34 protein-coding genes and 1 pseudogene are annotated in these 44742 nt (G+C 67.8%); 21 read left to right on the top strand and 14 right to left on the bottom strand.

Annotated elements, in window-relative coordinates; all coding sequences use genetic code 11:
• The 4 genes from RN901_RS03090 to RN901_RS03105 form a co-directional block, all read left to right on the top strand.
• A partial coding sequence (locus tag RN901_RS03090) for a prolyl oligopeptidase family serine peptidase (RefSeq protein WP_310755825.1) occupies positions 1–1589 on the top strand: 1589 nt, incomplete at its 5' end.
• 272 nt (positions 1590–1861) lie between these two features.
• Positions 1862–4966 (top strand): Ig-like domain-containing protein, encoded by a 3105-nt coding sequence (locus RN901_RS03095; protein WP_310755827.1) that lies wholly within the window; start codon positions 1862–1864, stop codon positions 4964–4966.
• Between the two features lie 11 nt (positions 4967–4977).
• On the top strand, positions 4978–7485 hold the full coding sequence (locus RN901_RS03100; protein WP_310755829.1) for a CehA/McbA family metallohydrolase: 2508 nt from the start codon (positions 4978–4980) through the stop codon (positions 7483–7485).
• Positions 7482–7949: an NUDIX domain-containing protein gene (locus RN901_RS03105; protein WP_310755831.1), complete on the top strand. Its 468-nt coding sequence runs from the start codon at positions 7482–7484 to the stop codon at positions 7947–7949. Before RN901_RS03100 ends, RN901_RS03105 begins: the two co-directional genes overlap by 4 nt.
• Before the next feature lie 30 nt (positions 7950–7979).
• Here RN901_RS03105 and RN901_RS03110 read toward each other — a convergent pair whose 3' ends face one another.
• Positions 7980–9431 carry a sodium/solute symporter gene (locus RN901_RS03110; protein ID WP_310755833.1) on the bottom strand — a complete coding sequence of 484 codons (1452 nt, stop codon included), beginning with the start codon at positions 9429–9431 and terminating at the stop codon, positions 7980–7982.
• A gap of 240 nt (positions 9432–9671) precedes the next feature.
• Between RN901_RS03110 and RN901_RS03115 the strand changes: the two genes are divergently transcribed.
• The 4 genes from RN901_RS03115 to RN901_RS03130 are packed head-to-tail and all read left to right on the top strand — an operon-like array spanning position 9672 to position 13342.
• A complete protein-coding gene (locus tag RN901_RS03115) occupies positions 9672–10967 on the top strand; it encodes a pyridoxal-dependent decarboxylase (RefSeq protein ID WP_310755835.1) in 1296 nt (431 codons plus the stop codon).
• A 5-nt stretch (positions 10968–10972) separates the two neighbouring features.
• On the top strand, positions 10973–11644 hold the full coding sequence (locus RN901_RS03120) for a hypothetical protein (protein WP_310755837.1): 672 nt from the start codon (positions 10973–10975) through the stop codon (positions 11642–11644).
• Positions 11645–11647: 3 nt separating this feature from the next.
• A complete protein-coding gene (locus RN901_RS03125; RefSeq protein ID WP_310755839.1) occupies positions 11648–12286 on the top strand; it encodes a thymidine kinase in 639 nt (212 codons plus the stop codon).
• Positions 12287–13342 (top strand): gamma-glutamyltransferase, encoded by a 1056-nt coding sequence (locus RN901_RS03130; RefSeq protein WP_310755841.1) that lies wholly within the window; start codon positions 12287–12289, stop codon positions 13340–13342. It begins immediately after the preceding gene.
• Positions 13343–13433: 91 nt separating this feature from the next.
• On the opposite strand, the gene RN901_RS03135 is transcribed toward RN901_RS03130, so the two are convergent.
• Positions 13434–14594, bottom strand: a complete 1161-nt coding sequence (locus RN901_RS03135) for a tyrosine-type recombinase/integrase (RefSeq protein WP_310755844.1) — start codon at positions 14592–14594, stop codon at positions 13434–13436.
• 242 nt (positions 14595–14836) lie between these two features.
• Between RN901_RS03135 and mobC the strand changes: the two genes are divergently transcribed.
• The 6 genes and pseudogenes from mobC (at position 14837) to RN901_RS03165 (ending at position 21624) form a co-directional block, all read left to right on the top strand.
• Positions 14837–15181, top strand: a complete 345-nt coding sequence (mobC, locus tag RN901_RS03140; protein ID WP_310755846.1) for a plasmid mobilization relaxosome protein MobC — start codon at positions 14837–14839, stop codon at positions 15179–15181.
• On the top strand, positions 15178–16389 hold the full coding sequence (locus RN901_RS03145) for a relaxase/mobilization nuclease domain-containing protein (protein WP_310755848.1): 1212 nt from the start codon (positions 15178–15180) through the stop codon (positions 16387–16389). The genes mobC and RN901_RS03145 overlap by 4 nt, the downstream gene beginning before the upstream one ends.
• Positions 16390–16623: 234 nt before the next feature.
• Positions 16624–19446, top strand: a complete 2823-nt coding sequence (locus RN901_RS03150) for a hypothetical protein (protein WP_310755850.1) — start codon at positions 16624–16626, stop codon at positions 19444–19446.
• Positions 19447–19532: 86 nt separating this feature from the next.
• On the top strand, positions 19533–19901 hold the full coding sequence (locus tag RN901_RS03155) for a hypothetical protein (protein ID WP_310755852.1): 369 nt from the start codon (positions 19533–19535) through the stop codon (positions 19899–19901).
• Between the two features lie 284 nt (positions 19902–20185).
• Positions 20186–20992 (top strand): annotated as a pseudogene (locus RN901_RS03160) (gamma-glutamyltransferase); the annotation flags it as partial.
• Positions 20993–21090: 98 nt separating this feature from the next.
• Positions 21091–21624 (top strand): hypothetical protein, encoded by a 534-nt coding sequence (locus RN901_RS03165; protein ID WP_310755854.1) that lies wholly within the window; start codon positions 21091–21093, stop codon positions 21622–21624.
• Positions 21625–21733: 109 nt separating this feature from the next.
• Here the strand turns inward: RN901_RS03165 and RN901_RS03170 are convergent, their stop codons facing one another.
• The 5 genes from RN901_RS03170 to RN901_RS03190 all read right to left on the bottom strand — a co-directional run bounded on the left by RN901_RS03170 (position 21734) and on the right by RN901_RS03190 (position 27969).
• A complete protein-coding gene (locus RN901_RS03170; protein ID WP_310755856.1) occupies positions 21734–22570 on the bottom strand; it encodes a DUF429 domain-containing protein in 837 nt (278 codons plus the stop codon).
• Positions 22567–23520, bottom strand: coding sequence for a Kdo hydroxylase family protein (locus RN901_RS03175; RefSeq protein WP_310755892.1), 954 nt, complete (start codon positions 23518–23520; stop codon positions 22567–22569). The genes RN901_RS03170 and RN901_RS03175 overlap by 4 nt, the downstream gene beginning before the upstream one ends.
• Before the next feature lie 10 nt (positions 23521–23530).
• Positions 23531–23977 (bottom strand): RidA family protein, encoded by a 447-nt coding sequence (locus tag RN901_RS03180; protein ID WP_310755858.1) that lies wholly within the window; start codon positions 23975–23977, stop codon positions 23531–23533.
• 37 nt (positions 23978–24014) lie between these two features.
• The gene (locus tag RN901_RS03185; RefSeq protein ID WP_310755860.1) at positions 24015–26141 is read right to left on the bottom strand and encodes a PQQ-dependent dehydrogenase, methanol/ethanol family; all 2127 of its coding nucleotides are present in this window, start codon (positions 26139–26141) and stop codon (positions 24015–24017) included.
• Positions 26142–26229: 88 nt separating this feature from the next.
• Entirely contained in the window at positions 26230–27969 is a 1740-nt protein-coding gene (locus RN901_RS03190) for an amidohydrolase family protein (RefSeq protein ID WP_310755862.1), read from the bottom strand.
• Positions 27970–28106: 137 nt separating this feature from the next.
• Between RN901_RS03190 and RN901_RS03195 the strand changes: the two genes are divergently transcribed.
• Together RN901_RS03195 and RN901_RS03200 are read left to right on the top strand one after the other, a co-directional pair.
• Positions 28107–30164 carry a S9 family peptidase gene (locus RN901_RS03195; protein ID WP_310755864.1) on the top strand — a complete coding sequence of 686 codons (2058 nt, stop codon included), beginning with the start codon at positions 28107–28109 and terminating at the stop codon, positions 30162–30164.
• 48 nt (positions 30165–30212) lie between these two features.
• A complete protein-coding gene (locus RN901_RS03200; protein WP_310755866.1) occupies positions 30213–31442 on the top strand; it encodes a CaiB/BaiF CoA-transferase family protein in 1230 nt (409 codons plus the stop codon).
• A 7-nt stretch (positions 31443–31449) separates the two neighbouring features.
• Here the strand turns inward: RN901_RS03200 and RN901_RS03205 are convergent, their stop codons facing one another.
• Positions 31450–32829, bottom strand: coding sequence for a M24 family metallopeptidase (locus RN901_RS03205; protein ID WP_310755869.1), 1380 nt, complete (start codon positions 32827–32829; stop codon positions 31450–31452).
• Positions 32830–32924: 95 nt separating this feature from the next.
• Here RN901_RS03205 and RN901_RS03210 point away from each other — a divergent pair, with 95 nt between their 5' ends.
• Entirely contained in the window at positions 32925–34358 is a 1434-nt protein-coding gene (locus tag RN901_RS03210; RefSeq protein ID WP_310755871.1) for an amidohydrolase family protein, read from the top strand.
• A gap of 15 nt (positions 34359–34373) precedes the next feature.
• Here RN901_RS03210 and RN901_RS03215 read toward each other — a convergent pair whose 3' ends face one another.
• On the bottom strand, positions 34374–35396 hold the full coding sequence (locus tag RN901_RS03215) for a YpdA family putative bacillithiol disulfide reductase (RefSeq protein ID WP_310755873.1): 1023 nt from the start codon (positions 35394–35396) through the stop codon (positions 34374–34376).
• A 164-nt stretch (positions 35397–35560) separates the two neighbouring features.
• Here RN901_RS03215 and RN901_RS03220 point away from each other — a divergent pair, with 164 nt between their 5' ends.
• On the top strand, positions 35561–36343 hold the full coding sequence (locus tag RN901_RS03220) for a class II aldolase/adducin family protein (protein WP_310755875.1): 783 nt from the start codon (positions 35561–35563) through the stop codon (positions 36341–36343).
• A gap of 6 nt (positions 36344–36349) precedes the next feature.
• Here RN901_RS03220 and lhgO read toward each other — a convergent pair whose 3' ends face one another.
• From lhgO to RN901_RS03240, 4 genes are all read right to left on the bottom strand, one after another.
• Positions 36350–37549, bottom strand: a complete 1200-nt coding sequence (gene lhgO, locus RN901_RS03225) for an L-2-hydroxyglutarate oxidase (protein WP_310755877.1) — start codon at positions 37547–37549, stop codon at positions 36350–36352.
• Entirely contained in the window at positions 37546–38358 is an 813-nt protein-coding gene (locus RN901_RS03230; RefSeq protein ID WP_310755879.1) for a hypothetical protein, read from the bottom strand. The genes lhgO and RN901_RS03230 overlap by 4 nt, the downstream gene beginning before the upstream one ends.
• 89 nt (positions 38359–38447) lie before the next feature.
• Positions 38448–39065: a hypothetical protein gene (locus tag RN901_RS03235; protein ID WP_310755881.1), complete on the bottom strand. Its 618-nt coding sequence runs from the start codon at positions 39063–39065 to the stop codon at positions 38448–38450.
• 72 nt (positions 39066–39137) lie between these two features.
• Positions 39138–40301, bottom strand: coding sequence for a tyrosine-type recombinase/integrase (locus RN901_RS03240; protein ID WP_310755883.1), 1164 nt, complete (start codon positions 40299–40301; stop codon positions 39138–39140).
• Between the two features lie 733 nt (positions 40302–41034).
• On the opposite strand from RN901_RS03240, the gene RN901_RS03245 reads away from it, so the two are divergent.
• The 3 genes from RN901_RS03245 (at position 41035) to RN901_RS03255 (ending at position 42685) form a co-directional block, all read left to right on the top strand.
• Positions 41035–41313 (top strand): BrnT family toxin, encoded by a 279-nt coding sequence (locus RN901_RS03245; protein WP_310755884.1) that lies wholly within the window; start codon positions 41035–41037, stop codon positions 41311–41313.
• A complete protein-coding gene (locus RN901_RS03250; RefSeq protein ID WP_310755886.1) occupies positions 41294–41584 on the top strand; it encodes a BrnA antitoxin family protein in 291 nt (96 codons plus the stop codon). The genes RN901_RS03245 and RN901_RS03250 overlap by 20 nt, the downstream gene beginning before the upstream one ends.
• Before the next feature lie 165 nt (positions 41585–41749).
• Complete coding sequence (locus RN901_RS03255; RefSeq protein ID WP_310755888.1) at positions 41750–42685, top strand: hypothetical protein; 936 nt, start codon at positions 41750–41752, stop codon at positions 42683–42685.
• Between the two features lie 337 nt (positions 42686–43022).
• On the opposite strand, the gene RN901_RS03260 is transcribed toward RN901_RS03255, so the two are convergent.
• Positions 43023–44117, bottom strand: a complete 1095-nt coding sequence (locus RN901_RS03260) for a hypothetical protein (protein WP_310755890.1) — start codon at positions 44115–44117, stop codon at positions 43023–43025.
• Positions 44118–44742 lie beyond the last annotated feature (625 nt).

The raw sequence follows: 44742 nt of genomic DNA on the forward strand, positions 1-44742 counted from the left end.
GGGGGGGGGCGGGGGGCGGGGGGGCCGGGGGGGGGGCGCGGCCGGGCTACCCGCCCCCAAACACCCCCGGGGGGCCGGCCCCGGGGTGTGGGGGGCGGGGGCCCGCCGGGGGGGGGGCCCCGCCCCGGCAACTGACGGCCGGCGCGGCGGAGGCCGAAGACAGCCGCTTCAGCCCCATGTGGTCGCCGGACGGCCGGTGGATCGCCTACATCTCGAACCGGGCCGACTGGTGGCACGACGACGTGTGGCTTGTCGCCGTGGCGTCCGGCGAGGCGCACCGGGTCTCCACTTCCCTCATGGCCTCATCCAGCCCCGTCTGGTCGCCGGACGGATCGAGCCTCGTCCTGATGGGGACGGCCAAGGACGAGTACTGGTATCAGGATCTCGCGTACCTGTACCGGATCGACCTCGATCTCGCCGGCACCGCGCCCCGCGTCCTCCGGGAAGTGCCGCTCGACATGCAGGTCTACGCGACCGATGCGATCATGCGCTTCGACCCCTTCTGGTCCGGCGATGGCGAGCGCATCTACTTCCCGTACCAGCAGCGCGGTGCCTTCGACCTGTGGTCAGTCCCCGCCTCGGGCGGCGTCGCCACGCGGGTCACGAACGTCGGCGGGTCCTGGTCGTCCCTGCACGCGACGCCGGACGGCCGCCGCGCCGCGTTCACGCGCGATGCGGCGACGGAGGGCAGGGAAGCCTGGTTCCTCGACCTCGACGGCGGCGTCCCCGCCCGCCTGACGGACTTCTCGCCCGACTTCGAAGGCGTCCAGCGACCCGCGGAGATCTCCTTCCGCTCCTTCGACGGACTGTATATGCAGGGGTTCCTCTACCTGCCGCCGGCGATCCGGGCCGCGCGCTCCGCCGGCTCCGACCCGCCCGCCTGCCCGGCCCTCGTCCAGGTGCATGGAGGAGGGACGAACTCCTACACTCAGGGGACGAACCTCGTGGAGCAGTACCTCGCGAACGAGGGCTTCGTCGTGCTCGCCATCAACTATCGCGGAGGGTCCGGCTTCGGGCGCGAGTTCCAGGACCTTTCGGTGGAGGACTGGCTGAACGACCAGTCGAAGGATCCGGGCGCCGCGGCGGACTGGCTGCGCCGCCAGCCGTACGTCAACGGGCGCGTGGGCATCTACGGCGGCAGCTACGGAGGCATGCAGTCCATGTCCGCGATCACGCGCACGCCCGACAAGTTCGACGCGGCCGTCCCCATGCGCGGCATCTACTCCGAGTCTCTGACCCTGCCCTACGCGGACCGCTTGGGGAAGATCTTCACGATCACGGGGCACGGCGGGACGCCGGAGGAGCGGCCCGAGGTCTACGCAAAGAGCGAGACGCTCGACCGGATGGACCGCATTACGGCTCCCGTCCTCATCATGCATGGGGAGTTCGACGTAAGGGCGCCGTTCGAGAACTTCGAGCTCGCGGTCGAGAAGCTCGAGGCACTCGGCAAGGAATTCGAATCGAAGACGTACCCCGAGGGACACGGCTTCCGGGACCCCTCCAATTCGATCGACACGTACAGTCGGCTCCAGGCCTTTTTCGACCAGCACCTGGGAGGATGCCAAGCCGGCGGCACGCCTCTAGGTTAGAGGAATACCGGTACTGTTGCAGGCACACCCGGGAGCGTTGCGCGGTAGCGACTTGTCGGTCCCTCTCCGCTCGTCGGCGTTCCCCTAAAAAGACGCAAGGCAGACCCATGGCGAAGCGCACCCGCACCATCTCCGGAAGATCCGACTCTTCTCTCTCCCGTGTGTCGCGTTACGCGGCGCTCGGCTTTCTCGGTATGGCCATCCTCTCCTGTGGTGGTGGGGACACTTCGGGACCGCCGCCCGGGCCGCCGCCTCCGCCTCCGACCGCGACGGTGCCGGCGAGAATCACGCTGGATCCGGAAGAGGTCGCGGTCGTGGCGGGCGACACGGTTCGCGTGCGTGCGCGGGTCCTGAACGACCGGGCGCAGCCGATCTCGGATGCGGTCGTGACGTGGACGAGCAGCGATCCGGCCATCGCGACGGTCGATGCCACCGGGCTCGTCACCGGTCTGAAAGAGGGCAACGCGAGTCTCACCGCCACATCGGGCCCCGTCTCGAATTCCGCTCCGGTCGCGGTGCACAGCCTGGACCGCCCGATCCTCATGGACATCTACAACGGTACGTTCGGCTCCGACTGGACCGACAACACCAACTGGGGATCCAACGAGCCGGTCGGAAGCTGGTACGGCGTGACGGCGAACGATCAGTCCCGCGTGACGGCGATCGACCTGAGCGAGAACGGCCTGAAGGGTCAGCTTCCGGAGGACTTCGGCAGTCTGGCCTTCCTCACCGAACTGCGTGTGCACGGAAATGCGGCGCTCTCCGGCCCCATCCCGGCTTCTCTTGCGGAGTTGGGCATACAGACGCTGCAGTACGGCGGCACGATGCTGTGCACGGTGCGGGACGAGGGATTCCAGGCGTGGCTGAACGCGATTCCGACGCGCGATGGTGAGTTCCTCGCCTGCAACGAGGAACGGTCGGACCTGATGAAGTTGTACGAGGCCATGGGCGGAGACAGCTGGACGGAATCGGGCAACTGGGGAACCGACGCCCCGCTGGAGAACTGGTACGGCATCGCGGTCGACGATTCGACGGGGCGGGTCACTACGATCAACCTGAATCGCAACAACCTGTCGGGAGAGATCCCGACCGAGATCCAGTATTTTCCGCACCTGCGGGTCCTGCGACTGGACTACAACCGGCTCGAGGGCGGGATCCCGGCGGAGATCGGCCTCCTCACCGAACTGCGGCGGATGGACATCGACGGGAACGGGTTCCAGGGTGAGATCCCGCCCGAAATCGGAAACCTGGAGAACCTGAGGGTGCTGTGGCTCGGCGGAGGGGAAAACCAGCTGTCCGGTCCCATCCCACCCGAACTGGGCAACCTCGATAGCCTCCGGATACTCCACCTGTACGAGGCCCGGTTCGAAGGTGCGATTCCGGAGGAGTTCGGCCACCTGACCGAACTGGAGACCCTCCGTATCTCTGAGACGAAGATCGAGGGGGGACTGCCCGAGAGTCTGGCAGCGCTCGGAAGGCTCCGAGAGATCATCCTCTACGAGAACGAGTTGTCGGACCCCCTTCCTTCCTGGCTTGGCCAACTCGACAGCCTGCGGGTCCTCCTTGTCTCCGACAACAGGATCGAGGGCCCGATTCCAGCGGAACTGGGACAGATCGACAGTCTCGCCGTTCTCGTGATCGACAACAACCAACTGTCCGGCCCGCTGCCGCCGGAGTTGGGCGATGCCAGCGAACTCTTTCGGATATGGGTCCAGGGCAATGCCGATCTGTCGGGCCCCCTGCCGGAAGGCTTGACCCAGCTCGAGGAACTCTGGGAGTTGATCGCGGAGGACACCGGACTGTGCATGCCTCAGACACCCGCCTTCAGAAACTGGATGGAGTCGGTGTATTTCAAGACCCGGATCCAGTTGTGCGGCGGGGAGGCCCACGCCGAGGCCTACCTCATTCAGGCGGCGCAGTCGCGCGAGTTCCCCGTGCCGCTCGTCGCCGGCAGGGAGGCGCTCCTGCGCGTGTTCGTGGCGTCCGAACAGGAAACGGGTGCCATGCTCCCGCCGGTGCGGGCCACCTTCTTCGCGGACGGCGCGGAGGTGCACGTCGAGGAAATCCCGGCGGGTTCTTCCGCGATACCAACGGAGGTACAGGAAGGCGAACTCGATCTTTCGCCCCACGCCGTCATCGCCGCCGACGTGATCCAGCCCGGACTGGAGATGGTCGTGGAGATCGACCCGGATGGGACGCTCGATCCGAATCTCGGCGTGTCGAAGCGCATCCCCGAGAGCGGACGGATGATGGTCGATGTGAGGGCCGTGCCCCCGCTGCTTCTGACCCTGCTCCCCATGGTCTGGACCGGGGACAACGACCGCGAAGCCCAGACGTTCGTGAGTACCGCCGACCCGGAAGACGAATTCTTCTGGCAGACGAGGACGTATCTCCCGGTGGCGGACATCGAGATCACACGGCATGCGAGCGTGACGGTCGATTCGAACGTCTCCGGCGACCTCATAGCCGATGTCGGAAGGATCCGGGTCATGGAGGATGGGGTGGGACACTGGGTGGGTATGATCCCGGAGATCGGGGGTAACATCGCGGGCCGTGCGACCTTCCCGTTCTTCTCGGATGAGATCCCGTACTCCGGAAAGGTCGCAATCTCGGTTTTGAGCGCGGAGACGTTCGCGCACGAACTCGGACATAACCTGAGCCTGTTCCACGTGCTGTGTTCGGGGAACGAAGGCGGCCCCGATGTGAGCTACCCCTACGAAGGCGGGGGGATCGGCATCTGGGGCTGGGACTCGCGGGACGGCGGGTCGCTGGTGGACCCGACGACCAACGTGCGGGACTTCATGACGTATTGCGATCCGACGTGGGTCAGCGACTACTATTTCACGAACATGCTGCGCTACCGGCTACAGGATACCCTCGAGGTATGGGAGGCCCCGGCCGCCAGCCGGACGCTGCTCGTATCCGGTGGGGCCGACGCGGACGGTGCCCTCCACCTCGATCCCGCCTTTGTCGTCGACGCGCGTCCCGAACTGCCGCACGCCCCCGGGCCGTACACGCTGACCGGAAGGCGCGCCGACGGCAGCGAACTGTTCTCGCTCAGCTTCGACATGGGAGTGATCTGGGACGGGGACGGGGAGTCCGGATTCACGTTCGCGCTTCCCGTGGAGCCGGCATGGGAGACGGTGTTGGCGAGTCTCTCCCTCCACGGGCCGGGCGGCAGCGTCGAGATCGCCGAGGGGAGCGAGCCGCCGATGGCGATCCTGCGGGATCCGGGCACGGGGCAGGTCCGCGCCATCTTCCGCGACCTGCCTTCCGGCCCGCTGGCCCAGAGCGCGGCGGAGGATCTCGCTCCGGAGCCGGGGCTCGAAGTGCTGGTGAGCAGCGGGCTCCCCGGCGCGTCGGCCTGGCGCCGGTGAGCTACGCACGCATGCGGGCACGTCCGGTTCCCACGTCACGGATTTCACGCCGCCGGGCGCCGGTTTGCGTGGTGCTCGGCGCGATCGTCCTCGTCCTCGCGTCGGCCCCCGCGGACGGAGCCGGACAGTGGACGAATCGATACCCGAAGGTCGCGGGGTACGGCCACCACGTGTACCTCGAGGGCTACGAGCTGCCCACGCTCACGGCGGGCCCCATCGATCCGGCTCCGTCGCCGGACGGCGAGCGGGTGGCGTTCGCCTCGCACGGCTGGATCTGGGTCATGGATCTGTCGAGCGGCGTGGCGCGGCGGCTGACCCGCGGCGGGGGGATCGACGCGCGGCCCGCCTGGTCTCCCGACGGGCAGCTGGTCGCGTTCGTGCGCGACGATACCGAAGACACGGAGATCGTCTGGGTTGCCGCGGGCAGCGGCGCGGAACTCGGCCGCGTCGACAGCCCCGGCCTCGAACTCGACCCGGCGTTTTCCGCTGACGGGACGAAGATCTTCTACTCATCTGCCGAATCGGAGGCCGGAGCCCTGGACCTGTGGGCGGTCGACGTCGACACCGGCGTGCGGCGGCCGGTGACGGACGCGCCCGGGATCGAACTGAAGCCCCAACCCGGCGAACGCGCGCTCGTCTACCTGTGGAAGGGCGGCGGCCGCGATCGTGTCGTCGTGCGCTCCGACGATTCGCCGGAGCCGCGGACGCTCATCGAGGGGAGCATCGCGTCCATGGCGCGGCCCGCCCTGAGTCCCGACGGGTCCACCGTGGCGGTCAACTGGCCGACGCAGGAGGGGTGGGACCTCCGGCTCCTCAACGTGGCCGACCCCGGGCCGTCCATCCTCCTGGCCTCCGGCGGCCTGCCGCTGACGCCCGCCTGGGATCCCGGCGGCGAGTGGATCTACTTCGCCGAAGCAGATGACCGGGAACGGTTCAACCTCAAGCGCGTGCGAGCCGCAGGCGGTCCCATCGAGGCCGTGGACGTGACGGCCTGGGAATGGGGAGCCGCGACGGCAAGCCTTCGGATACGGACCGTGACCGAGGAAGGCGGCGCTCCGGTGGCGGCCCGGCTCGCGGTCGTGGACGGGGCGGGGCACCCGCTCGTCCCGGACGGTCCCGCGTCGCGGTTCGACGGGCAGAGCGGCCGGGTCTTCTTCTATTCGCCGGGCGTGATCGAACTCACGGTTCCGGTCGGCGAGGTCACGGTCTCGGCCGTTCAGGGACTCGCGACACCCGAATCATCGGCGACGGTACAGGTGGGTGCCGCGTCCGGCGCCGCGGAGGTTGAAGTCGTGCTGTCTTCCGTTTGGGACGCGCGGGCCGGCGGCTGGAGTTCGGGCGAACATCATTTCCACCTCAACTACGGTGGTCCGTACGACCTCTCGCCGGATGACCTGATGCCGATGATGCGGGGCGAGGCGCTGGACTTCGCCACGCCGCTCCTGGCGAACCTCCACAACCGGTTCGAGGACCAGGATCTGTGGACGTGGCGGCACTCCGGTGGCCCGCCCTTCATCCGCTTCGGGCAGGAGGTCCGGTCCCACTTCCTGGGGCACCTGGGCCTGATCGAGATCGACGACCTGTTCTGGCCCTGGGTGTGGGGACCCGGCTACCAGGTCTACGGATCGGACGACCGCGCGAACGCCGAGCCGCTGCGCCATGCCCGGGCTCAGGGAGGCTTCCAGTACTACGTGCACCCCGTGAGTACCCGCGGCATGCCGCGCGCGACGCCGTGGGCCGAAGCATCGATCGCCGACCTCTACGGCGTCGTGCCCGTCGAACTCATCCCCGACGCCGTGCTGGGCGATCTGGACGCGCTCGAGATCGTCTGCCTGTGGAGCGACGAGGTCCTCACCTCCCAGATCTGGCACCTGCTGTTGAACGCCGGCATCCCGATCGTGCCCTCGGCCGGGACCGATGTGATGAACAACTTCTACCGGACGATGGCCATCGGCACCTCGCGCGTGTACGCGCAGACGGGGACCGTCGAGAACTGGTCGACCTATGTGGACGCGCTGCGAAGCGGCCGAACCTTCGTGACCAACGGACCGTTCCTCGAGTTCAGCGTCGGCGGGGCGGGTCCCGGCCACATCGTGTCCGCCGGAGACGTCTCGTGGTCCCTCGACGTCGCGACCGCCACGGAAGTGGATCGGGTCGAGGTGCTGGTGAACGGCGAGGTGGCGTGGAGCGGAGGGGGCCTCGACGGCCCCGGCTCGCGCCGCTTCGAGGGCGACCTGACGCTTCCGGATGGGGGATGGATCGCCGCGCGCGCCGTCGGCGGCCCGGCCCGCTGGCCGATGATGGCGAACTACCCGTTCGCGCACACGGCGCCCGTATGGATCGGGAGCGTCGGCAGTTCCGACCCCGCCGCCCGCCGAGCGGCGGCCGCCGAACTCCTCGCGATTCTGGGCGTGGCGCGCCTGAGGTTGACCGCGGGTTACGGCGGTACGGACATCCCCAATCTCCTCGATCGCTTCGACGACGCCCGGGAACGGCTGGAGGCGCTGGCCGCACGATGACGGGCGACCGCGGCCCCGGGGCCCGCCCCTCGCGTCCCGCGCTGGCCCTGGTGATCGAGGAGCCGGGATCGGCCGGCGGGGCGCCCCGCTGGCTGCTCGTGCGCCGCCCCGACGACGATCCCGATCTGCCCGGCGTGTGGGGCCTCCCCGCCGGCTCGCATGCCGAAGGCGAGGTGGACGAGGCTCTCGTTCGCCGCATCGGCAGCGAGAAACTCGGCGTGGAGACCGAGGACCTCGGCTGCCTGAGCGAGGGCCACGTCGACCGGCCGGGCTATCGACTCGAGATGCGCCTGCACGCGGCCCGGATCGTGGCGGGCGAGCCCCGCGTACCGCAGTCCGTCCCCGGCGTCACCCAGTACTCCGAGTGGGGCTGGAAGCCGCCGGCCGAACTCCGCCCCGGAGCCGACTGCGGATCGCTGTGCTGCCGTCTCGCCCTGGACCTCGCGGCGGCGGGCGGAGAATAGCCCGGAGGCCTGCTACGAGCCGGCTACCAGCTAGAGCTTGATGTCGAGCCGCCTTGCCGCGGCCAGCGGAGGGGCCGCGAGGCCACAGGCCACGTAGGCGGCGAGCGAGAGCGCCATCGCGGGGAACACCTCGTGCACGACCTCGGAGAACGGGACCCAGTCCCAGAACAGCAGCACCGTGAACCCGATCAGAAGCGAAGCCACGGCTCCCGCGCCCGTACCCCGCCGCCAGAGCAGGCCGAGCACCACGGCCGGGAAGAAGCAGGCCGCGTAGAGGCCGCCCGAGAACGCGGTCAGCGTGACGATGCTCCCCGGCGGATTGAGCGCGAGCCAAGCCGTGATGACCGCGAACAGCGCGACCCAGAACCGCGTATGCGCCACGGCCCGTCCCTCATCCGCGTGCGGCCGGAAGAGCGAGATCACGTCCCGCTCCCAGGTCGAGGCCATCACGAGCAGGACGCTGTCCAGCGACGACATCGCCGCCGCGAGCATGGCCACGAGGATGAAGGCCGCCGGGAGCGCCGGCAGGATTCCCGCGTCCCCGAGCAGCGTCGGCACGACGAGATCCGACTCCGCGAGCCCGCTGCCGATCACCGCGTGGGCGTAGAGCCCGATCGGCAGCAGCAGCGTGTACACGCCCAGGAACGCGATCGTCGACACGATGAGTCCGCGGCGCACCGCCGTCGGATCGGCGAGCGCATAGAAGCGCGAGAGCTGTCTCGGATCGACGATGAACTTGAGCGTCCCGGCCACGATGATCCCGATGAGGACCGGGAAGGGCATGGCCGCGTCCCAGCGGAAAAGTCCGGACGTGTCCGGTGCCGCGCGGATCGCGTCGATGGCCCCCAGCCCCCCGGCGCTGTTCAGCGTTCCCCAGAAGAGGAGGATGGCGGCAATGGTCATCACGATCCCCTGCACCGCATCCGTCTTCACGACCGAGATGAACCCGCCGACGGCCGTGTAGAGGACGACGACGAGAAACACGAACCCGATGGCGCCCTTGTAGGGGATGTCGAGGAAGATCTCGAGCAGATTTCCGATGCCCTTGAAGACCGCGATCATGTACAGGAAGCTGGCGAAGATCACGATGACCGCCGCCAGGACGCGCGCCGCCCGGCTCTCGAAGCGGAACCCCACGTAGTCGGCGAGGGTGACCGAGTCGACCGCCCCTGTGAAGGCGCGCAGCCTCGGCGCGACCCATATCCAGGCCGCGAGCGAGAAGACGACGACGGCGGGCGCGAGCAGGAGCCAGGGTGCCCCGTAGGTATACGCCTGTCCCGAGAAACCGACGAAGCTGTTCGTGCTTGAGTAGGTCGCGAAGAAGGAGAGGCCGAGCACGATCCCGCCCATGGACCGCCCCCCGACGTAGTAGTCCGTCCGTCCCTTCGTCCCGCGACGGCCCTCGATCGCGTGGCGCACGAGCAGGGCGCCGTAGACGGCGAGGAGGGCCACCGCGATCCAGTGTGTCTGCAGCCAGGCCATTCGCTTGTCGGATCCCGGGTTCGGGGGCGGTCTCGGGTCTGGATTCGGCGGTCGGACGACCCCGGTATCTGACTGGACCTCGCCTCCTCAGACAAGCCCCGGCTTCAAGCCCCGGGTCAGCGCGGGCCCTGCACGTTGCCCCGCCAATCTCCTCACACAAGGTTGGATTTCGACGACCGGCAACGGTCGGTGACGCGGGCCGATCCCGGGTCGCACCACCGCACGACGGAGGGCATCGAAGTGGCACAGGCTACGAGTACCCTGAGTCCCGAAGTCCGGACCCGTAAGCGACTCCCGGAGCAGGGCATCGACTGGGAGACGCTCGAGAGCGAACTGCTCAGCCGGAAGGCGATCGACTACGACTGGAAGAACGGTCGCGTCCCGTACCTCGTCTACTACGTCAACGAGGCGCTGAAGCGGGTGCAGGACGCGTCACACGCCATCTACTCCGTCGAGAACGCCCTCTCGGGGCAGGGTTCCTTCCCGAGCGTCGGAGCCATGGAGGACGAGGTCATCCAGATGGGCCTCGACATCTTCAACGCGCCCGAGGGCGCGGGTGGACAGTTCACCTCGGGGGGGACGGAGAGCATCTTCCAGGCCGTGAAGGTGGCGCGCGACATGAAGCGCGAGGCGCGCCCGGATCTGGGCCGGCTCAATATCGTCGCCGCCTACAGCCGTCACCCCTCCGTGGACAAGGCCGCCCAGATCCTCGACCTCGACATGAAGTACGTGGATTGCCGGGCCGACTACCGCGCGGACGTGGACGCCATCCGCGAGGCCATCGACGAAGCTTCGATCTTCATTTACGCCGGGGCTCCCACCATCTACTACGGGCTCATCGACCCGATGCGGGAACTCGGGGAAATCGCCCTCGAGACGGGCGTCCGCCTGCACTCGGATGCCTGCTACGGCGGCTTCATCGCGCCGTTCGCGCGGGAACTCGGCTATCCGGTCCCCGACTTCGATCTCTCCGTGCCGGGCGTGTCCAGCCTGTCCGCCGACCTCCACAAGTTCGGTTTCGCGCAGAAGAGCGCTTCGCTCGTCCTCTTCGCCGACGGCAGCGACATCGAATACGCTCGGTACGTGGTCCGCGACCTCGCCGGCGGCTCCTACGCCTCGGCCACGGCCCAGGGCTCCCGGCCGGGCGGGGCGGTGGCGTGCGCCTGGACGATGCTCCGGCACATCGGCCGGGAGGGATACCGGGAGATCGTAGGCGGGATCATGGAGACGACCCGCGCGGCAATCGACGGCGTGAGGGCGATCGACGGGCTCTACGTGTTCGAACCCGAAGGGGACACGAACCTCTTCCGCTACGACGTCGAGCCCGGAGAACCGTTCAACATCTTCGCGGTCGCGAGACTCATGAACGAGCGAGGCTGGATGATGGGACAGCACCGCAAGCCGCCGGCCATCCACCAGCCGATCACGTCCGTCCACACGCCGGTGCTGGGCGAATACCTCTCGGACCTCGAGGAGTGCGTCGCCATCGCCCGGCGGGACCGCCTCCAGGACACCTTCCTCGACGGCACCTACTAGCCACGATGCCGGCCGGACTGCTTTCGGCGCTGATCATCGCGCTCCTGACGCTACTCGGGATCGGCACTCGCTACTACGTACTCGGGGACCTCAACGCCATCCATGGTCTGTTCAGTCTGTTTTTCTCCACGAATCTCCTGATCTGCTATTGGGAGGCGTGTCTGTACCTGCGGCGGGATTACATCGAGGAGCGCGCCGTGCACTGGCGCGAGCGGCAGCGCGAGACCGGCCGAACCCCGGCCGTCGAGTTTCTGACCACGAGGGTGCCCCTCAGGCGGATCCTGTCCCCGATGGTCTGGGCGGACGCCTGGGCCACCTACTCGATGGTGGATGAATCCTATGCGGATCGCCGCACGTTCGGGTTCACCGTCGATATCGCCAACGGTTTCTTCACGCCGGTTCCGACGCTGATCCTGTACGGAGCCTTTACCGTCGGTTTCCTGCCGGCGGTCGTCTCCGGCATTCTCGCCGCCATGCTGTTCTGGCAGTGGGTGTACGTGTCGACCCTTTACTGGGTCAGCTTCTTCGTCGCGGGAAGGCAGACGCTCATCTCGAGGGGCGAGTTCCTCGTCTATGTCGGCGCCCCGAACGCCTTCTGGGTGCTGTGCCCCGCGTTCGGGCTGTACGTCTCCGTTCGCCTGATCCTGGACGGCAACTACAGCGTGCTGGGATTCTGAACGATGTTCCATGGGGCGAGACACGGTTGGATCGAGGTCGTCGCCGGCGTCATGTTCAGCGGTAAGTCCGAGGAGTTGATCCGGCGCGTGCGGCGCGCCCTCATCGCCGGGCGGCGGGTGCAGCTCTTCAAGTCGCACCTCGACGACCGCTACGGAGGCCAGTTCCGGATCTCGTCCCACGACGGGCGGGAGATCGACGCCGAGCCCGTGTCCAGTTCCGTGCAGGTCGCCGGGAAGGTTCGCCCGTCGACGCAGGTTGTCGCCGTCGACGAGGCCCAGTTTCTGGACGACGGCATCTGCGTGGTTGTCGACGCCCTCGCCGACGCCGGGGTGCGCGTCATCGTGGCGGGCACCGACATGGATTTCCGCGGCGAGCCCTTCGGCCCCATGGGGCTGCTCCTGGCGCGCGCGGAACGGATCGACAAGCTGACGGCGATCTGCGTCGTTTGCGGCGATCCGGCGACGAGGAACCAGCGCCTGATCGACGGGAAACCGGCGCCCGCCGAAGGACCGACGATCCAGGTGGGCGGCTCCGAGTCCTACGAGGCGCGCTGCCGCCGCTGCCACGACGTGCCGCAGCGGGACCGGGCCCAGAGAGAGTTGTTGCCGACGGATGGCACAGAGGAATGGAAGGGGATCTAGATGGACGCACGTGCTCGGCCGATGATCGCGCTGTTCGCCACGTTCCTGCTGCTTCTGCCTCAGGGCGCCTCCGCGGTGCAGACAGACCCGGATCGATACCCGGATCGGCCGGCGCACCGGCCGGCGGTGCCGGGCCCGAACGGGCTGGTGACGGCCGGCCATCCCCTGGCATCCATGGCGGGTCTCCGCACGCTCATGGCCGGGGGTAATGCCGCCGATGCCGCCGTCGCGACCCTTGCCACGCTGAACATCGTACGCCCGCAGATGTCCGGGATGGCGGGGAACGGGTTCGTGACGCTCTACGACCGCGTCTCCGATCGCGTGTACTCGCTGGGGGCCACGGGCGCCGCGCCTCTGGCCATCGATCCCGCGAGCCGCGCGGCCGAGGAGTTGAACAAGGGGATCCACGCGGGCGTCGTCCCCGGCCTGTTCGGGGGATGGATCGCCTTGCTGGACCGTTTCGGCACCATGAGCCTGGCCCAGGTGCTCGCCCCGGCCATCGACTACGCGGAAAACGGTCATCCGATAGAGGCGTCCGTGGTGGCGGCGATCGAATCTCACCGGGAACTCTTCGAGAGCTTCCGATCGAGCCGGCGGATGTTCCTCCCTCGCGGGAGGGTGCCCGAGCCCGGCGAAACGTTCCGGATGCCTGATCTCGCGAACACGCTCCGCAAGGTGGTCGAGGCTGAGCAGGCGGCCCTGGCGGCCGGCAAGACGCGCTCGGAAGCGCTCCGGGCCGCGTTCGATCGGTTCTACCGGGGCGACATCGCCGAGGAGATGGCCCGTTTCTACCGGGAGAACGGCGGCGACTTCACCATGGAGGACTTCGCCCGCTACGAGCCTATCTGGGCGGAGCCGCTCCACACCACGTACCGGGGATACGACATCTACACCAGCCCGCCGACGTCACGCGGAGGGCTGGAAGTGACGATGCAGTTGAATCTTGTCGAGGGGTTCGACCTGCGGGGCCTCGGGGCCGGGAGTGCCGAGACCATCCACCTGCTCTCGGAGGCGATCAAGGTCGCGAAGGCCGACGTCTATGCCTACGCGACATGAGCATTCGGATCCACATGTCGTTGTGATCGTTCATCTTACGGGATTCGTCGGTCGGATTCCCGCTGATTGACTCCCGCCGATTCGTTTCGGGTCAGGCGCGGACCCTCGGGCGGCTGTCCAGCGCCTTCCTGAGCTGTACAGCGTCGGCCTGCTGATAGCAGCGCAACACCGTCTGAGCCTCCTTCCAGCCGCCCAGTTCGCACAGCACCTTGAGCGGCAGGTCCATCAGGTCGCTGGCAAACTTGCGCCTCAGCGAGTGCCAGCCCCGCCGCGCCTTCGGCTCCAGTCCCGCAAGCCGCTCGGCCTTGCGCCACCAAACGCCGGTCCGTCCCCTGCCGATGCTCGCCGAGGGATCCTTCGAGGCGGGCAGGATCAGCTTCTCCCCGCTACCGGGGTTCGCCTCCCGCGCCTCCTCCAACACCGCCACCGCCTCGTCCGTCATCGGCGTGACGTGCTCGTAGCCCGTCTTCTCGTGTTCCGCCCGCCACCGCACCTCCCGGCCCTCGAAGTCGATGTCAGACCACCTCAGGTTGCGGATGGCCCCGATCCGGTGACCGGTCTCGTGGGCGAGCACGAACGCGACGTGGAACCGCCAGTCCACCTGCCGGGACACCCCGAGCATCGCCCGGTACTCCTCCTCGGAGAGAACGACCCTGGCGGGGTTCTTCTCCTTGGGCGTCCTCAGACCCCTCAGCGGGTTCGAGTCGAGAAGGAGCCTCCCCTCCTCGTCTCTGGACTTGGTCGCCCAGTTGAGCACCGCGAGCAGGAACTTCAGGTCCAACTCGATGGTCCGGTTGGACACCGGCTTCCCGCTCGGTCCGATCCTTCCCGCCCGGCGCTCCCGGATGAAGCGGTCCCAGTCCCTTTGAGACAGGGTCTCGGGTCGCCGGTCCCGACCGAGTAGGTCGAGGAACATCCCCGTCGCGATCCTGTCCCGGTGCTGGACCCGCCTCGTCTTGGTGGGCGTCACCTCCTCACCGTAGATGTCAAAGAGCCTCTCCAGAGTGAGCGGCTCCGGCTCGGCTTCCGCCTTGCCGTTGGGCTGAAGCATTGCGAAGTCCGCGGCGGCTTCGTCCGCCTGCCGCTTCGCTTTCGCCCAATCGCGGTGTCCGAGCGACCGGGTGAGCCTTCGCCCGTTCTCGCGCCACTCCATCTGGAACAGGCCGGTTTTCGGGTCGGGAAACACCCGGACCCTGTTCCGGCCCCATTCGCCGGCGCCGTAGCTCCGGCGGCCTTTTCTCGTGCGTGCCATCGTTCGATTCCTCTCGTTCGATGGACTGCACGATCTGCGCGAATGAAACCTCGCGACGACGGGGCTCGTCGTCCAGAGTTGGCGCCCCGGCCAGCTTTCGGGCGGGCGCGCCACGGGGGCGCTGGTCTCTGCGGTTTGTGGAGGAGCCAGATGTTATTTTGTTTCACAAAAACTCTGGCTGGGGGATGCCCCCCAGACCCCCCAACGACACTTTCGCGCGCCACCAGAGGAGGCCGCCCGACATGGCCCGTCCCCGGAAGCCCGAGGCCGAACGCAGGAGCCGCACGATCGGCGTGCGCGTCACCACCGCCGAGGCCGCGGAGATCGCCGAGCGGGCCGGAGCGGCCCGCATGACGACGGGCGGCTACATGCGCCGCAGGGCGCTGGGGCAGCCGGTCCGCGAGGCTGTCGTTCTCCGTCTCGGCGCGGCCGAGCGGGTCGAACTCCACCGGATCGGCGTCAATCTAAACCAGATTGCCCGCGCCTTGAACTCCGGGGCCTCCGCTCCTTCCGGGACGCTGGAGGCAGTCGAGCGGGTGGGCGAGCTTGCGGCCGGTCTCCTGAGCGGGGAGGCGCTGGACCGATGATCCCGAAGATCAACGGACTGGGCCGCTCGTTCGCCGGGGTCGCGGCGTACTGCCTCCACGATGCACCGGAGCCGGACGACCGCCGTCCGAGGACATCGGAGCGGGTCGGGTGGGCCGACACCCGGAACCTCGCGACGTTCCGGCCGGAGCGGGCCGCGCGGCTGATGGCCGCGACCGCGAGGGCGGCCCCCGACCTCAAGCGGCTGGCGGGCGTTGCGCGGACGGGGCGCAAGCTGGCGAAGCCGGTCCTGCACTACTCGCTCAGCTGGGCTGAGGACGAGACGCCCGACAAGGGGGAGATGAGCCAGGCGGTGGACGAGAGCTTGGAGGTGCTGGGGCTGGAGGGCCACGAGGCGCTGATCGTCGCGCACGAGGACACCACACACCCGCATGTCCACGTGATCGCCAACCGGGTCGATCCGGAGACCGGAAAGGCGGCGACGCTGGATGACAGCAAGCTCCGGCTGTCGCGCTGGGCCGAGGGCTACGAGCGGGAGCAGGGCCGGATCCGGTGCGAGAGGCGGGTCGAGAACAACGAGCGGAGGCGGGCGGGCCGGGAGGTGGTTCGCGACCCGTCGGAACGACCGCGCCATTGGGCGCGCGTCCGGCGCGAGGGGATGCAGCCCGGGCGGGCGCGGCGAGCCAGGAAGCCGCGCCGCGAGGATCAGGTCGACTTGGAGGCATGGCGGCATGGCGAGGCGGAGGCTTGGGAGACGGTCGCGGACGGGCGCGAGTACAGCTTCCAGCACCTTGAGGCCCGGGCGCGGAAGGAATGGGCCGAACTGCACAAGCGGCAGGAGGAGATGCGGCAGCGGCTCGACCGAGAGAGCCGCACCATGCTCGGTCGGCTCCGGATCTGGCGGCTCGATCGTTCGCTCAGGGAACTGGCCGGGGCGATCCGGGGCCGGAAAGATCTGGTCGAGGGCTGGCGCGAGGATCTCGACGGGTATCACAGGGACGAGCGGGCCGAGTTGGGCAAGGCACACGGCGAGCGCGCCCGTGAGATCGAGCGCGGTTGGGGCAAGTTCTACCGAAACAGGCTGGTGGAGGCGGAGCGGCGCGCATGGTCGGTGCGCGCGACCATGAGGGAGAGGGAGCGCGAACAGACACGGGAGAGGGAGCGCGGTCGGACCATCACCCGCATTGTTGTACCGCCACCGCCCCGGCCCCGAGGCCCCGAGCGTGGCGGCGGTGGGTTCGAGCGATGAGCCTGATGTCGGCATCGCAGCGCGACGCCGCCATGCAGTGAGGCGCGGACACCGAACAAGAAGCGCGGGTTCTCCGGTGTTTCTTGGGGGGAGTCCTCGCCCGGCGGAAGCCCGTCGTTAGATTGGGTATCCTGTCCCCGCTTTAGATGAGAGTGGCGCATGGCCCGACACACGGAACCGTTGGTGAACGCCGTCTTGGCCGGTGCTCTGAACCGTAGGCATCCACGATGGCGCGTGACCGCCGAACAAACTGATGTCTTCGGGCACCGGGGACTGCGACCCGATGTTCTCGTTCAACTCGGCGGTGCCCCACCCATCATCTTGGAGACGGAGTTCGCGCCAGCCTCCACCGTCGAGGAGGATGCCCGCGCTCGGTTGGGCAAGCTGACCAAGGACTCCGGTTACGAAATCGAACAGGTCGTCGCGGTTCGCTTGGACGCGGCGCTCCGGCGCGCCAGCGACCTCCCGGCCGCAGTCGAGGCGACGCGAGTTGAATGGTGTGTCCTCTCTGGCCATGGCGGCCACTCCCTCCGGTGGCCCGACCGGGGTTGGCTCGGCGGCGGGATCGACGACCTCGCTCGTGCGATTGAAGAGGTGTCCCTTTCGGAACGTCTGGTCGCGGAAGGTCTCACGATTCTGGAGCAGGGTGTGCGGCAGGCTGCCCACATCCTACGCGCCGATGCGGCCGAGACCTCTCGGACGGGGTTGGAAGCGACCGCTCGGCTGCTCCACCAAGAAGACAGCGAGCAGACATCGCGCATGGCGATGGCGATCATCGCGAATGCGATGACCTTTCACACGACACTGGCGGGCATGCATGGCATCCCCCATCTGGACAGCTTGCGCGGGGCGTCCGGAAGCATCCTTCGGCCACGGCTTCTCCAGTGCTGGCGGGACATCCTTAGGATCAACTACTGGCCGATCTTCAAGATCGCGATCGATCTCCTGCTGACCATTCGTGACGCCCCGGCCTTGACCATCATGGACCGGCTCGCCGATGTCGCCCACGAGCTTGCAAGGATCGGGGCAACCAGCCTCAATGACCTCTCCGGGCGGATGTTTCAACGGCTGATCGTGGATCGCAAGTTTCTCGCCACGTTCTACACGCTGCCCAATTCGGCCGCGCTGCTGGCCGAACTTTCGGTGCCGGATCTCGATGTGGACTGGGGAGACGCATCCGCCGTCCAGAGGCTCAGGATCGGTGACCTCGCGTGTGGGACGGGGACTCTGTTGCTGGCAGCCTACCAAGGCGTGCTTGCCCGCCACCGACATTCCGGTGGTGATGACGCGAGACTGCACGCTCGGATGATGGAACGCGGCTTGGTGGCTGCCGACATCATGCCCGCAGCGACACACCTGACAGCCTCGAATCTCTCCGGGACTCACCCGGGGATCACGTTCGAGCGAACGTGCGTGTACACCATGCCCTACGGCCGACAGCCTCAGGAGCAGGAACTCCCAATCGCCATCGGGTCGCTCGACCTCTTGGACGAGGGCCATGCGTCAATGGCGCTCTTTGGAACGGGGCAACGGCAGGCACGCGGGGACAGGGAGGACGAGGGGAACGTTGACGCTCGCGTGGAGATCCCACCGGAATGCCTGGACTTGGCCATCATGAATCCGCCGTTCACTCGCCCTACCAACCACGAGTCCACCACAGTGCCCGTCCCGTCGTTCGCCGGTTTTGACACGAGCCAAGCCGAACAACGGGAGATGTCGAAGCGGTTGAACGAGATCGGTCGCTACATGGGATCCCGTGTCGGCAATGGCAACGCAGGGCTGGCCTCGCACTTCGTGGACCTCGCGCACGCGAAGACCCGACCGGGTGGACTGATCGCTCTGGTGCTGCCCGCATCGTTCGCGCAAGGGGGGTCTTGGGAGGCGGCACGGGCACTGATCGAAACGGAATACGAGGACATCGTGGTCGTGACGATCGCGGCATCTGGCAACACGGACCGAGCGTTTTCCGCCGACACCGGAATGGCCGAGGTGCTCCTAGTAGCGAAGAAGAGAACGGATGAGGACTCGGCGGGATGTTCCACCCTTTTCGCGAACCTGAAGCGGCGTCCGAGGAGCCTCTTGGAAGCTACTGACGTGGCGCGTGCGATTCGCGAAACCCTACGGGATGGGGGAAGAGCTGGTTGGTTGCTGGTGGGAGATAGTTCCGTGGCTGGCAGCTACGTGCGTGACAAACTGTCGTCGACCGGGGCGGCCGGAATCCGAAACCCTGACCTTGCCACTTCTCTGCTAGCTCTCTCGACTGGAATGTTGCAACTCCCGCGCCAGCGAGAGGTTTGCCGCATACCCATGGCGCTACTGTCGGACCTTGGACGAAGAGGCCCTATCCACCGTGACCTTTCCGGGTGGGGCTCTCAGGGTTCTCCGCGCGGGCCATGGGACATCGTGCATCTCTCCGACGCGGAGAAGCCGCCCACCTACCCGGCGCTGTGGGCTCATCAGGCGGAAAGCGAGCGCTTCTTGGTGGTCCAGCCGGATCGCGCGGGTCGCGTTCGCGAGGGCTGTGAGGAACTCGCCTTGGATCGGTGGGGTGCAGCCGCTAGTCGGCTTCACTTCAGTCTGGATTTCCAGATCAACTCTCAGAGCTTGTCGGCATGCCTGACACCGCAACCGGCGATAGGGGGCAGGGCGTGGCCCAGTTTCTTGCTGGATCGTGCGGAGTGGGAAACGCCCGTCGTTCTTTGGGCTAACACAACCCTCGGGCTCATGTCCTTCTGGTGGAAGGGGTCTAGACAGCATCAAGGGCGAGCGTCGATGACGTTGAGCCGCCTGCCGGAATTGCCGGTCCTCGACCCCCGCCAACTCGGCGAGGGCCAGATCCAGAAGGCACAGGAACTCTTCGCTGAGTTCCGCAACCGTCCGCTTCTGCCGGCCAACGAGGCGTATCGGGATCCGGTCCGGGCGGATCTCGACCAAGCCGTGCTCGTGCGCCTCTTGGGCCTACCGGAGGGGATCGAGGAGTCGCTTCGGCTTCTTCGCGATCAATGGTGTGCGGAACCGAGCGTACACGGTGGGAAGGGTACGCGAATCCTGGTGTAGTGGTGTTGTCCAGTCCTGTAATGACGGGCTGGAGCGTGAGGTACGCGATCTGGCCCGTCAACCAAATCCGAAGAGGGAGAAGAAGAGTGCCGGAGCCGAAGACAGAGCAGGGTGTGCCGGAGCCGAACGAGGATCAGGGAGCTCCCAAACTCAAGGAGAAGCGGCCTTGGGTGCGTTGGGGTTCCTCGATCTCAATTGAAGAGCGCAAGAGCCGTGTTCGTGTATGGGTAACCAAAGCCGCTGCGTACTGGGTTTTCTTGGGGAGTGCCGTCCTTGTCGCGGCGTTATGGATCGACGAGTTAGACGCGGAAAAGATGCAGGCTGCCAAGGACATCTACATGACAGTCTTGCCGGTCGCGACGGGCGTCATCACGTATTGGTTCGCGAGCCGAGGCATCTCAAGCAAGGGTAGCAAGCCGCCGCCGCCAGAAGAGGAGGATGGATCGCCGCAGTAGCGATTCGCCGCACCCCTCAAGCCCGAGAGTGGCCAAAAGGGGTTGGGCTACCATCAAGCGGATCGCGCCAGCGCCGAGCCGCTTTCAAGGAGCAGCGCGATGACCTCATGGCGTTGTCGCAATCAACTGTCCGGCTCCCGCCATTCACGTCCGGTTTTCCCGCTTTCGCGGCACGGTCCAGCAAGATCCAGTACACCGACAGGAGGGGCAGATCGTGCAGTCCCAGTTAGACTTACGTGATCTCCTGCCTTGATTCTGGCCTTTAGCCGTCCGCCTACGCGGCCGATCCCGCCCTGGTCGACGTGCCCGCCGACGAGTTGCTGTCGAAAGAGTACGCGGCGGCCCGCCGATCGCTCATCGACCCGTCCCGGCTGATGGCGTACCCGGGCGCCGGAAGTCCAGTGCGGGTCGACGAATTCCAGCCGGGCGTGCGCGCTGCCGGAGAGGCGACGGGAGAAGCAGCGCTCACACCTCGACGAGGCCATCTGGCGGAACAGACACACGCGGGGAGCACGACCAGTTTCTCCATCGCCGACCGCTTCGGCAACGTCGTCGCGGCCACGCCCACACACGGCGGCGCCTTCGGCACGGGAGTGGTGGTCGGCAACACCGGCCTGACCTTCAACAACGGGTCCCGCATCGGTTCGACATCGCCCTATCCCGACCACGTGAACTACGTCCGGGGCGGGCAGATTCCGATCCTCAACAACTCCCCCATCATCGTGCTCCGGGAGGGTCGATTCCATGCGGCTCTGGGGACGCCGGGCGGCGAGACGATCGGCCAGACCCAGTTCCAGGTGCTGGTGAACCTCCTCGACTTCGGGATGCCGATCCAGCAGGCGATCGCGGCGCCCCGCTTCACCCTGAGCGGCGAGCCGAACTTCTACCTGCCCGGAGCCGAGATCCGCTTCCGCCTGGAGGATCGACTGCCCACGGACGTCGTCCGGACGCTGGGGGGATTGGGATACACCGTGGAACTCGCCCCCGGATACGCCTTCGGCAGCATACAGGGCATCACTCTCGATGCCGCGACCGGGGCCCTCATGGCGGGCGCCGACCCCCGCCGCGTGGCCTACGCAGTGGGCTGGTGAGGCGGTGAGGTGCGCGGCATCAGGCGGGGTCAACGGCGCGATGGCCAGCGTCGCCATTGCAATTGCGAAGTTTCATCCCGGGACGGTAACTATCCGCCATGGATATCGTCGCCATGTTGCGCAGCTACGACGGGAAGCGCGTCGCGCCGTTCCGCGCGGTGGCGGAAGCAGTGCGAGACGCGCCCGAGGGAGCCGTCGACCGCCTCCTCGAGCTGGCCGCCTCCGACGAGACGGTTCTCCAGGTGGGCGCGACATGGGTGCTCAAGTCCCTTGCCGAACGGGATATGGCGCCGCGCGACGGCGACGCCGTGGAGTTGCTGCGGCTACTGCATTGCCCCCTTGCGTCTGATGCCCTCCTTCATCTGCTGCAGACCCTGCCGCACATGGACTTACCGGCCGATCTCCCCGTCGGTGAGGAACGGGCGCTCCATCGCGCTCTACTGCGGCTGATTGAGTCCGACCGCGTTTTTGTGCGAGCGTGGGCGTACAACGGCCTGGGGCTACTGGCGGCGCGGAACCCGGCCTTGCGGGACGAAGTCGAAGGGCTGTTCAGCCGGGCGGACAAAACGGAGACCGCGGCGGTGAAGGTACGCATACGCCACGCGCGCGCGGCGTTTAGAGACAGAGTATGAGTCTCGAAACGACTGGCGGCACCAAGTTCCAATGCCCCGCCCGTCGTGGGCACTCCGGTTGACCAGAGCCTTCGCGTGCGCCTCGGTATCATGAGCGTGTGGCGGGGACTCACGGGCAATCGGCCGGCCGATTCATGGTGCGCGGTGGACCTGCGGCACTCCCGCGGATCTCCTGAGCCCACCAGATTCTTCCCTCCATGAGTTCGGTGGCGTCCCGGGCAGCTTGGAGAGCCCAAGACTTGCCCAGGTGTCGGCTCATGGCTACGGCGGAGACCGCAGCGTCGAAGGCGTCCTCGGAGGACATGGCCTTGCACGCGAGCGACCCCTCCATTTCCGGAAATCCCTGATTCAGGTACGCCTCCCGCGCATCAAAGTCGGACTTGTTCACCGGACCCGTGAGCAGTCGCGGATATATCTCGATCACCAGTGGCATCTGCGCTTCATGAAACGGCCAGATCGAGAAGCCCGCCGCACGGAGCTTCGCCAGGTGGGGCATTCCTCGGATCGAACCGGTACCCACCGCACCGCCGCCGCCGATCTGGAACACGCTTTTGGGATTCGAGCCCATCACTCCGGACACGTGCCGTTCCGTGCGCCGAAAATGTTGACGCAACTTTGGCTTGCCCTTGCCCGGCCTTCCCCAAAACGGGTGCGGGCAGTTGCTTAGCCATTCTTCTCCCCGGGCGGCGACGAACTCCCAGAGCATCTCGATCGACCCCGCGCCCAATTGTTCCGCGAACCAGCGGGGGAAGGAGAACCCGAAATCCAGGCCAACCACGACATCGGAGTCCACCGCCGCATCGTCGATCAGATGGCGGATCAGTTCGCCGCGGTCGCGCCCGGACTCCAGGCGCGCCAGGCGTCCGTCCCGCACCTCGGCGAGCCAGATCTTCGATGACGCCCCAGACTTCGCGCCGGACCAGTCGACGGCGATGGCGCGGTTCATCGGCCTCCGGCGCGCGGCAGCTTGGGGCCCCGGGCGTCCGGAGGGGATCCACCGCGCAGGATGTTGATGGGGGCGAGTTCCGGGTGGCGGCAGGCGGCGAGGCGGAGGATGAAGGTGTCGACGAGGGCGTGCTGACCTGACAGGCTGGCGTGGCTCACCATGTCGGTGAGGACCATCCAGGCGGAGAAGGGCGGGAAGCGGATCTCCCGCCATGACTCGTCCCGCTCCTGGAAGGACGGCGTGTCCTTCATGTAGTTGTGGAAGCGCCGCATGAGACGGTCGTACGGGCTCGAGTCCGCGAGCACCGCCTCACCGAGCCCCGCCTTCGCGACCGCCCGCAGCAGGCGCCCGCGGAGACGGTCCACGGGGCCCCTTCCGAGCGAGCGGGAATCCGCCACGCCCGCCTCGGTCCCGTAGCGGAAAAACACGTCGGGGAACGTCCCCTTCGTGCACCACATGCGGTCCTCTTCGGGGTTCACGTTGACGAAGAAACGGAGGATCCGATCTCCGTCGGTCGCCCCGTAGGCGCCGGCATCGAAGTGGATCAGTTCGTTGCTCGCGTGCGCGGAGAGGCCGCGGCCACGCTCCTGGATCGGGCGGAAGCTCGTCGTCCCCACCGTCCATCCCTCGGTGAGCGCGGGCATGCACTCCCGCAGGAAGGCGCGAACCCTGGCGCCGTGCGCGGTGAGCGTGTCGAGAACGGCGTCCCGCAACCCCCCGCGTGCCGTGACTCCGCGAAGACGCCTGCTCTCGGGGTGGTAGCTGACGTTCTTCGCGCGCAACTGGCGCGGGAGTTCCGCGCGCAACCGCTCGAGATCCTCGTCCGGCGGGAGTTCCACCGGACACGCGGGGAAGAAGATGATTTCCCCCCGCTCCAGCGCGTCGGCGAGATCGGGTCGGGGCCCTCGAACGGGCCCCGCCTCGGTGACCAGATCCCGCCCCAGGCTCAGCTGCCCCGACTCAGTTGCGGGAGCCGATCGCCATCACCTCGAAGCGCGCCCCGAACAGGAGGGGCCCGGAGCCGAGGAAGGCGCGCGCCGGGAAGTTCTCCGTGAAATACGTCCGGTAGACCTTGTTGAAGACATCGTAGAGATCGACGTCCGAGCAGAACACCTGCACGGAGACGAGGTCGTCCATCGTGATCCCGGCCTCTTCCACCGTGTTCTTGATCGCCTCCATGACGAGCCGGGCCTCCTCCTCCGCGTCGTTCGGCGGACGCCCATCGACGAGGCCGAGCGATCCGGAAACGAAGAGCAGGTCGCCCACCCAGACGGCGCCGCTGAACGGAAGGACGCCTTCCTCGCTCGCGTGCCGCGGATTGATGTACTCGCGCTGGGCTGAAAGATCGGAAGCCATGGCCGCGAAACCTCCGGTGGCAAGAAGTGAGACCAGGATGAAGCGCTTCATGAGTCGATTCCTCTCGTTTTCGGTTTCGTACGTGACGTCAGTTGCCGCCGCCGGCCGTCTCGTCTTCGGCGGCGAGCGTCTCGCGCGCCTGCGAAACGACGTAGGCCTGGATCAGTCGTAGCTGCTCGGCGTCGATGAGTCCCTCGTAGGACGGCATCCCCTGGGGCTCCCGGCTACCGCCCAGGACGATATCCTCGAAGTTGCGGTGCACAATGTCCGTCGCGCGCTGAAGGTTCGGCATCGCGCCCTCCGAGCCGCCGCCTGTCCCGTGGCAGTGTCGGCAATACTGCACGTAGAGTTCGCCGCCGCGCTCGAGCGAAGTCGCGTCCGCGGGCAGATCGGCGGCGACGGAGGGTACGCTGACCGGCCGCTTCCGCCGCGGCTCCGGCATCTCCCCGGTGCCGCCGAGCACGAAGGTGAAGACCCGGCCCCGCTGCTCGTAATTCGCGGCGTCGCCGTATGGCGCTCCGCTGCGGCCGCGCGAGCCGCCCCAGCCGGCCGCCACCGTCACGTGCTGGCGCCCGTCGACGAGGTACGTAACCGGACCGCCGAGGATGCCGAGGCCGGTCGCGACCTCCCACAACTGCTCGCCGTTCTCCGCGTCGTAGGCGACGAAGCGGCCGTCGCCGCCGCCCTGGAAGACGAGCCCGGTCGTCGTCGTCACCGTCCCCCCGTTCCAGTAGCCGAGGAGGGGGACCGTCCACCGGGCCTCCTGCGCCTTCGGATCCCAGGCGACGAGGAAGCCCGCGTCGTCTCGCGCTCCGTAGCGGCTCCGGTGCCCGACGTTGTTCACCCGCGGCCCGAAGCTGTGGTCCTCGATCTCGAGGTCCGTGTACACCCAGTCCGGCGGCTCGCTGCGCTCGACCCACCCCTCCTGGATCGGGAGATACATGAGTCCGGTCTCGGGATTAAAGGACTGCGGCTGCCAGTTGTGGCCCCCGAGGGCGGCCGGCGTAATGAGGGTCCACACCTCGGCGTGCACGGCCTCGGGGCGGTCCGTCGGGCGGCCCGTCTCGAGATCGAGTCCCTCGGCCCAGTTCTGCACGATGTATTCCTGGCCGGAGAGGAACTCGCCTGTCTCCGCGTCGAGGACGTAGAAGAAGCCGTTCTTCGGCGCCTGCATGATGACGCGCCGCATCCGCCCGTCGAACTCGAGATCCGCGAGCGTCATCGGCTGGACCGCGGTGTAGTCCCAGTGGTCGCCGGGCGTCGTCTGGAAGTGCCACACGTATTCGCCCGTTTGCGGCCGCAGCGCGAGAATCGAGGCGAGGAAGAGGTTGTCGCCTCCTCCGGGGCTCCGGAGGTTCCGCGACCAGGGGGAACCGTTGCCCGTCCCGACGTACAGCAGATCGAGGTCGGGGTCGTAGATGATCGAGTCCCACGCCGTGCCACCGCCCCCCGCGATCCACCACTCGCCGCTCCACGTCTCCGCCGCCATCTCCATGGCCTCGGATTCGAACCCATCGGCCGGGTTCCCCGGCACTGTGTAAGTGCGCCACACGAGTTCGCCGTCGTCCGCATCGTACGCGGACACGTAGCCCCGGACGCCGTACTCGGCCCCTCCGTTGCCAATGATCGCGAGCCCCTGCACGACGCGGACCGCGCCGGTGATCGTGTAGGCTTCGTTCGGGTCGATCGTGAGCGCCTCCCACACGGCCTCGCCGGTCTCCGCGTCGAGCGCGATGAGGCGGCCGTCGATCGTGCCCACGATCACCTTGCCCTCGTAGAGCGCGACGCCCCGGTTCACCACGCCGCAGCAGGCCAGCCGCCCGCGGATGCGCGGAACACCGGGGTCGTGGCGCCACAGGCGCTCTCCGGTCCGCGTGTCGATCGCGTGCACGACGCTCCACGGCGAACTGATGTACATGACGCCGCCCACGACGAGCGGCGTCGCCTCGACCCCGCCCCGCAGCTCGATGTCGTACGTCCACGCGAGGCCGAGCTGGTCGACGTTGTCTCGCGTGATCTCTTCCAGCGTACTGAAGCGGTCTTCCGCGTAGTTGCCGCCGTAGGTGAGCCAGTTGCCGTCGGGCCGGGCCGCCTCGAGCACGGCGTCGGTCACGTCGCTGGCGCTCTGGACGCTCGCCGGTTCCGGCGGTGGAGCGTCCATGGTGCAGGCGGCGGCCGGAACGAGAAGCAGCAGGGCGTGGAATCTCGTGTGCATAAGGCTCTCCCGATCTGACGGTTGCCGAATCAGGCGGAAACAATAGCCCGGAAACCCGCGAACGCGACACGGGCCGCGGGCCGCGGGATCAGGGCCGGAGGATGACCTCGCCTGGGAGTTCGTCGGTGAACTCTCCGGCGTCCACCGTGAAGACGCCGTTCACCATCACGTAGTCGACGCCTTCGCTGAACAGGTCGGGCTCCAGGACGGTGGCGCGGTCCCGGAGGCGTTCGAGGTCGAACACGACGAGGTCAGCCCGGTAGCCCTCGCGCAGAAGGCCGCGGTCCTCCAGCCCTATGATCCGCGCCGGCAGCCCCGTCATCGAGCGGATCGCGAACGGAAGCGTGATCGCCTTCAGGTCCTTCACGTAGCGGGCGATCTTGCGCGTGAAGGCGCCGAAATGGCGGGGGTGCGCGCCGGGCCGCGAGGCGAACTCGGGCACGCCCTCGACCCCGCTCACGGCCGCGTCGGAGGCAGTGGCCGTATAGTCCTGGCGATAGTAGTTGATGACGTCCGCGTCGTGAATCCCGTACCCGCGCGTCAAGGCCCCGCCGAGGACGTCAGGGTAGCCGTTCAGCGCCATGTGGACGACGACGCCCTGGTACGTGACGTCCAGCCGGCGGCCCAGTTCCTCCAGCGTCCGGCCCACCCAGGTCGAATCGGGATAGCTCACCACGACGACGCGGTCCGGACCCCCGTTGTGATCGACGATCCACTCGATGTCGCGGGCGATGAGAGCCTGGAGTTCCGGGTCCGCCCAGCGGCGCTCCAGGTGCGCCCGGGCATCGTCGAACACCCCCTCGCGGCTGTACACCGGGCTGTCCCTCCCGCCGCTCGTGTCCACGGTGTCGTGCACCAGGCTCCAGCGCGGGATCATGGGCCGCGCCCCCCCGCCGAACGTCTCGTAGGGGTAGACGTCGAGGTAGACTTCCAGCCCCTCCTCGCGCGCCCGGTTCACGACCAGCGTGTCCTGCCCGGAGCGGCCGAAGCTGGAGCGGCCCCGCGCCTTGTGGTGGCTCGCCACGACGCGGACCCCCGTTTCGCGGGCGACGTTCACGGTCTCCGCCAGCCCCTGGTTCCCGTCCACGGGCCAATCCGTCACCGTGCTCGGCAGCTCCCACAGCGGCATGGCCGCCTCGCTGCGCTGGTGCGCGACGTAGAAGCCATCGTAGGGGGCCACGGCCTCGGCGAGGGCGATGACCTCCTCTGGCGTGCTGTAGCGGGCGGGGCGGTACTCGACGCCGGCTCCCAGCCCCCACGCCCCCGCCTCCATCCCCTCGCGCACGAGCGCCTGCATGCGGGCGATCTCTTCCTCCGTCGCCGCACGCCAGTAGTCGTTGCCCATCACTTCGGCGCGCACCGTGCTGTGGCCGACCATGGGGACGAAGTTCATCGCGTGTCCCAGCTCCCGGAGCGCCGCGATCTCCGCGCTGAGCGGCCACGTCTGGTTGCGGCCGTCCGGCCCGCCGATGACCGTCGTGAGCCCCTGGCTGTTCAGGCTCTTCGCCCGCCGGGCCTCCAGGTATTCTGAGGTCATGGCGCGGTCGGCGTGCGAGTGCAGGTCGATGAAGCCCGGCGATACGTACATCCCGGCCGCGTCCACGACCCGCCGCGCCGTCGCGTCTCCGAGCCTCCCGATCCGCACGATCCGGTCGCCGGCGATGGCGACGTCCGCCGCGAACCATGGGTTTCCCGTGCCGTCGATGAGGCGCCCGTTCCGGATGAGGATGTCGTATTCCTGACCGGAAAGCGGGAGGTGGAAGGCGCCTGCCGCGAGGGCGGCGCTCGTGACCAGGAAGGCGGCGCACGGTGCGGTAAGCCGAATCATGTCAATCACCCCGGGGAAACGACGCGGCACTGTCGGACGACCCTGACGAGTCGGACGATAACGCGACGGTTGCCCACAGGTCGAATCGGGGAGATATGTTTCCGGCCCTGTCCCCTGTCCGATTCCGGGAGCCGACGATGCGTGAGATGAGCGAGAAGAGCCTTCACAAGATCCGAATGACGAAGTTCGCCCTTGCCCTGTTCGCCGTTTCAGGCATGCTGGCCGCCGATCCGCTGGCCGCGCAGGACCGCTTCCAGCCGATGGACGTGTTCGAGATCGAATACGCCGCGGACCCGCGGATTTCGCCCGACGGCAGTCAGGTCATCTACGTCCGCACGTCGATGGACATCATGCGGGACGCGAAGAAGTCGGAGCTGTGGATCATGAACACGGACGGGTCGGATCACCGGCGGATCGGGACGGGCGGTTCCCCGCGGTGGTCGCCCGACGGAACCCGCATCGCGTACACGGAGGACGGCCAGATCCACGTGCGCTGGATGGACACGGGCGAGGAAGCCACGCTCACGCAGCTCATCGAATCGCCCCGCGGGCTCCGCTGGTCGCCGGACGGGCGCTACCTCGCGTTCAACAAGCTCGTTCCCTACCCGGCGCCGAGCCTCGCGCCTCCGCCGAAACCGCCCGCCGGGGCGGAGTGGGCCGATCCTCCCATCATGGAGGACCGCTTCAAGAACCGGCAGGACGGCGTCGGATACCTGGATTTCGGCTTCGATCACCTCTTCATCGTTCCGGTCGAGGGTGGGACGCCCACGCAGGTGACGTCGGGCGACTTCCAGCACCAGGGCGCCGCCGCCTGGACACCGGACGGCGCGAGCCTCGTGTTCTCGTCGAACCGGAACGAGGACTGGATCCACGACTACCGCAATTCCGAACTCTACATCGTTTCCGTCGCCACCGGTGAAGTGCGGGCGCTCACCGACCGCCCCGGACCCGACCGGAGTCCGGCGGTCTCGCCCGACGGGCGGCATATCGCGTTCGTGGGCTACGAGGATCGCACGCGCACCTACCAGGTGAGCCGGCTCCAGGTGATGAACCTGGACGGGAGCGGACAGCGGGTCCTCACGGGCGGTCTGGACCGCAGCGTGTCGAACCCCGTATGGGCTTCCGACGGGAGCGGCGTCTACTTCCAGTACGACGACGAGGGGAACTCGAAGGTCGGCTTCGCCACGCTCGCCGGCGATCTCGAAGTGCTGGCGGAGGATCTGGGGGGCACGTCCTACGGGCGTCCCTATGGCGGCGGTTCGTTCAGTGTCGCCGACGATGGGAGCTTCGCGCTCAACCAGACCCGTCCGGAGGCTCCGGGAGAGGTCGCCGTGGGCGCGAGGGGCCGCGGCGTGCATCGCGTCACGTCGCTGAACGAGGATCTGCTCGCGAACCGTCAGCTGGGCGAGGTCGAGGAGATCTGGTGGGACTCGTCCTTCGACGGTCGTCCGGTCCAGGGGTGGATCGTGAAGCCGCCCGATTTCGATCCTGACCGGCGCTATCCCCTCATCCTCGAAATCCACGGCGGACCCGTATCGAACTATGGGGACCGCTTCTCGGCGGAGATGCAGCTGCTCGCGGCCGCGGGATACGTCGTGCTCTACGCGAACCCGCGCGGGAGCACGAGCTACGGAGAGGAGTTCGCGGATCTCCTCTATCACAACTATCCGGGGCAGGACTACGACGATCTCATGTCCGGGGTCGATGCCGTGATCGACCGGGGGTACATCGACGAGGACAACCTCTTCGTCACCGGAGGGAGCGCGGGTGGCATCATGACGGCCTGGATCGTCGGCAAGACGGACCGCTTCCGGGCCGCCGTCGCCCAGAAGCCCGTCGTCAACTGGATCAGCAAGACGCTCACGGCGGACAACTGGTACGGATACTACCACAGCCGCTACGAGGGGCTGCCGTGGGAGAACCCGGACGCGTACTGGGAGTTCTCTCCCATCTCGCTCGTGGGGAACGTGAACACGCCGACGATGATCATCACGGGGGAGGAAGATCTGCGGACGCCGCTGTCGGAATCGTACCAGATGTTCCACGCGCTCAAGCTGCGCGGGATCGACACGGCCGTGATCCGGCTGCCGGGCGCCTCGCACGACATGAGCCGCCGCCCGAGCCAGCTCATGGCCAAGATCGCGAACATCGTGGCCTGGTTCGACAAGTACCGGACGATGCCGACGACGAGCTGACGTCCCCCTCGGCCTTCACCCGATCCCTCGAACCCGGGAGATCCACCCATGACCGACTCCGGTCGGCCGCTGGCGGGCGTGCGCGTGATCGCGCTCGAACAGTACATGTCCGCCCCCTACTGCTCGCTGCTGCTCGCGGATGCGGGGGCCGAAGTCATCAAGATCGAGCGCCCGGGCCTCGGGGATCCGCGCCGGTCCATCCCTCCCTTCGTGGAGAGGAACGGCGTCCGCATGGGCGTCGGGTTCATGGCCTACAACCGGAACAAGAAATCCCTCGCGCTCAACCTCAAGAGCGACGAGGGGCGCGACCTCTACCGCTCCCTCGTGACGAAGTCCGATGTCGTGGTGGAGAACCTGCGGCCGGGGTCCGTCGACCGGATGGGTCTCGGCTATGAGGCGCTGGCCGAGCTGAACCCGGGACTCGTGTACGCCGCCGTGTCCGGGTTCGGGCGACTGCCCGGGCGTGAGGGCCCGTACGGCGACTGGCCCTCGTTCGACGTCGTGGCGGAGGCGATGGGGGGCGTCATGCACATGATCGGCTTCGCCGACAAGCCGCCCTCACCGTCGATCTACGGAATGCCGGACCTCTACGCGGGGATGGCCGCGGCGCACGGCGTCTCGATGGCGCTCTACCGGCGCACAATGACCGGGAAGGGTCAGTTCATCGACTCCGCCATGTACGACGGCGTGCTGTCGCTGAACGAGCGCATGGTTTCGCTCGCCGCCAACACGGGGGCGCGTCCGAGGCGGGGCGATCCGCCCGGTTTCTATCCGCGCGGACCGATGCCGGTGAGCGACGGATACGTCGCCTTCACGATCCCGGACGACATCATGTGGCGCCGCCTCTGCCGCATGCTGGAACGCCCCGACCTGCTGGAGGATCCGCGCCTGGATTCCCCCGAGGCGCGAACCGAAAACCGCGCGCTCCTCGACGAGGTCGTCCGACCGGTGTTCGCCCAACTGACCCGCGATGAGGCGGTGCGGCGGCTCCAGGAGGTGGGCGTCCCCGCGGGGCCGGTGCAGACCTCCGACGACCTGCTCGAGTGTCCGCAATTGGAGGCGCGCGGCGTGCGGGTCAACGTGGACTACGACGGACTCGGGGAACTCCAGTTCGTCCGCACCCCGCTCCTCACCTCCGACGCGCCGGACGTCCCCGTGCACCCCGCGCCCACCCTCGGCCGCGACACGCGACGGATCCTGACCGGGATCCTCGAACTCTCCGACGCCGAGGTCTCCCGCCTCACAGCGGAGGCCGTGGTCGGTACGGCGGGGGAGTAGCCAGTCGCTACCGGATCAGGTGCAGTTCGGTCTGCCGGCGGAGCATCCAGCGAATCTCGCCGTCGAGCGTGATCTCCGCTTCCTCCTCCTGCGCCATCCGCACGGGCTGGCCGTCCCACTCGGGCACCGGCGTCGTGACCTGAAGTTCGGTCGAGAACCACATGCCCGGGATCACCGGGGGATCTCCGCGGCCGGGCACGCCCGTCTGGTAGTCCCACAGGCCGATGAGCGGACCGGCGCCGTGGCCGTGGTCACCGATCGGGTGCGTGTACATCGTCCCGTTGAGTCCCTCCGCCCTCATCTTCTCAAGCACCGAAGCCAGGATCTCGTTTCCGGTACGGCCGACCTTCGTCTCCTCGAGCAGGATGTCCTGAAGGCGGTTGGAGTTCGCGAGCGCCTGCCTGAGCCCGGCCGGCGCTTCCGTCTCTCCGTCGCGCAGGACGTAGGCCATGTGCTGCGTGTCCGTCGCGAGTCCGAACGCGACGAGCCCGAAGTCGCAGTGGAGGACGTCGCCCCGCTCGATCACCGGCGCCGTCACGCCGCTCATGTCCGCGCCGCGCCGCTGCACCGAGACCGAGGGCTGGAACCACGAGTCGAGGCCCAGATCGTGCACGCGCTGACGCATCCACCAGACGACATCGGCGGTCGTGGTCCGGCCGGGGACGATGACGACCTCCGAGAAGGCGGTGCCGATGATCTCGTGTACGACCGCCTGCACCCGGCGGTAGACGGGCGTCATGGCGGGCACCCGCATCGCGAGGTATTCGATCGCCAGCAGCGGTTCGCGGACCACGCGGCTCGCGAGATCGGCGCCGAGCGCCGCCTCCATCTGCTCCCACTCACCGGCCGAAAGCCCGTCGGCGAAATTGTGGTCGTGGGAGATGTTGACGGCGATACGCCCCGGGTCGCGCTCCCGCACCATGTCGGCGAAGAGGTCCCATTGGTCGGAGCCCCAGAGTTCCGCCTGCCTCCCGTCCGGCGCCGTGGCCGTGGCGCGCACGGCCTCGTAGACGCCTCCCTGTGAGCTTCCCCCGAGCGCGAGGCGTTCCACGCCGTGTTCCGGCCCGCGGTCGTGGAAGATGTAGATGGTCCGCCGACGGGCCGCGAACGTGGTGGGCGAGACGAGGGCGGGGAAGACGGGATCCTCGTTGTATTCCCGCATGGCGATGACCCACATGTCCACGCCGTGCTTCCGCATCAGCAGGGGCAGGTTCGTCTCGAGCCGCTCCGCCAGCCACGCCTGCTGCGTCCGCGCCTGCTCCCGAAGCGTCCCGAATGGATGCTCCGGCCTGTAGTCCCGCGCCTGCGCCTCCAGCGCGGTCACCGAGAACCGGACCATCCCGGCGAGAGAGAGCGTGACGGCCGCGAGGATCGTGATCTTCTTCATCTCCTGACCTCCATCGGTATTCGGCATCACCCCATCATATCCGTATAGTCTTGAGACCACGTTACCACAGCCCTCGGCAGGCAGGGGAGGGACACATGATCCGGAAGCTCATGAGACTCGTGACGCTGGCGGCGTTGGCGCTCGCGCTCGCGGAGGGCGCAGATCCCTCCACCGCCGAGGGTCAGTCACTGGCCGTCACGGGAGCGACCGTCATCGATCCTCTGGCCGACGCACCGCTGGGAAACGGGGTCGTGGTGATGGTGGACGGGCGGATCGCGGCGGTGGGCCCGGCCGGGGCCGTGGACGTTCCCGTGGGAATGCCGGTCATCGATGGGCGCGGCAAGTACGTCATTCCCGGGTTGATGGACGCGAACCTCCATCTCTACCTGAATCTCGATCTCGAGACCCTCATCAAGTACGAGGGCCGCTACCACGAGATCGTGCTCGAGGCGGCGCAACTCACGCTCAAGACCGGACAGACGACGGTCTTCGACACGTGGGGGCCGCTGGATCCGCTGGCGAAGGCGCGCGACATGATCAACGCGGGCGAGGCGCCGGGCAGCCGGATCTACTTCGCCGGCAACATTATCGGTTTCGACGGGCCGCTATCGCGGGACTTCCGCGGCGCGGCGGCGACCCACGTCAGCCAGACCTTCGTGAACCGGACGAACGAGGCATGGGAGCGCGGAACCGGCCGCGACCTCATGTGGTTGACGCCGGATTCCGTGCGTGCCGCGATCCGCGAGTACACGGGAACGGGCGTCGACTTCCTCAAGTACGGGTCGAGCAGCCACGTGGAGATGTACTTCATCTCCTTCTCCGAGCGCGTGCAGCGCGTGATCGTGGAGGAAGGACACCGGGCGGGCATGACGGTCCAGACGCACACCACGTCGGTCGAGAGCCTCGACATGGCGATCGAGGCCGGTGTCGACATCATCACGCACGGCGACATCTCCGGCCCCGTCGTGCCGATCCCGATGGAGACGATCCGGAAACTCGTCGAGCGGGACATCGCCGTCTCGGTGCTTCCGATCACGAAACGGCGGCTGGAAGCGCTGCACGAGCACAACCCGGAGGGGACGCTTACGCCCTACATGACCGTTGGCCGCGAGAACCAGGCGCGGATGATCGAGGCGGGCGTCTCGATGCTCCTCTCGACGGACGCGGGCATCAAGCATCCGGTGCTGCTCGCCGAGTCGCCGACGATCGCTTCGGACACGGTGGATCAACGCACGAAGCTGGGCGAAGGACATTTCAACGCACTGGCCGCGCTGGAGGAGCTGGGGATGGCGCCGATGGAGATCCTGCGCTCCGCCACGAGCCACATCGCCCGCGCCTACGAACTGGACGACGAGATCGGTTCGCTGCAGCCAGGGATGATCGCGGACCTCGTCATCCTCGATGCGAATCCACTGGAGGGGGCCGGCAACTACCGGTCGATCCACGCGGTAATCAAGGACGGCACGCGGGTCGACATCGACGCGCTCCCCGCGGCACCGATCATCAGCGTCCTGAAGCCGGAAAACTGACCGCCCGAGAACCGATCAGCGGCCTGACTCTCCGAGACGGGCGGCCAGGTGGGCGGCGATGATGGCGCCGTGCTCGCGGCCGTTTTCGATGAAGATCTTGTTGGCGTTGAAGCCGGCGGCGATCACGCCCGCGATGTAGACGCGCGGCACCGTCGTCTCCATGGTCTCCGGGTCGTGCGCGGGGATCCCGCTGTCCGGATCCGTCTCGACGCCCAGGCCCGTGAGCAGCGCGGCGTCCGGCCGCCAGCCCGTCATCGCGAGCACCCAGTCGTTCGATACCCCGGTCTCCGCCCCGGTGGACTCCTCGACGATCGTGGCCGTCCCCGTGCCGAGGCAGGCGACGCGGGATTCCCAGTGCATGGGGATCTCGCCGCTCGCGATCCGGTTCTCGATGTCGGGTCGAACCCAGGGCTTGACGCCAGGATCGAGCGTGTCCGCGAAGTGCACCATGCGGACGCGCACGCCGTTGCGGTACAACTCCAGCGCCGCTTCTACCGCCGAGTTTCCGCCTCCCACGACGAGCACGTCCTGGTCGAAGAAGGGGAAGGGTTCCCTGTAGTAGTGGATGACCCGGCGGTACCGGTCCTCGCCCTCGAACCCGAGCCGATTCGGTTCCCCGAAGCCCCCCGTGGCGACGACCACGGTCCGGGAGGCGAGGCAGTCCTCCCGGCCGTCACGGGTGCGGGTGTGGACGGCGAAGGCGCGCGCCACCGGTTCGATGCCCGTCACCTCCTCGTACTGGCGCACCCCAATGCCGTGGTGGGCGACGACGTGCCGGTAATAGGCGAGGGCGTCGCGCCGCGTGGGTTTCGGCTCGGGGATCGTGAACGGAACGTCCCCGATTTCCAGCCGTTCCGCCGTGGAGAAGAACGTCATGTAGGAGGGATAACGGGTCAGCGACTCGGTGATGCACCCGCGGTCGAGGATCGCGTACCTCAGGCCGCGCTCCTTCACGGCGACGGCCACGGCGAGCCCGCAGGGGCCGGCCCCGACGATGATCGCGTCGAGCGGTTCGGTCTCGGCGATGGAATCCGGCATGGTCTGCGCTGTCACCCGCACCTGTCAGGAGAATTCGTGAGCGCGGGATGGTAATCGCTGGACCGGGACCGGGGAACGGGGAGGGCGTCGCCCCGCTTGATCCGGCAAGTGGAGCTTGAGAAGTTGGTCGAGGTCCCCAGGGTCCGTTCTTCAGGAGGCACGCGATGAGCACGGTCGAGACCGCATTCGCTCCCATTCCGTCCCCGGCGGAGAAAGGCATCGACGAAGCCGCGATCCGGCAGGCGCGCATCGACTTCGCGGCCGTGCACCGGATCATCGTGCACGAGGACATGCACGAGGGCACCTGGAACCACTTCAGCTGCAAGGTGCCGGGAAGGCCGGGGCACCTGCTCATCACGCCCGGGCAGACGCACTTCTCGCGCGTCACCGCCAGCAACCTGGTCGAGGTGGGCCCGGACGGCCGCCCCGTGGGCGGCGACGGGCGGCTGAACGTGAGCGCGTGGGCGATTCACGCACCTATCCAGCGCGCCCGGCCCGACATCATGTGCGCGCTGCACATCCACGCCCCGTACAGCACGGCGCTAGCCTCCATCGACGGCTGGAGGCTGGATGAGCGCGGAAGCCAGAACGCGGCGGTGTTCTACGGGAACTGCGCGTACTTCGGGTACGAGGGGATCGTCACGGAGGCGGACGAGGGTGAGCGCATGGTCGAGGCCCTGGGCGACAAGCGGGTGCTCTTCCTCGCGAACCACGGGGTACTGATGGTCGGCGACACGATCGAGAAGACGATGTTGTGGCTCTACCAGCTCGAGCGCGCCTGCATGAACGAGATGCTCGCGCTCCAGACGGGCCGGCAGATCCGCCCGATCCCGGTCGAGGCGGCGCAACACAACGCCGACATGTCCGTCGAGTCGGCCGGAGAGGCCGGCTATCTCGAGGGCATGAAGGAAATGCTCGACGCCGAGGGCCACGACTACGCGACCTGACCCTGGTCAGAGTTGCTGGAGGGCGCGCTCCGCGATGTGGTGTCCGATGGCCAGGCAGGCCGTGGCCGCGGGGGAGGGGGCGTTGAGCACGTTCACCACGCCGGGCGCTTCCCGAATCACGAAGTCGTGCACCAGGGCGCCATCCGTGTCCACGGCCTGCGCGCGGATGCCGGAGCGCCATGTCTCGAGGTCGCGCACTTCGAGTGCGGGCAGCATGGCGCGGGCCTTGCGTACCACGGAGCGCCGGTCCAGCGAGCGCCACTGCTCCTCGACGGCGGTCCGCCAGTGGGCCTGCGCCAGTCGACGGAAGCCGCGGTAGCTCAACGCTTCCAGGGCGTCGGGAAGGCGTCCCGATAGGCGGCCGTAAGCTTCCCGACCCCAGGCCCAGACCGCGTTCGGCCCGAGTTCCACGCGCCCGTCCACGTTCCGGGTGAAGTGGACGCCCAGATGTGGGAGTCGCGGATCCGGCACCGGGTAGATGTGGCCCCGCACGAGCCCGGCGGCGGTCTCGGAGAGGCCCCAGTACTCGCCCCGGAAGGGAAGGACCTTGAGATCGGGTTCGTGCCCGAGGAGCCGCATCACGCGGTCGACGTGCAGCCCGGCGCAGTTGACGACGACGCGGGCCGCGATGTCGCCCGGGGGGCCGGCGAGCACGGTGCGGTGCCCGGAGCGGCGGGCTTCCCGCACCTCGAAGCCGGTGCCGATCCGGTGGCCGGCGCGGGAAAGATCCGCCGCGAGGGCTCGCGCCACGTCACCGAAGTCGACCGCCCCGGTGGCGGGTACGTGGAGCGCCTCTACGCCGCGCGCGTGCGGTTCGATCTCCACGATTCCGCCGGGGCCGATCCGCTGCATGGCCACGCCGTTCGCGGTCCCGCGCCGTTCGAGTTCGGCGAGGGCCGTGAGTTGGTCGCGCGAGATGGCAACGACGATCTTGCCGGTGCGCGTGGTCGGAATGCCTCGCTCGGCGCAGTAGCGAAACAGCCGCTCGGCGCCCTCGGTGCACAGCCGCGCCTTGAGCGACCCCGGCGCGTAGTACAGCCCGGCGTGGATGACGCCGCTGTTGCGGCCCGTCTGATGCGCCGCGACCTCCGGCTCCTTCTCGAGCACCGTGAGCGAGAGGTCCGGTCGGGCCCGCCGGATCGCGTCGGCCGTGGCGAGCCCGACGATGCCGCCCCCGATGACGGCGATGTCGAGCGATTTCGTCATCGACCGCCGGTGTCAGCCTCCGCTCCGACCACGCACTCCGGGGTTTCGCCGCGGACCCAGGCAGCGAGCATCTGCCACTCGGGGTCGTCCGTCGAGTCCCAGCGACGGGGGCCTCCGTGGAAGTAGTCGCCGCCCGCCGCAGGATGGAGGGGATGCGTGAGCAGCCGGCTCATCATCGGCTCGCCGGGTTCCACGTAGCGGCGCGTGATCGCGAAGTTGCCGCGCGACTCCTCCTGGTTCCAGAAGTCGCGGCCCTCGGGGATATGCCGGGCGAAGCCGCGCGCCCCGGTCTCATGGCAGTGGATGCACTCCACGTCGCCCGGGCGCTTGTCGAGGTACATCTTTTGGACGCAGTCGCGGAAGAAGTCGAAGTCGAGCCGCGGCGGGGCGGGGCGCTCCACCGGATCGGCGGCCGCGACCCAGTCGGCCATGGCCCGCCATTCCGAGTCCGATTTCGACTCGAAGAACTTCCCGCCCACGTGGAGCGGGGCGCCGCCGGCCGACACAGTTAGCGCTTTTCTCAGGAAGCGGCTGCCATCCGGGTCGCCCGGCGTGACGAGGCGGGACACGACCTCGAAGTTCCGGCGGGAGTCCTCCTCCGACCAATACACCTCGCCGTCGGCCGTCTCGCGAAGCCGCTGAAGCCGCAGCGGCGTGCCCTGCTCGGCATGACAGGTGACGCAGGGCGCCCGCCCCGGCCCCCACCCGCCGCGGTCCACGAGGAAGATGGGTTCGATCGTCTCGCGGTAGCGCTCGAAGCTCAGGGGTTCCTGACCCATGACGCCGCTGGGCGCCGAACCTGACGCCATGAGCGCGAATGCGGTCGCGAGGACCGACGGCCGGGCGAGGCAGCGTGGGCCCGCAGGGCGCGCCGCTCGTCGGACTCGGCGGACGGGAGTCACGGGAACACCACGGTCTTGTTGCGCTTAGGGGTCTGCCCCACCGGGATGCGGGCGATCTCCTTCATCTCCTTGGTGTCGACGACGGAGACATCGTTCGAACCCGCGTTCGCCACGTAGAGGTAACGGCTGTCCGGGGTCATCGTGAGCCAGTCGGGTATGTGGCCCACCTCGACCCCGCCCAGATACCCGAGATCCGGCAGCGACCACGCGTAGACATGCCCGTTGGGCTTGCTCGTGGACCAGAGCTGCCGCCCATCCGGCGATACCGCGAGGCCGTGCCCCGGCGACCCCTGCAGCGCGTCGTTCGTCACCCGCGAGATCGGAAGGCTCGGCATGTCCAGCTTTTGCACGACCCTCCGCTGCTCGAAGTCGACCACGTACACGCCGTGGTAGTTCGAGATCTGGATGAACAGCCGCCAGGTCGATCCGTCGGGATGCGTCTCGAACGCCATCGGGCGCACGCCGCCGTCCGCGTAGCCCCCCGTCGTGCGTCCGCTGAAGTGGAGCGACCAGATCGCCTCGTCGATCGCCGTATCGATGATCGTCAACGTGCGCGCCCCGATCATCCCCGCCGCGACGTGCCGCCCGTCCGGCGGACGGGAGTGAATTTGCATCTTCCTATGGATGTTGAACTTACGAGATTGGCAGGATGAATTCCAGCCGTTTGACTCCCGCCGATTGTGGATCTAGCCGCGAGACCTTCTGCGGGCTTCCAGCGCCTTCCGAAGCTGTCCTTCGTCGGCCTTCTGATAGCACTGAAGCACCGTCTTGGCGGTCTTCCATCCTCCCAGCTCACACAGCACCTTGAGCGGCTGGTCCATCAGGTCGCTGGCAAACTTCCGTCGAAGCGAGTGCCAGCCCCTTCCCGGCTTGGGCTCCAGCCCCGCCAGCTTCTCGGCCCTGACCCACCACCCCTGCCCGAGCGCCGACCCCATGCACTTCGATGGACTCTTGGGCGCGGGCAGCACCGGAGCGTCCCCAAGTCCTGGGTTGCTCCTTCGCGCTCCTTCCAAAGCTTCGAGCGCCTCGGTGGTAACGGGCGTGACGTGCTCGTGCCCCGACTTGTCGTGCTCGGCCCGCCAGAGGATGGTCCCTCCCTCGAAGGAGATGTCGGACCACCGAAGCTGGCGGATTGCGCCGATCCGGTGGCCGGTTTCGTGCGCGAGCACGAGCGCAACGCGGAACCGCCAGTCCACCCGCCCGGAGACTTCCAGCAGCGCCCGGTATTCCTCCTCCGTTAGCACCACCCGGGTGGGGTTCTTCTCCGTGGGCTTCCTGAGGCCCTTGAGCGGGTTCCTGTCCAAGAGCAGGCGGCCCCGGTCGTCCCTCGACCTCGCGGCCCAATTCAGAACCGCGATCAGGAACTTCAGGTCGTATTCGACCATGCGGTCGCTCACCGGCCTGCCGCTCGGTCCGATCCTGCCCGCCCGCCGTTCCCGAATGAAGCGGTCCCAGTCCCTCTGTGACAGGGTGGCCGGGTCGCGGTTCCGTCCGAAGAACCGGAGGAACATGCGCATGGCGGTCCGGTCGTACCCCCGAGCCTTCCAGCCCTTGGTGGGCGTCACCTCCTCGCCGTAGATGTCAAAAAGCTCGCCCAGCTTGAGCGGCTCGGGCTCGGCTTCCTGCTTGCCGTTCAGGTCCGGGCCGACGAAGCCCGCGGCGAATTCGTCCGCCTGCTTCTTCGCCCTCGGCCAATCGCGGTGTCCGAGCGACCGGCTCCGCCTTCGTCCGTTCTCGCGCCACTCAATCTGGAAGTTGCCGGTCTTCGGGTCCGGGAAGATCCGGACCCGGTTCCGGCCCCATTCGCCGGCGCCGTACGAGCGCCGACTTCGTTTCGTGCGTGCCATCATTCGATTCCTCTCGGTGATGGACCGCACGATCTGCGCGAATGAAAGCTCGCGCCGCCGGGAGTTTTCCGCTAGTTGGGTTCGGAGGGAAGTCCCCGGGCCTGTTGCCGGTGCCGTGCGGCGATGCACCATCAGACAACGGGGGTGGCGGTGCACGGGATCGACCCCCGGACGGTGCGCGCAGCCGCTTCCGAATGTCTTCGCCCGCCTTGCAGTTGGATCAGCGATCCTTGGCAGAAAGGCCACGGGACGCCCTGGGACGCGTGCGTCCCGTTTCTTGCGCGGGAGACGTCGAACAGCACGACGGCCAAGCGGTCGGCCAACAGGTCCGCCGTCTCCTCGAAGCGGCGCTCGGCACCCTTCCGGTACGGACTGCTGGCTGGGAGCGACCCCGCAGCGACGGAGAGGATGGGGCTGTCCGGCTCCATCCTCCCCGGTGCCGATTGAGGCATGCCGAAATGGGGGTCGCTCCCAGCCACGTCCAACGAACGCGGATCGGCACCGGCGCTCCGCTGGCAGTGTCGCAACCGCAGGCGCGCCAGCGGTTTGCAACATACAGGCCATTGTCCGCGCCGAACGGCGATTTCTTGTCCGGACACCCCCAAAACGAGCCGGACACGCAGGACTTGCCACCAACATCCACGTCCGGCCGTCATTTGCAGGCCTCGCGACAGCCCTACACCGGGTCGCAGTGGGGCGCGTTGCTGTAACTACAATCCATATGTATAATCGGTCGATGGAATTCGAGTGGGACGAGGCCAAGAACCAGACGAACATCCGCAAGCACGGCATCGGGTTCGACACCGCGAAGCGCATCTTCGAGGGGACCGTCGCAACGTCGCCCGACCGTCGCCGGGACTACGGCGAGGAGCGCCGCATCAGCATAGGCCGGGTCGAGCCCGGAGCGCTGATCGTGGTGGCCCACACCGAGCGCCGCGGGCGCATCCGTCTGATCTCCGCCCGCCCGGCGTCGCGGAAGGAAAGGAGAGTCTACCATGAGCGGACGCTACGATAGGCCCCTCACGCCCGAGCAGATCGCGGGGGTGAAGGACGAGGGGATCGACTTCAGCGACATCCCGGAACTGGACGAGGGGTTCTGGGAGCGGGCGGAACTCGTCGAGCCGGACCTGACCGACCAGATCACCATGCGCGTGAAGCGCTCCGTGCTGGCCTACTTCAAGGCACCGGGGAAGGGCTACCAGACGCGAATGAACCGCGTGCTGGAGAGCTACGTTCGGCACCGGACGGGGGAATCCGCCGACACCGGGACGGGTGCGGGCCGCTGACACGGGTTCACCGGTCGGTCCTTTCACGGCGATAAAGAGGCGCTCTCCCGATTCCTACCGACGGTGACCCCTTCACCGGCACTGACAACCACCCCACGGAGTTCGTCCTGCTGCGGGATGCCGGACCCTCATGAACCGCGAAACCCCCGACCAACGGCCGTCGCGTTGATCGACCATCTGAAGGGGCGCGAGAAGGCGCTGGAGCCATTCGGCCTGACAGGACGCCGCGCCGAGTGGATCGCGGTGGCGAGCCTGCACGGCGGTGTGTTCACCCGCTCCCAGTTGTCGGACTGGTTGGGCATGGACCGCTTCAAGACGCTCCGGTTCGTGCAGTTCCTCGTACGGAGAAGGCTCGTCGCCGAGGAGACGGTCGGGGACCTGAAGGTCTGCCGGATCTGCGCGCGCGGCATCTACCGGGCGCTCGGGGCCGAAGGTATCCGCCTACGGAGGATCACCGCGACGGAGGTGGCCACGCGCCGCCTCCTCTCGTTCGACTACGTAATCGAGCACCCGGACCTGCCCTGGCTTCCGACCGAATCCGAGAAGGTCGCCGCGTTCGAGGCGCTCGACATCGGGCGCCCAGCCATGCCCGTCCGGGTCTACCGGGGTGCCGCAGGGGGCGCGCGGCGCTACTTCCCGCGCGGGATGCCCGTTGCGCTGGACACTCGCCGCGCCGTGTTCGTCCACGCCGATCCCGGCTGGGACACCTCGACCGCGCTCCGTTCGTGGCGGGACCGGCACCTGAAGCTCTGGGAGGCGCTGAGGGAACTGGGCCTGTCGGTCGAGGTCGCCGGGGTCGCGTGCGCCCGGAGGCCGCTTGAGCGGGCGCGGACGATCCTCGGGAACTGGACCAATGCGGACGCGGACGCGCGTCCCGTCCACTCGCCCGGAACCGCCGTTGCGGCCCGGCGCGAGATCACGCGCATCGAGAATGCCATCCTCGGCATGGACGACGCGGCGGTCGAGGCGATGGGCGGCTTCCAAGCCTGCCTCCAGCGGATCGCCGAGATGAAGGAACTGCTCCGATCGGGCCTCCCCGGAGGAACGATCGACGGCCATTCGGTATGGCGTTCGAGCCGCCTCGCCGGAGCCGGGATTTGACCGGCCGTGGACGTGGCCCGTTGCCGATCCGGAAATGCACATTGACATCGGGGTCGTTGTGCACGGCAAACGGGCTCGTACGTGACACGACGACGATGCCGCAAGTGGCTGGCGTCGTTGCCTTTGTGCCGCAGCCGCAGGGGCGGCGGTGACGCGCGGGCGCTTGCGCCCGTTGCCGGGAGCGACCCACGTGTTCGGCATACCTCACACGCCACGGCGGCGGTCGGGATGTGCACGGCCATCCCACCCCTCGCCTCGGGTCGCTCCCGGTCCAGCAGTCCCATGCGGGAAGGGGTCGGGCCATTTGGCGGTCAACCGTAAATCCGTCGCCGAACCGTCATGCTTTGGCCCGTGATGCCGCGCCCACGAGCAATTGTCGCAACCGGCGAACGACTTGGCCGCTGGTCTCACCGGCCTGCGCCGCAGCCCACAGTTCACCAAGACCCTCCTGGGTCAGGACCACAACCCCGTCGCGCGCGGCCTTGTCCACCTCGGCCTCCGACAGGTCGTCTCGCGGTGTCGCCGTCGCGAGCACCGCGATCACTTCGCTGTCGGAAAGCGCCTTGGCCAATCGTCGCGAACGGGCGACCAGCCTGCCCACCTTGCCGCCCGCGTCGATCGATCCGGCCGTGCACTCGATCACAAGGGTGACCGAAGTCCCCGGGGCGTGCGCGAGGTGATCGACAGGATCTCTCAGCCCGATCTGGGCTCCAACGGGATCCACGTGGAAGCCGAGGAAGAGGAACAGCAACCCAACTGCGTGTTCGAACCCCTTCGACTTGTCCGGTCTGGCCGGATCAAGCTGTTCGCGGAAGCGTTCAAGGCCAGGGTCGACGGCGCTGTGGGCCTTGATACGGATGTTTCCGCCCGCTTCCGCCAAGGGCAAGGACATGAAGTCCGCGCACCGTTCGCCGTGAACGACGACCGAAGTCATGAAGGAATCACCCCTTCGGATCCGGACATCCACCTCCGCGTGGATGGATTCCCCGTCAGGCACCCATCGGCAATCGCGAAGTTCGATCGATCCATGACGACTCGGCTGTCCGGCGGCCCCCACCGTCCAACCAAGCTCCGCCTTCGCGACGAAGATGTCCGCGGCAGCCCGTAGGACGAGCGTGACACGGTCGGGCGCGGAGATGGCGCTCTCGCGGTCAAAGCGCACGGCTACGGGAGCGATCAACTCGACCGTGGTTGAATGGCCACGGACATCCAACCTTCCGGGGCGCCCACAGAATCTTCGGATGAGGTCCGAGAAGCTGCCATAGGGATTCGGCCCACCACGGATCGTACCGTCCAGTTCCCCGGGGGCATGCCCCGCGTCCATTACCACTTCCCACATCGAGGCTCCATGGTGGACGAGGGCGTGACAACTCCATTCATCGTACGCGGCACTGTGGTACGGGGCGCCCAGTTCGCCGAAGCCGTATCTCATGTCCGTCACGGGCCGGTCGGATGCGCCGGTGTACCTCACGGTCCAGTCGCCCAGCTCCGCCTCTCCACTCGCGATCCCACGCACCACGTCGGCCAGTTCGCGGATCGGAAGCACAACCTGCCGCGCGCGGAAATCCGGCCGATTGACCGGCGAGTACTCGGGAACCGATGGACCGGCACGGTGGTCGAGGAAACCGCGGGTGGCAAGATTGATCCATTGATCGCCGCTGCGGATCGCACAGAGGCGGAGATCGACGGACCGCCAGAACCCGGAGCGGTTCACCGAGTCGAGAAAGCGTTCCGCCTCCCGCTCGCTTGAGCGTTTGCTTTCGTCCGGCGACAATCGAGCCTCCTCTCCCAGGTTGCGCCCGGTCGATCACCACAGGGGAGGTGATGAACCTAACGTGCCCCGGTCCATTCGAGCCCTGGGACGGGGGATCGCGGACGAGGGATTGGCATTCGTAAGGCCGACGGAGTCGGACACCCGATCGTCAAATGCGCAGCCTCGCAGCGGCGCTCGAACCGCCTTCCTGCAAGGATAAAAATGGAGGGGAGCGACCCCAGAAGGGCACGGGGACGAGCGTGTGAAAACGCGCACGGCCCCGCGCCCGAACGGGGCACCTGTG

This window comes from Candidatus Palauibacter soopunensis (assembly GCF_947581735.1).
In the GTDB taxonomy this organism is placed as follows: Bacteria; Gemmatimonadota; Gemmatimonadetes; order Palauibacterales; family Palauibacteraceae; genus Palauibacter; species Palauibacter soopunensis.

Bases quoted from the DNA above. Each gene is read 5' to 3' on its own strand.
- RN901_RS03170 (WP_310755856.1), bottom strand. From the start codon at position 22,570: ATGAACCGCGCCATCGCCGTCGACTGGTCCGGCGCGAAGTCTGGGGCG.
- RN901_RS03215 (WP_310755873.1), bottom strand. From the start codon at position 35,396: ATGCCGGATTCCATCGCCGAGACCGAACCGCTCGACGCGATCATCGTC.
- RN901_RS03110 (WP_310755833.1), bottom strand. From the start codon at position 9,431: ATGGCCTGGCTGCAGACACACTGGATCGCGGTGGCCCTCCTCGCCGTC.
- RN901_RS03220 (WP_310755875.1), top strand. From the start codon at position 35,561: ATGAGCACGGTCGAGACCGCATTCGCTCCCATTCCGTCCCCGGCGGAG.
- RN901_RS03235 (WP_310755881.1), bottom strand. From the start codon at position 39,065: ATGCAAATTCACTCCCGTCCGCCGGACGGGCGGCACGTCGCGGCGGGG.
- RN901_RS03245 (WP_310755884.1), top strand. From the start codon at position 41,035: ATGGAATTCGAGTGGGACGAGGCCAAGAACCAGACGAACATCCGCAAG.
- RN901_RS03145 (WP_310755848.1), top strand. From the start codon at position 15,178: ATGATCCCGAAGATCAACGGACTGGGCCGCTCGTTCGCCGGGGTCGCG.
- RN901_RS03105 (WP_310755831.1), top strand. From the start codon at position 7,482: ATGACGGGCGACCGCGGCCCCGGGGCCCGCCCCTCGCGTCCCGCGCTG.
- RN901_RS03125 (WP_310755839.1), top strand. From the start codon at position 11,648: ATGTTCCATGGGGCGAGACACGGTTGGATCGAGGTCGTCGCCGGCGTC.
- RN901_RS03165 (WP_310755854.1), top strand. From the start codon at position 21,091: ATGGATATCGTCGCCATGTTGCGCAGCTACGACGGGAAGCGCGTCGCG.
- lhgO (WP_310755877.1), bottom strand. From the start codon at position 37,549: ATGACGAAATCGCTCGACATCGCCGTCATCGGGGGCGGCATCGTCGGG.
- RN901_RS03135 (WP_310755844.1), bottom strand. From the start codon at position 14,594: ATGGCACGCACGAGAAAAGGCCGCCGGAGCTACGGCGCCGGCGAATGG.
- RN901_RS03260 (WP_310755890.1), bottom strand. From the start codon at position 44,117: ATGAGATACGGCTTCGGCGAACTGGGCGCCCCGTACCACAGTGCCGCG.
- RN901_RS03100 (WP_310755829.1), top strand. From the start codon at position 4,978: ATGCGGGCACGTCCGGTTCCCACGTCACGGATTTCACGCCGCCGGGCG.
- RN901_RS03190 (WP_310755862.1), bottom strand. From the start codon at position 27,969: ATGATTCGGCTTACCGCACCGTGCGCCGCCTTCCTGGTCACGAGCGCC.
- RN901_RS03240 (WP_310755883.1), bottom strand. From the start codon at position 40,301: ATGATGGCACGCACGAAACGAAGTCGGCGCTCGTACGGCGCCGGCGAA.
- RN901_RS03185 (WP_310755860.1), bottom strand. From the start codon at position 26,141: ATGCACACGAGATTCCACGCCCTGCTGCTTCTCGTTCCGGCCGCCGCC.
- RN901_RS03195 (WP_310755864.1), top strand. From the start codon at position 28,107: ATGCGTGAGATGAGCGAGAAGAGCCTTCACAAGATCCGAATGACGAAG.
- RN901_RS03130 (WP_310755841.1), top strand. From the start codon at position 12,287: ATGGACGCACGTGCTCGGCCGATGATCGCGCTGTTCGCCACGTTCCTG.
- RN901_RS03180 (WP_310755858.1), bottom strand. From the start codon at position 23,977: ATGAAGCGCTTCATCCTGGTCTCACTTCTTGCCACCGGAGGTTTCGCG.
- RN901_RS03120 (WP_310755837.1), top strand. From the start codon at position 10,973: ATGCCGGCCGGACTGCTTTCGGCGCTGATCATCGCGCTCCTGACGCTA.
- RN901_RS03250 (WP_310755886.1), top strand. From the start codon at position 41,294: ATGAGCGGACGCTACGATAGGCCCCTCACGCCCGAGCAGATCGCGGGG.
- mobC (WP_310755846.1), top strand. From the start codon at position 14,837: ATGGCCCGTCCCCGGAAGCCCGAGGCCGAACGCAGGAGCCGCACGATC.
- RN901_RS03205 (WP_310755869.1), bottom strand. From the start codon at position 32,829: ATGAAGAAGATCACGATCCTCGCGGCCGTCACGCTCTCTCTCGCCGGG.
- RN901_RS03230 (WP_310755879.1), bottom strand. From the start codon at position 38,358: ATGGCGTCAGGTTCGGCGCCCAGCGGCGTCATGGGTCAGGAACCCCTG.
- RN901_RS03200 (WP_310755866.1), top strand. From the start codon at position 30,213: ATGACCGACTCCGGTCGGCCGCTGGCGGGCGTGCGCGTGATCGCGCTC.
- RN901_RS03210 (WP_310755871.1), top strand. From the start codon at position 32,925: ATGATCCGGAAGCTCATGAGACTCGTGACGCTGGCGGCGTTGGCGCTC.